Genomic DNA, 57,671 nt, shown 5'->3' with positions numbered 1-57,671 from the left:
CCAACCCAATCATGTTGAGGTTTACGCGATAATTTTTTTCTAAATCTGTAGTCGCAAAAAGGTGCTGCATGAGCTGCATTACATCAATGCGATTAGAGCGCGGCGTAACGACAAGTCGAGTGGGATTTTCATGGTCCGATTCGTCTCGTAAGTCACTCACCATAGGCAGCTTTTTAGCCTGCATCTGCGCAGCTATTTGTTCTAATATTTTAGCACCGGATGCTTGATGCGGCAGTGCGGTGATAACGATATCGCCATTTTCTTCGTGATATACAGCGCGCATTTTAATTGAGCCACGCCCGGTTTCGTAAAGCTTACGGATATCCGATTTGGGCGTTATTATTTCCGCATCCGTGGGATAATCTGGCCCGTTTACATGCTCAAGTACGTCGGTTAAATCTGCCTTGCTATTGTCTAAAAGCATTGCACAGGCTGAGGCTAATTCCCTCACGTTATGAGGAGGGATATCCGTTGCCATTCCTACTGCAATACCTGTTACGCCATTTAACAAAATATGCGGAAGCCGTGCCGGAAGCGTGCTCGGCTCCTCTAAAGTACCGTCGAAATTCGGTACCCAGTCCACCGTGCCCTGACCGAGCTCATTCAACAATACTTCGGCAAAGCGAGACAGTTTTGCTTCGGTATAACGCATGGCAGCAAAAGATTTAGGATCGTCAGGTGCCCCCCAGTTACCCTGTCCGTCAACCAGTGGATATCGATAAGAAAACGGCTGTGCCATTAACACCATGGCTTCGTAACAAGCCGAATCGCCATGGGGATGAAATTTACCTAGTACATCACCCACGGTTCTGGCTGACTTTTTATATTTTGCGTTTGCACTTAATCCAAGGTCTGACATCGCATAAATAATGCGGCGCTGAACAGGCTTTAACCCATCTGAAATGTGGGGTAATGCTCTATCCATAATTACGTACATGGAATAGTTAAGATAAGCGTCTTCAGTGAAACGTCTCATGGCGAGCTGTTCCACGCCTTCGCTATTAATAATGATCTCGTCACTCATGATAATTTTTTCGTTTTGTTATTAATACCAATGCGCTTGTGGCTGCGAGGTCGCTGTAAAAATTGTGATAGCACGCCTTTTTGAATAAGTACAAGAGCGTTTAATCTCATTGTGAGGTAAACCGACTGTGGGTGCAAACTTTACCAATAGATAGCGCAATAAAAATGCGGCAAAGTAAACTGTGGTAGTGTTATCCACCGTTCTTTGTTATACAAAGAAAACGGTGTTAAATAAAGCGAGTTAGTTTGGGCTGAGATTGTTGCAAACAAAGACCAAACTACCCTAGAATAAAATCAAAAAAGAATAGACGTACATGCCCTTTTCACGCGCTTTGCTTTTGGCTTTCAGCATTTTATGGTCAGTTTTTGCATCTGTTGCCCATGCTCAGCATATAAAGCAACTGTACGATGAAGATAGTACACTCGACCTTTCAGACTCCTTGTACTATTTGTACGAAACTAATTATCAACTTAGCATTAACGATATCGCGCGCCGGAAGAATGATTTTCTGGTACATCCTAGTAGTAATCCGAACTTTGGTTTTCAAAACAGCGCCGTATGGATTCTTTCGTCGGTTACCAATGTATCAAATACTTCTGACTGGGTTTTTACTATCAACTTTAGCCAGTTAGATAAAGTAGACTTTTATCTCATTCAAAACGGCAGAATCCTCGCACAAAGCCGTCAGGGCAAAGTTCAGCTAGAACAACAGTTTCGGGTTCCTACCTTACACGCAAAGATAGACTCAGCGAGTCCAGTAGACTTATACATACGTGTTGAAAGTCAATCATCCAGTATAATTGTGCCTCTTCGCGCGCAGGCTGCGGAACATCATAATCGTTATTTTCAACTCGATAGCTTGTTATGGGGTGTCTTTTACGGAGGGCTGCTGATATTAGCGATTTATAATTTAGTGCTGTATATCGGTGTGCGAGAAAAAAGTGTTTTAGCTTACGTAGGCTACATTTTTGCCGTAATCTTGTGGCAGGTTGTGTGGGGAGGCCATACTCACTTTATCTTTTCCCAAGGTATTCCCGTGTGGCTCGTGGGCCACACCGAACTCATTTTCGTCATTATTGGTATTACCTCAGGCCTATTCACTATTTCTTTTTTAGACAGTGAAAACAATGCGCCTACTTTGCATCCCATTTTACAGCTAATGCTGGTAGCACAAACGCTAATCGGCTTGGTTTGTTTTGCCGATCTTATTCCGCCGATGTGGAAGAATAACCTTGTATACGGCGTTGGTGTAGTATCGATATTAAGCTATGTCGCAGCTGGCTTTGAGGCCTTTTTCAATAAGTTTAAACCCGCGAGATATTTTATTGTCGCCTGGGGGTTATTAGCCACCGGCGCAATTGTTGGTATGCTCAGCTTATTCGGTATTCTTCCCACCAACGACTTTACCACCTACTGTTTTCAGGTTGGCGTATTTCTAGAGTCCAGCTTGTTCTCAATTGCCCTCATGGAAAAAAGTAGAAGTCAGCTTGAGTATGACGTGGAGCAAGCCACAAACGATTTACATAATAATATGGAGTTGATTGAAGAGCAGAACGTACGTTTAGATATTGCCCGTAAAGATGCTATCAAGGCCAGCCACGTAAAATCGCAGTTTTTAGCCAATATGAGCCATGAAATTCGAACGCCTCTCAATGCTATTTTGGGTTTTAGTAAAGAGCTCAACAACGCGTCCTTGCCCACCGACCAGCAGGAGCAGGTGAGGATAGTCAATACGGCCGCCGACAGTTTGCTCACCATTGTTAATGATGTGCTCGACTTCTCTAAAATCGAGGCAGGTAAACTGTCGTTAAATAATCAACCCTTTTCACCTAACAAGCTGTTCGAAGAAATGGTCACCATTATGGCTAAGTCTTCTCATAGCAAACGCATTGAGTTTGTATTTGACCTCGCACCTTTGCCAGAAAAGCTGATTGGCGATGTCTTTCGAATAAAGCAAATTCTCAACAATCTTCTAAGTAATGCACTTAAATTTACATCCACCGGCAGTATTACCCTTGCTGTGTGTGGGCGTGCGCTAGAGCACGGTCTACACGAAGTCAATATTGAGATTAAAGATACTGGAATTGGTATTAGTCGCCATGATCAGAAAAAGCTTTTCAATGCATTTTCCCAAGTTGATGACGCATTAAATAGAAGCTACCAGGGAACTGGATTAGGACTTGTAATAAGCCGCGAACTCGTTCGTATGATGAACGGTACTCTTACGCTAAAAAGCGCGCTTGGGCAGGGCTCAATATTCAACGTTTCGCTTAAGATGAATCAATTAAGTCAAAAAGTGGCGCCCACGCATCACCCAGATTGGATAGATAAAAAAGTGGTTATTTTCGATCCTATCCCCGCTACGCGAAGAGCTAGCGCCACCATATTAAAAGCCCTTGGCGCTAACATCACAAGTGTGGAATCTCTTGAGTACCTTGGCACATTACAAGGGCAGTACGATTACATTATGGCTACTGCGCCAGTTAGCAAAGTAGAGAACAGACATGTGCATCTGCGCAAGTTTGTGCAATTCCCTGCTAAAAACAGAGTACTGTGGTACTCAGGTCCTGCCCCCTTTACAAAATATAAAAATCTTAATCAGCATTTTTACTCTCAAATTCGAATGCCGATGACGTTGACTAAGCTTGATACATTAGTGAGCGATCGGGCGTTACCCAACTTCAACCCGCTTAAAGAGCGCGTAGACTCGCTGCCCAAAGCAAAATTGCTTGCAGTAGACGACATGGAAATGAACTTAAAGCTTTTAAATACTTGGCTAGATGATTCGGCAATTTCGCTAACGACCACCATTAGCGGCCAAGACGCCGTAAATAAATGCCAGACACAAGAGTTTGATTTAATCCTCATGGACATTCAAATGCCCGGTATGGACGGTGTGCAAGCTACTCGTGAGATTCGCAAAACAGCAATGAATATGGGCACCCCTATTGTTGCTGTTACAGCACATGCGCTTAAAGAGGAGCGAGAAAGGTTACTAGCCTCAGGAATGGATGATTACCTTCCTAAACCTATTGAAATAGAGTCGTTAATTACACTGATTAAAACTTGGTGCCACGACGTAGAGCCTGGCGAAATTGTGTTTCCGTCTGTGGACTGGCAGCTTGCGTTAAAGCGGGCAAATCAAAACCAATCCGCAGCTAAGGAGCTTTTGAACGACTTTATTACCATGCTGCCAGACACTTTGCGTGTTATTGAGTCACTTCAACAGCAAGATGCCCGAGAAGAGCTTCTTGCCGAAGTTCACAAGCTTCATGGAGCTTGTTGCTACACAGGCTTACCGCGTCTTCAGCATTTAGCGAAGGAATTAGAAATTGCGTTGAAACTAGAGCAAGCTCACCTTATCGATGAATATTTGCCCGATTTAATCAAAGAGGCGCACAAGATTATATTTGAAAATACTGAGAGCCACTGACCCTAACTCACGATTATTATAACTCGATTCACTGATCTCTGGGTTCTAATCGCTACCTTGCGGCTCGCTTCGGGCGTTTTGGCACTGCACAATTAATGCCGCAAAGTCGCACGGTTCCCTGTCAAGCTCTGAACTCGCAATGAAAATGTCGTAGCCCAAACGCTTTCGCAACTCTACCATGCGATGAGCAAGCATCGCCTTTATCCCAGTAATGGCTGTTCCGTCGTCTAAAACAAAGTGCTTATCGTCAAACATCGATTGCTCGTAGCAGCTCCCCGTAGCGCAATTACTGTCTGAATTGTGCAATAGCAAGGGGCGCTGCTCCATCAACAAGTGCGTAGCTAAGCGTGGAGATATCGTGTTGAGAAAATCGGTATAGCTTTTCAGTTTGAAGCCCACTGTTTCCAGCGCCACGTGGTCGAGACCATGTCGTATTCGCGGGCAATCTGCGCGCTGCAGGTTATCCCAGTGAATTCGCCAGCTTCCCAGTCTATGTCGGTATGTAATGAAGTCTTTAGCGATCTCCAAGCTATAGTTGGGCTCGCGAACTTTAAAAAAACCGATAAGCAAACACACTATGGCAGCGCTGGTTAAGAAAATGCCAGCCAAAAATAACCATTCAGGTAGCAAACTAAGCCACAAAGCAGACAATACGAGCCCGACACAGCCTAACACTATACTGGTTAAGCCATTGCTTTTTGACGCGGCTTTAATAAATATGGGTTCTACACTACTGCCAGACATATAAATACACTATCAACATTATAACGGCCCAAAGAACGTAAAGACGGTATCGCCTGCATGTGGCGCAGTCAGTGGTTAACCAACGTTTAACTAACGACTTTTTCTGCATATGCGTCGACACTTCCTACGACAAACTTTTACATCGCACTTTATATACGCGATTTAAAAATAGATAGTTTACCTTAAACCGCTACGCTGGTTCGCTGCCTGTATTCATAGGTGAAGCATTTAGTTGACTGCGTTTATGCTGATGGCGTTTAAACGCAGCCACTATAGTAGGCGTAAACACCAGCGACAGCATGACAGAAAAGCCCACGCCCCCCGCTATTACAACAGCAAGTGGTGGCCAAAAACTTCCTTCACTAAACAGTAATAACGGAATAAGCCCACCTACTGTGGTAAATGTAGTAGATAAAATATGACGACTACAGCTCATTGTCTCTTCGACAATGGCTTTGGTATCTCCACACCTCGCCTTAGGGTTTGCATTAATGGCAGCAATCACAACAATAGAGCCGTTTATCGCAACCCCTATAAGACCTGCGCAGCCAAGCAGTGGATTAAACCCTACCGGAAGCCCTGATAACCACAGACTGAACATGCCTAAGCCCACAGATAAAACAGCGACTAAGCCGATAACGCTGGCCATACGTAAGCTGGAGAAAGTAAGAATAAGCGTAGTAATCATAAGTACTAGTAGCACAGGTGCATAAGTTGCCAATTGACCTAACGCTTGCTGCTGCTCATCCGCATCACCCGCGAGATGAATTCGATATCCCTGAGGTAGCGTTAAGTTTTTATCAAGCAACTCTCTTAAGGTATTGCTAGCATCTATGGCCGGAACGCCGGGTAAAAGAAAAGCCTGAATTCGGTTAAGCCGCTCGCCGTTTACCCGAGTAATGCTGCTTGTAGCAGGGTTGAGCGATAAGGTTGTTACAGCGGCAAGTGGAGACCACGAAACGGCGTTGTCAGCGGCTACCGGGATCGGCATTGCATCTACCCCCATTACGTCTTGCCTGAACGACTCAGCTAAACGCACTCGTACAGGTATTTCTTCCGTACTTTCAAGTACCGAGCCCCCGGTAATACCGGAGAAGTTTATTTGCATTTGGGCGGCCAAGTCTGCCAACGATATTCCCAGATACGACAGTCTGTCGCTGTCTGTATCTACGTTCAGTTCTGGTTCGCCCATGGAGATACTGGCAATCGACTGAGAAATACCGTCAATCTCTGACATCAATGCTCTTACTTGCTCTCCCAGCTCATTCAAGGTGTTTAAATCTGGCCCAAAAATTTCAACTTCTACAGGCGCAGCTATAGGCGGGCCTTGCCCGAATGCGCGTACCACTATTTGAACTTCTGGGTACAAATTATCTAGGTCTTTCTGTAGCTTGCCCACTAAGGATGATGCCCCCTCCACCGTGCGGGTTGTCACTACCGCATTAGCGAAGTAAGGCATATTATCGCGGGTCATAGTTTGATTATAGTAAACGGAAGGCGCTGAACCTCCCACCAGCCAACTCACCTGCTCGACACCATCGTATTGTCTAATCTGCTGATCTACACTTAAGGCATAAGCGCTTGTGTTATCAATACTGCTGCCCTCTTGTGTCCAAAGGTATACTTCAAATTGGTCTCGGTCGGCACTAGGGAAAAACACATTGGCAAGTTGAGTTGAAAGCGCAAAACCAGACAAACACAAAACGCAGATCGCAGAAATAACTAGCGTAGGTTGCTTTATCCAACGCCCAAGCTGCTTGCTGAATGCGGCAGTTAAATGAGGAGCTTGAATACCCACTTGCCACCAAGAAGACGAGGAGTTTTCTGTTGCCTGTTCGGCGACATTAGTGCCCTCGGCAACTCCATCATTTTTAGGCAAAAAACGTGCGGCTAATGCGGCAATGATAGTGAGCGAGATAAACAGAGACCCAATTAGCGCCATCACCACACTTATCGCAATAGGGCCGATAAAATCACCTATGTTTCCATTGAGCAAAAAGATAGGCATGAAGCCCAACACGGTTGTAAGCGTTGAAGCCAGTAACGGCGCAAACAAATGCGCTACGCTTTTTGCCATCGCCCCCACTCGTGTAAGCTGTGGATCTTGCAGGTTGATACGTATTTCGTCGGTTATAACAATAGCGTTATCGATTAGCAGACCAATGGCGATAATCATGCCAAAAATTGACATCTGATGTATTTGCTCGTCATAAAAACTTAACGAAAACAACGCAAACGAAGCGCAAAGCGGCAGCGCTAACCCCACAATCCATGCTGCTCTAAAGCCCATAAACAGTAAGATTACCAGCATGACCACAGCACAGCCCATCAATAAGTTCATCGATAAGTCTGCCAAGCGGGTAGCTGTGTATTCATTTTGTTCAAAGGCAACCGATGCGGTTAACGTGCCATCGAAGTCGCGGTTAAACTGTTCTACTTCTGCTAACGCCTTTTTTGTCCACACGTCAGAACGCAGAGATGGCTGCATTCGCGCGGCAACAAAAATAGACTCTTTACCGTCTAGAAATGCCAGTTCGCTGCGGGGGGTACTAAAACCGCGGGTGACGCTAGCCACATCTTCCACTCGCAAATAGCGACCACCTTGATTTATAAGGGGGATCGCGGCAATCATATCAACACCACTTAGCCCCTTGCTCACACTAAAACGTAAGTTACTCTGCTCAGTATTTAACATTCCGGCAGGCAGTTTAGGGTCGGCGTTTTGTATTCTCGCACTCACTTGCTGAAGGGTAAGCCCCGTGGCCGCGAGCTTTATGGGGTCGATGCTAACGCTGATTTCTTCGTTTGGTTCTCCATACACGCGAACAAGCTCGGTACCGCTTACATTTCGCAGGCGGTCCGTTAACTCTTGGGCAAGTCTTGCTGTCAACGTGATTGGGGTTGTATCGGGGTGCTCAGCACGCAAAGATAACAGCAGAGTAAACGCCGTCGCGCCCCGCTTTTCATCAAAAATAGGAGCGGAAGTGCCTTCGGGGAATAGGGCTGATGCGGCCCCTATAGCATCTCGTATCTCGCTAAATAACTCTTCGTTACTGCTATTATCAATCCAATCTTGGGTTTCAATGAGAATAATTGATATACCTGCTCGCGAGGTAGATTTAACTTCTTTTATCTCGAATATTTCTCGTAGCCTATCTTCTAACACATCGCTAACAAGTGCTTCAACACGCTCTGCAGAAGCGCCAGGATACTGAGTAATGATAAGTGCGTTTCGAGTGTCAATTCGAGGGTCTTCAATACGTGGCAAAGAGCCCAGTGCGGATAATCCGGCAACCAAGATGATCACTAAGCTGAGTACGAGTAAATGCCCTCTGCGATAAAAAAGCGTGTACCAAGGGTAAGCTTTATTGTCATCAAGGCTTGGAGTTTTCATGGCATCATCTCGCCCAGTTCAGCGCTTGCAGTACCAGCTTTAACGCGCTGGCCTGGTGCGAGTTTATGGGTACCGCCGACAACCACCTGCTCTTGCTCTTTTAGTGCACCTCGCACAAATGCTTTGCTTCCATCTGTATAAACTACGTCTACTACTCGAGCCTGAAGGGTACCAACACCATTGTCACCACCCTGATTGTCTAAAACGAGCACGCGCCACAGCCCCCTTAAACCGTTACTTAATGCTGAAACAGGAAGCCATGCTCCTTGCTCGGTATGAATGCGGGAGCCAGACAGAATAGCCATGTCGCCAGGTCGCACCTGCGTATTACTGCTCAAGCTTACAAGAATATCGACGGTACGAGTTTGTATATTTCTTACGGCGAGACGCTGACTGACCGTTCCCTGCACATCGCTCTCTCCCACCTGCATTGTTACAGATTCACCAATCTCAAACTGATCCACAATATCAGCAGGCACTGCAAATCTCGCTTGATATTTATCGTTACTGGTAACGCCAATGACCGCCATACCGGCATTAATCACACTCCCTTCATCAAAAAGACGGCTATCTACCTGTCCATCAAACGGTGCATAAAGAATAGCTCTATCAAGTGCGACATTCATTGAATTTAACGATGCACTTATTTCGTTTACTCTTGCAGCGGCTACGTTTAACGCCGCTTGAGTTTCATCGAGTCGCTGTGCTGACTCTAATTTTTTTTTGACTAAGGATTGAGTTCTATCATTGTTTATCTTAGCTAAATTTAAATCAGCTTTTACCCTTTCTAAAGAAGCGCTTAATTCTTTTTGCTGTGCAACAAGGCGCTGTGTATCTAAACGAGCTAGAACATCCCCCTTAGACACTGTGTCACCTTCTTCTACCAGCACCTCTGTCACTTCTCCACTCGAGTCGAAGGACAACATGGTCGACTTAGGAGACTCAATTAAACCGAAAACATTGATAGGAGTTTCAAATTGTTGGCGCATTTCTACCTTGGTTAGTACAACGGATACTGGTTCGCGTTGACCCATGGTTTGCGTTGCGTTGCCCTGCCCTGCTGCCATTAAGAGAGCAACGAGAGAGGCTATGAAGACCATTATTGCAATGTAAAGAGGCATCTTATTTGCGTTAGACGCCGTATCAGTAGAGCTCATACTTATATTCCTACCTGCAGTGATAACCTTCAAAATGATGAAATGTCATGCTAATATATAAATACTAGACCGTCCAGTATGATAATTAATTCTTTGCTTGGGCGTGGTTGGATCATCAAGCGAGGGTTGTAGTGTCGCAACAAAAGAAACAGGGTAGGCCTAAAAGTGAAGAAAAGTCTCGGCAAATACTTATAGCCGCTTCACAACTCTTTTTAGAAGAAGGTTTTGCCAAAACATCGATGGATAACGTAGCTAAGGCATCCGGCGTATCTAAGCAAACGGTATATTCGCACTTTGAAAACAAAGATGTACTGTTCCAAGCTGCCATCTCTTCTAAATGCCGATCTTATCAACTTGATACCGATGAGCTGTGTGAGCTGCCACTTACTTCTGCTAGTTTTGAAGAGTGTTTAATTAAAATTGGTGTTCAATTTGTTCGCTTAATTCAAGACCCACAAACCATCGGTATTTTCAGAGTGATCATTGCCGAAGCAGTAAATAACGCTCATGTGGCTTCGCTGTTTTATCAAGCTGGACCGCAAGCGTCGCTAGATGCCTTGGGGCAACTTATATTCAAACTAAGTGAAAACCCTAAGACAGGGCAAAATGACTTAACGAAAGCGCGAGCTAATCAATTAGCCGTAGATTATTGTGCGCTGTTAAAAGGCGAATTCCATACCCTGCTATTGTGTGGTTTACACTCTCCCATGACCGACGCACAAACCTATCACTATGCAAAACAGGCGGCAGAGAAAATATCGGTTTTGTTCACTTACTTTACTCATCAAGAGAACCGTTAACACTCGCCAGTAATTCCCCCTGTGCCACACTGACAGCTAAGTGAAGAGTGAATACATTCGGCGCATTACATTCGGGTTATAACGGCCAAATTAAGCGCCGTTGGAGGATTACTTATTGGGCAGTTTGTTATACACTAGCGCCGTTTTCGTTGATGATTGAGTGGCTCATGTCTAACTTTACCGGTAACCATATTCTTTCGGTTAATCAATTCGATCGCGAGGCCATTGAGAAAATATTCTCAGTCGCCGATTCTATGCAACCCTATGCCAGACGAGAAAAGCGAACCGCAGTTTTAGAGGGCGCGATTCTGGGAAATCTCTTCTTTGAACCAAGCACGCGTACTAGAGTCAGTTTCGGTACAGCTTTCAACCTGTTAGGTGGTGAAGTGAGAGAAACCACTGGAATGTCTAGCTCTGCACTCGCTAAAGGGGAATCGCTCTACGACACGGCCAGAGTACTCAGCGGTTATTCAGACATCATTGCCATGCGTCATCCTGCCGCAGGGTCTGTAGCTGAGTTTGCCGAGGGCAGTCGGGTGCCGGTTATAAATGGCGGCGACGGTGCCAACGAGCACCCCACACAAGCCCTGCTGGATTTGTTCACCATTAAACGAGAGTTAGAATACAACAAACAGGGAATAGACGGGCTTCATATCGCTATGATTGGCGATCTGCGCTACGGACGAACGGTGCACTCTCTTTCTCGATTATTATGTTTATTTAACAACGTGCGCTTTACCCTTATATCTCCCAGAGAATTGGCGATGCCACAGCCCGTTATTGATGCCATTGAAAACGCAGGCCATAAACTTACCGTTACCGATACCCTTGAAGGCAATATGGACGCCGATATTTGCTATCAAACGCGCATTCAAGAAGAGCGCTTCCCGTCGCAAGATGAAGCAAACAAATATCGAGGCAAGTTTAGATTAAACCAATCAATTTACACACGACACTTTCAATCGAAGACCGTCATTATGCATCCACTTCCGCGGGATTCGCGTATGGAAGCAAACGAGCTGGATAACGATTTAAACCTTAATCCAAACCTAGCCATTTTTCGTCAAACCGATAACGGTGTGCTGGTGAGAATGGCTTTATTTGCTCTCACCCTTGGTGTAGAGCATCTGGTCACGAAATACGAGCGTGACGTTGTTTGGTACAGCAATAAGAGTAAGTAATTACATGACAAAATCTGAAACACTATTTACCCGAGCACAAAAAACCATACCAGGTGGTGTTAACTCCCCCGTGCGCGCTTTTAAAGCTGTAGGCGGCACGCCTCGCTTCATTACAAAAGCAGACGGCGCGTATATGTGGGATGTAGACGGTAAACAGTACATCGACTACATTCAGTCATGGGGACCAATGGTTTTAGGTCACAATAACCCCAAAATACGAGAAGCTGTAATTGAGGCGTCGTATAGCGGTCTATCATTCGGTGCGCCAACAGAGGCCGAAGTTATCATGGCCGAAACCGTGAGCAAGCTCGTGCCCTCCATGGAAATGGTGCGCATGGTAAACTCGGGTACCGAAGCAACTATGTCTGCCATTCGACTAGCCCGTGGCTATACCGGACGCAACAAAATTGTGAAATTTGAAGGCTGCTACCACGGCCATGCCGATTCGTTGCTTGTTAAAGCTGGCTCAGGTGCGCTGACACTCGGAGTTCCAAGCTCTCCCGGTGTTCCAGCCAATGTTGCCGAGCATACACTTACCGTTGAATATAATAATGTGGATTCAGTGAAAGAAGTGTTTGCTGAACATGGCAATGACATCGCTTGTATTATAGTAGAGCCAGTAGCGGGTAACATGAACTGTATTCCTCCTGTAGAAGGCTTTCTTGAAGGTTTACGTGCGGTATGTGACGAGTACGAAAGTGTCCTAATTTTTGACGAAGTGATGACCGGCTTTCGCGTTTCGCGCGGCGGTGCTCAAGAGCGTTATGGGGTTAAACCAGACCTTACTTGCTTAGGCAAAGTTATCGGTGGTGGTATGCCTGTAGGCTGCTTTGGCGGTAGAAAAGACATTATCACGCATATCGCGCCAACGGGGCCGGTTTACCAAGCGGGAACGCTTTCAGGTAACCCAGTTGCTATGGCAGCAGGCCTAGCTGCTATGGAGCAACTGCAGCAACCAAACCTATATGACTCTATCTTTGAGAACACTCAAGCGCTGGTAGATGGTATGCAGGCGTTAGCTGACAAACATAATATTAGTCTAACTACTAATGTTGCTGGAAGCATGTTTGGGATATTCTTTACTGACGTTGAGAAAGTGACAAATTACAAACAGGCGATAAACTGCAATACCGAGCAGTTTAACAAGTTTTATCACGGTATGCTGAACGAAGGGGTTTATTTAGCCCCGGCTTCTTATGAAGCGGGCTTTGTTTCAAAGGCGCATGACGCTGACGTGATTGCAAAAACCCTCGAAGCCGCTGATAGAGTTTTTGCCACTCTGTAAGCTATTAGCGCTTTGTCAGTGCTTTAATAGCATGAGTTTACAAGGGCGCAGCCTTGCAAATTAAGAGGGGGTACTTCAACGAAGTACCCTTTTTTGATTGTTCTGCGTTAAGAGTTTTTGTTTATGAGCTTTTCTTAAACCTCATATCTCAACTATTGTTCACTTGAATTAGACGGCTTAATACGTTTACTCTTTATATTCACATTTAGGAATACATGTCGAGCCTGACTGCTCGTTTAACTTTTTCTTCTGCACCTGAAGAAACGACTTAAAGTAAGAATAGCTAATGTTATCGATGGAATGGTTGTTAGGAATAGGGATTGCTGTACTTCTTGTATACAGCATTGTCATTACTGTCCTACTTATTAAACGCAGTCGTCGTTTTGCTCGACGAGTAGCCCAGTTTAAAAAGAATAGACGCAGTGCAGATTATGGCGTTGAAAAAGAACTTCTTTTCCAGCAGGCAGCAGACGAAGCTCTGAGACTTAATCAAACCTTCCAGAAGTTTGTCCCAAAACAATTTGTCGAGCATATGGCTAACACCGATGTTGATAACCTCGGTTTAGGCTACGCCTCAGAAAACGAAGTAGCCATTATGTTTTGTGACATTAGAGGGTTTACAGGCTTTTCTGAGCGCATTACACCACAAGAGTTAATGAATTTTTTGAATTCATACTTTACCCGCATGAACGACCCTATTCATCAAAACAGTGGTTTTATCGATAAATTCATGGGCGATGGCATTATGGCGCTATTTGATCACCCAGGAGGCACAGCTCGGGATAAGGCAATAGACTCATTAAATGCGGCGTTAGATTTAAGAAAAGCGCTCACTATCTATAATGGGCACAGAAAAAATAGTAACTATGCCCCAGTAAACATGGGTATTGGCATACACTTTGGTGCAGTTATTATGGGTACGGTAGGCTCTGATGACCGAATGGACACAACGGTTATCGGAGATAGCGTTAATATTGCATCACGCTTAGAGGCGTTAACGCCTAAATACCATGCGGATATCATTGTCAGTGCTCAAGTTCTTCAAACCCTAGGCGCAGGTTATCCTATTAAAACTCGACTGCTCGACTGGGTTCGCGTTAAAGGCCGCCAAGCGCCTATTGAAATTTATGAAGTACTTAGCCATCTACCCGAAAGTGAGCAGCAAGAAAGACTGGCTGTTCAATCTAAAATTGCAGCTGGTTTAGCATGTAGAATTAATAAGCAGTGGGACGAAGCTATTGCCTACTTCGAGACTGCACTTGCTGTTAATCCGAATGATACTCTAGCTCACCATCATATTGATGTATGTCGTATTTATCGCAATGTTGATCTCGACGATGACTGGGACGGAGCACTGGTACTTCAATAAAGGGCTTAAGTGCTGTCTGTTGAAAGAGTCGCTTGCGATTTAATAAAGTTTACCGAAGGCGCAAAAAATGCAGCCCCTGTCTCTGCGCTTGTGAAGTCCAACCACCTATCGTAATCGCCTTCTCCATTACCGTATATTTGACTCTGTAACATGTGCTTAAACGGGCGGGCGCTTGCGCTGCAGCAAACTGACAATAAACCTTGCGAAGCCATATCTCCATAGGGCATGCCTTGTTTCATCAGCCTTGGCTCGTCTCCATCTGCGGTTGAACTGACTGCTCGCACACAATGGGATGAAGCAGACTGCTCTACACTAGGTAAATTATGCTGCTGGGTTGTTCCCATAACCTGTTCTTTTTGACGCTCAGATAAACTATTCCAGCGTCTGAGATCGTGTCTGTACCGCTGTACATGCAAATAGCTTCCGCCTTGGAAATCTGGGTCATCGTCTTCGCTGATAACAGCAACTCTTCGACGGGTCATCCCTCTTGGGTTATCGGTAGCATAGAGAAAACCGTTCAAATCCCGTCCGTCTAGGTAACGAAAACCGCGTATTTGCTCTACCAACTCTACGTGAATACGCAACAAATCCATCACTTCAATACCCACAGCGTGACAAATATCCAGCCTATCTGCTCGTATTTGAATAAACAGATCGCAAGGGGTGGTGGGCGCGCTACGATCTTCACATTGCATATCGGGAAAAGGCGCAAGTTCCACAGGTATTAAACCTGGATACACGTCGGCCCAATAACTTGTTCCCACAGCGATAACACCGGTAACCATGGCTTCATAGTGCTCATTTTCAAAGTGCTCGAAAATATCTAGCACTCTGGCTAATTTGGCTCTAACAGCTTCGCTGTCGTCATCGACAACGTTGAGCATTAAATATTGCGCATGCAAATTTGGCTCTGCACATATGCCTTTTTGTGGTTGTGTCATTGCTGCTCTTGTTATTATTTATCAGTCTTTTTAAAACTACTCACGGGTTATAACTAATCACGGGGTGATAGCAACATGCGTGCTCAACTGTGCTGACAGGTTCTCGGCTTTATTCACCGTTAAACACCGTTATTCATAAATAACCGGCAAAACACAGTAACGCCCTTCAAAAGCCTTTTACTGTGTATTGCGTTGCTGTGTATTGCGTATAAGTGGTTATGCTAATACGTACCGAATAATAGTGTGCTTAATAGCCAGCTGCTTGTCCATCTTTTCTGCTTTCAGAAGCACCAAAGTAAACGCCTTTTTTAGCGTCCCAGGCTATTGCTTGATAGCCACCAAATGCACCTACCACACGCTGCAATGTATGTCCTCTTTCCATAAGCTCTCGCTGAACCTCCTCGCTGAACCCCGATTCTAAGCTTACGTACCCCCCGTCTAGCATGAGCTCTCCAGTTGGGCTGCTTGAACCGCTATGAAGTATTCTTGGTGCGTCTCCGGCCTCTTGCAGGTTCATTCCAAAGTCGAGAACATTCACGATTATTTGGGCGTGCATTTGTGGCTGCGTTCCGCCTCCCATTACCCCAAAGCTCATGACTGGGCGACCATTACGCGTAACAAAAGCCGGGATAATAGTATGAAACGGACGTTTGCCCGGTCGATACTCATTGAAGTGACCCTCTTCCAAAGTGAACATTTCCCCTCGGTTTTGCAGCACAAAGCCCAACCCTGGAGGTGTCATTCCTGATCCCATGCCGCGATAGTTACTTTGTATTAGCGACACCATGTTGCCTTCTTTGTCTGCTACCGTTAAATATATGGTGTCGCCTTCATAAATCCCTGCATCGACGCGAGTGGCGGCTTTTTCCATATCAATGAGTGATTGGCGCTCTTTGGCGTACTCTTTAGATATCAACCAGTCTACAGGAATATCGTTAAAGTCTGGGTCGGCATAGAACTTGGCTCTATCTTCAAAAGCTAATTTCTTCGCCTCAACAAAGGTATGAATATAATCAGCTGAGTTGAACCCCATTCCTTCAATATCGAAGCGCTCTAGTACATTGAGTATTTGTAAAGCTGCAATGCCTTGACCATTAGGGGGCAGTTCCCAAACGTCGTAACCACGGTAATTAGCGGATACTGGCTCTACCCACTGTGATGTATGAGACGCTAAATCTTGATAAGAAAGAAACCCACCTTGGGCTTCCATATAAGCATCAATAGTGCGCGCTATATCCCCTTTGTAGAAGGCATCTCTGCCACCAGTAGCAATTTTCTCATAGGTAACAGCAAGCCCGGGATTTTTGAAAATATCGCCTTTTTGGGGTACTCGCCCATCAATTAAAAAAGTATCAGCAAAGCCATCATAATGACCAATTCTATCGGTGTTCATTTGCCAGTAATACGCAATGAGCTCTGAAACCGGAAAGCCATTTTTCGCATATTGAATGGCAGGAGTGAGAAGCTCAGACATGGACAACTTGCCAAACTTTTCATGAAGTTTAAACCACCCATCAACCGCTCCTGGCACTGATACGGGTAGCGGCCCAAACTTGGGAATTTTGTTAAAACCACGTTCTGCAAATACGGCTTTCGTCAGCGTGCGAGGTGAGCGCCCCGATGCATTGAGTCCAACCAGCTTTTTTTCGTTCGCATCCCACACAATAGCAAAAAGGTCGCCACCTATACCGCTGCCTGTAGGCTCAACAAGACCTAGCATGGCGTTGGCGGCAATAGCTGCATCAACCGCGCTTCCCCCTTTCTTCAACACATCTAATGCAACTTGCGTAGCAAGAGGCTGACTCGTGGCTGCCATACCGTTTTGCGCAATTACCTCAGACCGGCTCGCGAATGCTTTACCCGTTACTCTGTCATAAGCAAATGATGAAGATATACCGAAACAAACGCATAACGCTGTGATGAAAAGTGAAGTTACAGTCAGTAAACTCTTTATTTTTATTATCATAAAAGCCTCTTTTTAGTGAAAAGCGCTTTATTAGTGTAGCGCCTTACCTGCAATACGCATAGGCTTATTCTAGAACGAAAAAAGCCCCGCAATTGCGAGGCTTAAGAGATGTTATTCAGGCATTATTGTTGTTGCTTTATCGCCTACATCAATATGTAATTTGTTGTTAGCTTACGAGCGACCGCTGGTGAAGTCTGGATATGCTTCCAAACCACATTCGCTCATATCCACGCCGTCGAACTCTTCTTCTTCTGAAACTCGGATACCCATTGTCGCTTTCAGGGCTACCCAAACTACTAGGCTAGTTACAAATACCCATACAAAGATAGTTGCTGCACCAAGAAGCTGACCAGAGAAGCTTGAACCGTCGTTAGTGATTGGAACAAGTAGAAGACCAAGTAAACCAACAACACCGTGAACAGAGATAGCACCTACCGGATCATCAATTTTAAGCTTATCAAGACCCACGATGCTCAGTACGACTAGAATACCGCCAAGGCCGCCAAATAGTGTTGCTTCCAATGGAGTTGGGGTAGAAGGCTCTGCCGTAATCGCCACCAAACCTGCTAACGCACCGTTTAATGCCATTGTTAGATCTGCTTTACCAAACAAGATACGAGCTAAGATAAGCGCCGCAATAGTACCGCCCGCTGCAGCAGCGTTGGTGTTCATGAATACGATAGCAACAGAGTTTGCGCTTTCAACTGTCGCAGTAGCAAGTACAGAACCACCGTTGAAACCAAACCAGCCCATCCATAAAATGAACGTACCAAGCGTTGCTAGAGGTAGGTTAGCACCAGGAATCGCATTAACTTTGCCGTCAGCAGTGTATTTGCCTTTACGAGCGCCAAGAATTAACACACCAGCTAACGCCGCAGCTGCACCAGCCATGTGAACAATACCCGAACCTGCGAAGTCGGAGAAACCAAGGTCACCTAGCGTATACATACCAAATACTGCTTCACCGCCCCAAGTCCAAGCACCTTCCATTGGGTAAATGAAACCAGTCATAACCACAGTAAAAGCTAAGAACGCCCAAAGCTTCATACGTTCAGCAACTGCGCCAGATACGATAGACATTGCAGTAGCAACGAAAACAACCTGGAAGAAGAAGTCTGCAGAAGGCGCATAGGTAGCAGGATCTTCCGCAACGTCTGTTGCGCCGTCACCTAAAATGCCACTTAAGAAAGGACCCCATTCGCCACCACCATACATAATGCCGTATCCGCAAATCATGTACATTGTGCATGCAATAGCAAACAAAGAGATATTTTTAGTTAGAATTTCAGTGGTATTTTTAGCTCGAACCAAACCGGCCTCAAGCATGGCAAAACCTGCCGCCATCCACATTACCAGCGCGCCGCAAATTAAGAAGTAAAAGGTATCTAGCGCATACCCAAGTTCAAAAGTGATTTCCATTATGGTTTTCTCCGCAAATATATCGTTATGGCTTACAGCGCGTCGGTGTCCGACTCACCAGTTCGAATACGAACGGCATGTTCAAGGTCGTATACAAACACCTTGCCGTCACCAATTTTGCCCGTCTTGGCAGCGCTAACAATGGCTTCAACCAAACGCTCTACCTGATCATCTTGGACCGCAATTTCTAATTTAACCTTGGGTAGAAAATCTACTTGGTATTCCGCTCCGCGGTAGAGTTCTGTATGTCCCTTTTGACGTCCAAAGCCTTTTACTTCGGTCACGGTTAGACCGTCGATCCCGATTTCTGAAATGGCTTCACGAACATCATCTAGCTTAAATGGCTTGATGATAGCAGTGACTAATTTCATGTGATGCTCCCAGTTTATTGTGATTATTCTGCAAAAATTGCGTACTTACAGGAATGTATACCAAGAGGTATGCCATAAATAATTATGCATATAAATCAGATAGATAATCATAATGAGAGAGTGAAAAGACAAAAACAATGCACCAAGATGGTGCGGAAGAAATCTTATGCCCAAAAATGACGCGAACAAAGTTCACATAAAACAGGGGGGTAACTCAATATGCCGCGGAACTATCATTTGAAAGGTAGGTCTGTAAATGACGATGACAATGAACTACACCTCGATTTTTGCGCCTGAGCGCCTAATTCAAGACCATGCACGCAAACAGCACTTCGCATGGCGTGGTCTATTGATATCTTTATGTGTTCATATAGGTGGCGTAGTGATTATCATCTTGTTAAGCCAACACGGCATTGAAAAAAAGAAAGCGACCATAGCTAACTCCCCCTCAACAGCCACAATAAAGGCCGTACTTTTTAGACCATCGCCCAGTGTAGATAGAACGCAACCCATTAATAATATTGAAAGTAAAGAGGACTCTGGGAATATTGGAAGTGAGGATAGAAGCGTATTGACCTCACCGGCTGAGCAAGAACCCGCTAGCACTGAAAGACAAATAGAAAAGGTGACACCCAAGCCACCTGCACAATCGCCATCTTTAGATATACAAACAAGCCAAAATCCTCCTGTCGCACCGGAGGTTCCTATTAAAAAATTGATACAAAAACAGCAGGCAAATCGTCAGGCGGGTCGTTTAAAGGTGTCTAGCGCCCAAGCAGCAGCGGAATATCTAGATAATTATAACAAAGCGCGTATTGGCGAAGAATCTGCTAATGCGGCCTCGTCTTATGCAACGAAAAAAAGAAGCCCCGATATTTTCGACCTTCGAAAAGGCGAAGATAGAGATGAAAAATTATACAATCAGCGTCCAGAAAAAATCGTAAACTGTACTGGCACTACCAATAAAATCCTTACGACATTGAGTGGATTAGCTGGCGGCACGATGAAATGCTCTAATAGAAGTGGTCATCAGCGCTTTATCGAAGCCCGAATAAATAAGACACCTGAAGGTGATGAGCAAACAAATTAGGGCGCATTGACGTTTGCCCTCCTTTTGTAAACAACGCTACGGAATTGTTGTGTTGCCAAGCATTGGCGTAACGACGTATTCTGACTACATAATAATTTAATAAGGAATAATCTGTGGCTGGAGCTAATTTACTTGCCTTACTTGACGATATTGCCACCTTAATGGACGACATTGCCACCATGTCAAAAGTGGCGGCACAAAAAACCGCTGGCGTTTTGGGTGACGATTTGGCGGTTAATGCAGACCAAGTACAAGGAATTAAAGCAGACAGAGAATTACCCGTTGTGTGGGCGGTAGCAAAAGGCTCGTTGTTAAATAAAGCGATATTAGTGCCTGCAGCCCTAGCAATTAGCGCCTTTGTACCGTCACTCATTACCTTACTATTAGTGCTAGGCGGGCTTTACTTATGCTTTGAGGGAGCTGAAAAACTGCTGCATAAATACCTACCACACGGTGATGAGACGCAAGAGCGAGAGGCACGAATCGATGCCATTGCTCACGAAGACGTTGATATGGTGGCTTTCGAGCAAAAAAAGATAAAAGGCGCTATACGAACAGACTTTATTTTATCAGCCGAAATTATTGTTATTGCTTTAGGCACAGTAAGCGAAGCGCCTTTGACCACACAGGTTGGTGTATTGGTCGCACTGAGTTTGGCTATAACATTAGGCGTATATGGTTTAGTAGCCGGCCTTGTAAAGATGGATGACGTTGGACTTTACATGCTCCGTAAGTCATTAACAGGAAGCATGAATACTTTGCAACGCATTATCGGACGAGCCTTACTTGTTGCGGCTCCCGCCATCATGAAAACATTGGCAGTGGTAGGTACTATTGCAATGTTTTTAGTAGGCGGGGGTATCCTAACGCACAGTATTGGCGTTTTACACCACGTTACGGCATGGGCAACCCAATTAGTGCCTAGCGCAGACTTCGCGATGTCTATTTTAGCCGATGGCGTTGTAGGCATGTTAGCAGGAGCGGTTGTTGTTTTAGCAGTGACATTGATATCGCGCTTGCGCTCAGCTTCCTAATCAAAAACTAATCAGCATCAAATTAGAGCGCGCTTTTCAAACGACGTGCTCTCTTATCTCTTCTACTTCGTTTTTGGTGAAGGTCACAAAAGCCATCTTTCAACTCTTTAAAACCATCCTCACTCACAAGTTGGTTAATTTAACCAACCAACTTTCAAAACCACTAAATTTTAGTTTCACACATTCTACTCTCTACAACCGCTTTTTATCCTAAAAAAATAAATCATTATAAATCAATATTTTAAACACAAAACAAAAAGTGGCACAACACTCGCAAAGAAAGAGATATCGAAAGATACAAATAAAAATAGTTACTTGATAACGACCTAAAACTTTAGGGTCGAGAAAATCGAAAGCTGCCAGGCAGTATATTTTAGTGCAGTGTTCAACTCTAATTAAAAGGAAAAAGTTATGTTTACCCGTAAAAATCTTTTCACTGCATTAATATTAACATCTGGCGTACTAAGTGCTTCTGCAATGGCCAACGACAATGTTGCTGGGTTGCAATCACAAACCGATTATTTAGTGGCCAGCGCCATTGAGGAAGTAAGACAAGAAACTTCAATAAATATTGCCTATGACGTTATCACAGCTAGTCATACATTTGAGCCTGATGCGAACGAAGCAACTACACTACTGGCAGATATTACAATAACGCCTATCTCACCTGAAACGACCGATGATAACGACGCGTAAGGAGAGAGTTATGATTACTGGCAGTACATTATTTATGCTTGTACTCGGTCCTTTTATTGCTTTTGCCGTGAGTGCTATTGCGTTTTCAACAGCACGCATATTTTTCCAGAAAGGCCATTAAACAGTTTTGTTCCCCTAGCCTACCCTGCCTCCTTGGGCCCTAGCTCTGGTGGAAGAGAGTACGCAACCTGCATATTGATATGTTTGCGTTGTTAGCTCTCTTCTTACTGGAGCATTTTTATCCGAAGATCCGCTCCCACCAGCTCTTCTTTTTATTCTTTTCATCACTGCCAACAGGTCGCCCTGAGCAATCTTGCTCGGGAGTAGGTAACACATCTAGAATTGCTGGCACGCTTAGACTGCCTGCACACCCAGCCACAACTACTGCACCGGTTTTAGCATCAAAGTGTGCAATACCTAAACCTTTTGGAAAACGCCTAGATAACGACTTTGGCGCCTGTGACTTCATATAATTTATAAAAACGGGAAGCGCACCTCCAGCACCGGTTAAGTTAACCGTTTTATTATCATCGTTACCTACCCACACAGTGACGACATGGTTCCTATCGAACCCGCTAAACCAACTATCTCGATAATCGTCAGTCGTCCCGGTTTTGCCCGCCATATTAATTTTACCAAATGTAGCACCTATACGCTTTGCGGTGCCTTCGGTGGTCACCTTGTAAAGTGCATAGTTCAATAGGTAAGTTGCTGCTTCATCTACACGCTGAGAGAAAAACTCCGCTTTTCTCCATAGCAACGCGTTTTCGGCAGTCACTACCGATGTAACTGTGTGTAGAGGAATGTAGCGACCATCATTAGACAGGGTCTGGTACATCTGATTGGTGGCAAATGGTGTGAGCTCAAACGCTCCGAGCGTCATTGAAGGCACCTCATCTAACGGCGATTTCACACCAAGGCGTTCAATGGTATCAGCGAGAGTATCTAGCCCTACCTGCATACCTAAATTTACTGTTGGAATGTTGAGTGATTCGGTTAACCCCTGCAATAGAGGCACTTGCCCTCTAAACTCTTTGTCATAATTTTTTGGAGACCACGGCTTGCCGTTTTTGCTCTCAAGGGTAATTGGCTTATCTTCTAGGGGTGTGGCCAAATTAAACTGCGTTGGATCTTCTAGAGCCGACAAATAAACCGCGGGTTTCACAAGTGAGCCAATAGGACGTCGAGCGTCTAATGCGCGGTTGAACCCGTTATAGGAAACATTTCGATCTCCCACAATCGCTCTTACCTCACCACTTGCGCTATCGGTAATAACCATTGCGCCTTGTAGTGTCGCTTTTCTATCTTTTTGCAGGCTGTCTAATGTGCTGGACATTGCGCGTTCAGCTCGGCGCTGGGCAACAATATCGAGTGTGGTAAATACCTTTACACCAGAGTCTCTCAAGCTAGGCTCGGCCAATATTTCGTCAAGCTCTCTGCGAACTTGCTCCATAAACGCGGGGTGCTTACCGCTGGCTAAGCTTGCTCCACTTGCCAATCCAAGCGGCGTATTAATATAACGCTCATACTCTTCTCTGCCGATCTCGTTCTCATCAAACAACACACGAAGCACTAAGTCTCGTCGTTCTTTTGCCCGTTCAGCGTATTTACGAGGGTTGTAGTAAGAAGGACCTTTGATGATAGCAACTAGGGTGGCGATTTCTGGCACGCTTAGCTCGTTAGCGGGTCTGTCAAAGTAAAAATAACTGGCAAGCCCGAAACCGTGCACCGCCATGTCGCCGTTCTGAGCTAGAAAGACCTCATTTAGGTATGCCTCTATGATTTCTGATTTACTGTATCTGGCATCGATAATCACCGCCATAATGGCTTCTTTCGCTTTTCTCACCAACGAGCGTTCTCGAGTAAGAAACATATTTTTCACTAGCTGCTGAGTAAGCGTGCTGCCACCTTGAACAGTTCTACCTGCGGCAATATTAGCCAATAACGCCCGTATAATTGATAAGGGTGCGACGCCGTGGTGGTTATAGAAGTTTCGGTCTTCAACAAGGGTAAGCGCTTTGGGAAGTAGCTCAGGAATGGTATCTAATGACACTAACATACGATCTTCTCTCGAGCCGCTTGTCATTCTTGTCACCAGCCAAGGTTCTAATCTCACAGAGCCAAACTCGCGCTCTTGAGTCTTGTCGTAAATTTCTGACACTCTCGCGCCGTTCCAGCTTACCACCAAATGACGAAGAGGCTCTGCACCCTCTGGAAATTGAAATGCTCGGCGCTGAACTGTTAGCACTCGATTTTGATAGCTAAATTCTCCGCTATCATTCGCAAAGGCTACTCTGCGATAACCCAGCAAGTTTAGTTCATCAATAACTTCCTGTGGAGTAATTTCCTCGCCTTTACTCAGGCGCAATGGACGGGCAAATATTTGAGCTGGGACCTCCCACTTATTACCAGAAAAGCCCTTTTTTATCTGAGCGTCGAGATAAAACGCATAGGCCGCGAATACAACAAGCCCAACAAGTGACAGGCGCCAAAAAGCGCTGAAAAGCCATCGACGCTTGCCATTTTTCTCGTTATTTGATGCACTACGACTCGATTTGCCTTTACTGGTTGTCTTGCTTGCTGCTGAGGTATTCTTCGATTGTCTTTTTGCCACGATAAAGCGCCGTAAAATAGTAAGTGCTTTCACTTACCGGTCCTTAAATTTATGGAGTGAACATTACCACCGCACCCGCTGCGCAACAACTGCTAAACACAAGGTCTTCAGTTTAAACAAAACTGCCATATGGAATTTTGCTCGCACTTTGCAGTCACTATGCGATAGCATGCAAACAAGTATCAAAGGAAATTTACTATGCGCTTAGTTTCACTATTCTCTGCCACCGCCTCTTCAAAAGCGGAGGTTTTCAAATCACGTTTGTCTGTACCCGTGTTTTCCCGTGCTTTTTCTGCAATTTCGCTAGCCGTTCTGTTTTCAAGCTTTTCTGCATCGTATGTCAGTGCAAACGATGACTTTGCCACCTGCACCTCGGCTCTTGAGCAAAAAGCGCAGCAACAAGGAGTAAGTCAGCAAACCATTGATGCTATTTTTCCATCTCTCATTCATCAAGATAACGTAATAAAATACGACAGAAGCCAACCTGAGTTTGTGCAAACATTTCCAGGCTACTTCAGTAAACGTGTTACTGAATGGCGCACCAACAAAGGTAAGGAAATGTATGCAAAACACAAAACGTTATTGCAAAAGCTCAATGACAAATACGGTGTACCTCCTCACTATTTGCTAGCCTTTTGGGGCTTAGAAACAAACTTTGGAAACTACAAAGGCAAAATGCCGGTGCTCGACTCACTTGCCACTCTTGCCTGTGACAAGCGCCGCAGTAGTTATTTCACGCAAGAGTTTTTAGTGGCTGTTAAGCTCTTTGAGAGAGAAAAGCTAAATCGTGAAGAAATGGTAGGCTCGTGGGCAGGGGCTATGGGGCACACTCAATTTATGCCATCGGCTTATACCCATTACGCTATTGACGGCGACGGCGATGGGCAAATTAACCTTTGGGCCAGTGAGGAAGACGCACTATCCTCCGCCGCCAACTTCCTTTCCAACTTAGGTTGGGAGGCAGGGTTCAGATGGGGGCGTGAAGTACAGCTACCCAATGACTTTAATTACCAACTTTCGGGCTACAAAAACCGCCAGTCTCTCAGTGAATGGAATGACATTGGCATAAAGCGCACCGATGGCAGCGAGCTTGGTAACGCTGACACGTCTGCTTATGTGATTGTGCCAGCCGGTCATCAAGGGCCCGCATTTATTGCTTATAAAAATTTCAGAGTGATCATGCGCTGGAATAACTCAGAGTTTTATGCCATTTCTGTTGGTGTACTGGCAGATAAAATATCCGGAGCGTCTGGTATTCAAGCACCTCTTCCAGATCTTCCAGCGTATAGCCGAAAAGACATCATTGCTCTGCAAGGAAAGCTAAACACATTAGGGTTTGACGTTGGTAAGCCCGATGGAATTATTGGGCCTGCCACACGTGAAGGGATCCGCAATTACCAGCTCGCCAATAAGATGATTGCCGATGGTTTTCCTGGGCTTGATGTGATGAATGCATTAGATATTTCGCTAGAAAAACGCTCTTCATAATGACAAAGCCGCGCCTTCGCTTACTAGAACGCGCGGCTATTATCTTTGATGCGGGTTTTGTATAGCGCTTAATGGAATTGTGTAAAAAGTTTAGAAATCACTTGGCCTTGCCTTAAGAGCTTTCTTGAAAAGCGCTTATTGCATCTCGCCATTGTGCTACGAAAGCGTAATCATCGGCGCCTCTATCATCATTACTCGGCAAATCGGCAAGGTTATTTTCGATGGGCTCATGAGCTAAACGGCGTGCTAAATAAAATACCTCAGAAAAGTGACCCGAACACTTCACCTCACTAGAGGCTTGAAAAATATCTTCAACTAAGCGCTCTTCAATTCCCCACAATGTCAGTAAATAGTAGGTAATAAGCGCACTTAGAGGTTGCGACGCTTGCTGCAAGTCCTCGTTGTAGACAGTGTCGGGCGAACCAATTAAATAGAGTTCACCAATACAAGCGAGCATACACATTGAAAACGCATATTCGGCTTGCTCGCTTGGAAACTCTCTTAACCGCATTAACCTGCTAGCGATAAATGCTGAGGCAAAAGCGTGCTCAACAATGTCGCGAAATCGCGAATCGTTGACATCGTATGTTTCACCCAGACTTGAAGCAATAGCAATAGATTTTATCGTATTTAAGCCAACTCGCTTTACCGCCTTATCAATAGACGACACTTGAGTGCGAAAGCCTAAAAATGGTGAGTTAGCAGCCTGCAAAACTACCGCTACTAACGTAGGGTCTGTTTCTACTACCTTGGCGACGTCGCTAAGTTCAACGTTTTGATTTTTGAACAATTCATCTAGTTTTTGGCAGGTTTCGTTTAGTACTGGAAGATGTTCCAACCTACCGAGCGCTCTTCTTATATCGGTGTCTAGGGGAAGCGCCTTAAGACGAATAACCCTGTTAAACACGTTATTAATATCATCATGCTCGAAAGGTTTTGAGATATAGATATGTACATTTGAGGCAACAATCTCTTTTATATCAATGCGAGTGTCGCCAGTCATTAACAGCCTAATCGCCTCCGGATTATGCATTCTACATTCAAGCAACACATCATCGCCACGCGTTCCAGGCATGAGTCTATCGCACATGACCAAATCTGGTTGAATGACACCACTTTTAAGATCGCTAAGCGCCTCCTGCCCAGACTCATAAAGATGGACCGTCCATAATGGCGCTATCCTTCTTAGCGCCCTTTTTAACGATTTTAAAATCAATTGTTCATCATCAACAATGAGAACCTGATTATTCGACATCCCTTCTCCTCATACTTTATAAGGTTGTTGAGCTAATGCCTTCAACAACTGGTCTTCCGTTAACGGCTTACTATAATGATAGCCTTGTAATTCCTCGCAGCCCATGTTCTTTAAACATAGCGCATGCTGGGCAATTTCAATACCTTCGGCCACTACTTTCATGCCAATAGACTGGGCCATTGCCACAACATTTTTCACCACGTTGTAGCTTTTTTCCTCACTATCAACACCTTGAATTAAGCTTCGATCTAGTTTTACCACGTGAGCCGGCAATTTTAACAGGTAGTTTATCGCGGTATGGCCTGTGCCAAAATCATCAATAGCCACTTCAATACCCAAATCAGACAGCTTGGTTAGCTGTTTACAGCAATCTTCAAAGTCATCAATAGCTGCCGATTCTGTAATTTCAATACAGGTGTACTCGGGAATTAAATCGCCACTGCTGATGAGGGCTTTCACTTTTTCGACGAAACAGCCGTCGCGTAGTTGTTTTGGCGACACATTGAAAGCCAACCTAAAACCTTTAGACAACGTAAACGAGCGCCATCTCATTTGGAAACGTGCGGTCTCATTAAGTACCCACTCTCCGATATCGTTAATGAATGAGCCCTCTTCAGCAATGGGAATAAAAACATCAGGTGGTATAACTCCGGCAATGGGGCTATTCCAACGCAACAAGCTCTCCAAACCAACAATGCGACCGGTTTTCGCGCATACTTTAGGCTGGTAGACTAAACTAAATTCATTGTCAAAATCAGCTGACTTGAGGTGCTGCAGTACGTCATGAGATTGCGCTATGTTGCTCCCGGAATATTCGCCTACCGGTGGAGGCATTTTTCCTGAAGATTCATTAGCAAGTATTTGGCTTAATAAATGGGCTTTATCTCGTTTTCGCACACCAGCGTTTACCTCTTCAACAATACGCTTGTTGTCCCAGGGTTTACGCAAAAAACGTTCGGCAATATCATCGTTCATACACTCGATAACGTCATCGGTGTCAGCATCGCCACTTAAAATAAAGTTACATGAAAAAGGTTGGAAACGACGAGCCTCTCGTAAAAAAGTAACTCCGTTCATTATTGGCATTCGATAATCGGCAATGATCACATCAAACGATTGATTTTTTACAACTTCAAGAGCTTCTGCAGGGCAAGACGCTTTAACTACGTGATAGTCTTCGTAAAGAAGCACGCGCCCTAATGCTTTTAGTACACTTGCCTCGTCATCAACGAGCAGTACCTTAGATTGTTGCTGCTGCTTTAACATCATCGTTTACTCGTTACTTATAAACTGCTCACTACATAAGAACGCCGCTTATTCAAAAAACTCTCCAGCAGATTAGCTGCAAAATAGAATATGAGTGCGAACATCGTGTGCCCGATTTTACTAATATAAAAGAGGCTTAGAACTAATCCCTTAGTACTTTCTTCCGCGCTAGCATAAAGCCCTTTTTATGGGCAAGTCACATATTAGATACGTATAAAAACACCACAACTTTTGCAAATGCCAGCAAAAACTAGCTAAGCGTATATTTTACCAGCTAATTAGAAATAGGCACCAACAAAAAGTTAAAGCACTTGCGACAATAGCGACATGGCATGAAATTTTTGCTCGAAAAATGGCTTTTTTTTGAAATTTTCCCTTCTCTAACGCGACAATTCTGCACTCAAACCGTCAAAACGTCATATATAAAGCATTACTTATAAACAACCAAGTAGAGTTCAGACAAAGTAAAGTATGCATTAAAATACTTAAACCGTTCTTTTTAACCACATTGTCACATTCGCTTTTTAGTCTTATTTGTTGGTTTAGCGATAGCAGGGTCGTCGGGCCAAAAGTGCTTTGGATATCGCCCTTTCATTTCCTTCTGTATCTCTTTGTAACTGCCCTGCCAAAATGTATTTAAATCACTGGTTGTTTGCAGCGGCCGGCCGGCGGGAGAGAGAAGTTCGCAGATCACAATAACCTTGCCACCAGCAATGACGATAGGAACTGATTGGGAGTACATTTCTGTGAGCTTTACGGATAAGACAACATCTCCATTTTCTCTGTAATCTAATTTACCCTCTCGCTGGGTTGGAAGCGTTACCGATGTCGGTAACATTTGCTCTAGCGCATGCTGTTGCGACCAAGTGAGGCCGTTGCTCAATGCAGTCTTCCAGGAAAGGCGTTGTAATGCTTTTAATGAAGTGCAGTTCGCAAGTTGCTCTGAAAGCCACTGCCTCGCATGCTGCACAAGGTCATTGAGTGATTTTGGCCAAGTAGCATCACTGTCAAACCCTTGCTGTAAAGGCAGGTTGTGCTTCGCAGCTAGTTTTACCCGCCGCCACCACTGCCAATCAGAATCGGACAGTGGCCACTCTTTCAGCGGTATCGCTTCCAAATAGTTCAACCATGCCTCGACAGTGGATTGCTGCCAGTAAGATTTGTTTTTTCCCCGTTCCTCTTTCGAGACAGGTTTACTCTCAAGATCTATTGCATAAAAACCGGTAATAGTTCTTGCCTCCACGTCACCGGTTGCCTGATTAAGCCGAACTTGTTTTTTCTCATTAAAAGCGTTGGGAAAGATAGCGCGCAAAGAGCTATTGGAAACAGGCTGGGCTAGACGAATTTTTATTGTATTGTCGATATGCTGTCCGTGCAAAACTGCTAGCCATTGATACGGCGATGCGGCTGTTAAGCTGTCAATAGTGGCTCCCTTTCCACTTGCTAACTTGTAATCTGCAGATACAGTATTGCTATGAGGCCCTCGTTTATGCCTTTTCTGCTGAAGCGATTTTATATCTTGCGTGCCCCCTGTGCGCAGATATGCAACCTGTAACGGAAAGGCAATGGCAATACATAATCCAATAGCGTCATCATCAAGCATTGAAAGTGAGAGCCCGTTTTTTTCTAGGCCAACAAAGCGTTCAAACCGGCTTGCAAGCTTTAGAAGCTGCGCCCTATCTTTTGCACTCAACCCGCGAAGCGTGTCTCCTACCAATGGGCTATTTTGCCCCTGATTACGTTGGCCTAGTTCGGTGCTTTCGCTTAGTGCCACAATAAAGGGCGCTGCTTGCCTCATGGCGTTTTGCATGGCTTGACTTATTGAGGCTTCACCAAAAGCACTACCTCCCCGCTTACAGGTTAAGAGCAAATTTGCTAAATGAGGCTGACAAGGAAGCTCGGCTATTGATTTACCATAATTGGTTATTACTCCGTTTTGGTCAACACATCCTAGCCGCTGCAACTTTTTAAGTGCTACAGATTCTTGAGTAGCACTAGGCGGCGTTAACAGCGCCAGCTCGCTTGGCCTGCTTCCCCACGCGTAAGTATCGAGCAACAAACCAGTAATATCTTCTTTTTCAATTTGCGCAGCACTGTGTTTGGCGAGACGTTCAAAGCTCTCTTTACTGCAAAGCCTGTAGCATACTCCTTCGCTTACCCTACCCGCTCTTCCCGTTCGCTGCACTGCAGATGCTTGAGAAATACGCTGCATAATAAGTTGTGTCATATCGCTAGAGGGGTGATATTGAGCGCTATTTTCCCACAAACTGTCTATTACCACGGTAACCCCTTCAATAGTTAGGCTGGTTTCAGCGATATTAGTGGCTAATATAATTTTTCGACGACCGTGCTCATCAGGAAATATAGCGCGCTCTTGGGCAGCTTTGCTCAGTGCACCATAAAGAGGTAAAACCACCGCGTTGTCATGGCGGCTCATGATGTCGATATCGCGCTCAACTGCATTAATAACACCGCGACTTGGCAAAAACGCCAATATATCTCCATGATGGCGTGACACCGCATTTTTTATGGCAAAAACAGTATTGCTAACAATATCTTTCGCTAGCGTGTCCTTACCATAAAACACTTCCACAGGATACGCGCGACCTTCTGTACTCAAGTGACTAACCGTGATTGGACTGTGCTCTTCAAGAAGCTGGTTTAACGGCTCAAGTTGAAGAGTTGCTGACATCACCACAAGTCGCAGGTCTTCACGAAGTCCTGCCTGCACTTCTAAGGCTAAAGCCAGCCCGAAGTCACTATGGATACTTCGTTCGTGAAACTCATCGAATATGATAACTGCAACACCCTGTAACTCTGGGTCTTGTTGAATCATGCGAGTTAACACGCCCTCGGTGATTAACTCTATGCGAGTTTGTTGACTCACCTTAGTTTCACCACGAATACGATAACCTATGGTTTGTCCTACCGGCTCACCAAGCTGCTTTGCCAAAAAACCGGCAAGGTTTCTCACCACTACTCGCCGCGGCTGCATAAGCAACACCTTGCCTTTCAACTCGCTGGATAACAGCGCCAAAGGCAATATTGTCGATTTACCAGCCCCCGGTGGAGCACCTATAACGATGTTATTTTTTTGAATATCTCGGCATAATGATTCTACAAGAGAAAAGGCGGGTAAATGTGCAAGGTTGTTTGCCACTGCCTTTGACGAATGATTTGACAAACTGTCTGATGAATTGAAATGCATAACGCCTAGTAACGAAGAACAAGCTGATATCGGCAATGTACCTTAAATATGCACCGCAAGTGTACCCATAGGCATGACTAATTGGGCTTTTCTACAGATTTTCTTAAGTTGCTCATTTCTATCGCAGTTTTTCCAATGGTTTGTGCCGATTAGCCTAGCTAGGTTACGCCAACATGTATTGCTGTCTTTGCTATTTTGTAAACCTTTGCCGTTATCAATTGGTAATTATAAAGGTACAACTAGGGCGACAGGACAGATATCGGCAGCATGTATTAATGATGAGGACCAACAGATGAGGACCAACATATGCGATGCTTCATAGGTTTAGATTTAAGTGCAACACAAAAGTTAGCATTAGAAAGTTGGCAGCAAAAGGCGATGCCAGAAGTGATGCCTCGCCAAAGAGTGAAAAGTAAAGAAAGTACTTTTACTGGTAAAAAGCGTGATAAAAAAGCCAAAGGAAACTTTGTCGCTAACGAGCCAGCTGCACCTTACGCTGTTCCAGCGGCAAACTATCATATGACATTGTGCTTTTTAGGCAGCATTTCGCACCGACAACATGAGTCACTGTTAGCTGAGTTAGATGCACTCTCTGAAGAACCTTTTACATTTACCCTCGATAGCGTTGGTGTATGGAATGGCCCTAAAATACTTTTTGCTTCGCCAACCTCCCCTCCCAAGCCACTCATGACTTTAGCGAAACAAGTTCGCAAATGTGCGAGACGTTCTGCAATAGAAATAGACAGTAAAGAATATAAACCTCACGTTACTATGGTACGAAAAGCGACATCTGCTATGCCGCTTCCGCTTTTTTCGCCAAACATTGATGTTCAGGTTGACGCATTTCACTTGTTTGAGTCGGTTTCAACACCACAGGGAGTCACCTATCCTATTCGCCATTCTTGGTCACTGGAATACAGTATGTCTGTTAGAGAAAAGCTCAGAAGAGGGATCACCGAGTAGGGTATTCATTATTATAGTCAAGGCTTACCAGACCATTGGTGCGCTAATTTCTTTACATCACTATCGTTGACAGGTAAAAAGGGGTCAACCTTTATCGAAGTCTCCTTTTATCAATGCAACAAACTTATAAATTAGTCATAGATTGTCCAGATCAGGTTGGTCTTGTAGCCAGTGTTTCTCAGTTCTTAGCAGACCATAACGCCACTATAGTAGAGGCAAGTCATCATACCGATCTGCAAACAGGCCGCTTCTTCATGCGCCATGAAATTGGTGCCAGTACGCTTACGCTGAATGCCGAAAGTTTTGTGAAAGAATTTACTCCTCTTGCCAACGAATATCAGATGAATTGGAAGTTTACTGATTCATCGAAAAAGCAACGAGTTGCGCTTCTGGCAAGCTTAGAGTCCCATTGTTTAGTCGATATTCTTCACCGTTGGCACACGGGTGAATTGTACTGTGACATCCCCGTCATTATTGGAAACCACCCGCAAATGAAACAATTTGCTGACTGGTATAAAGTCCCTTTCCACTGGGTAGACTTTAAAGCCTTGGGAAAAGAAGCCGCATTTGCTCAAATTAAAACGTTACTGCAAGAATACAAAATTGACCTAACTGTTCTTGCACGTTTTATGCAAATACTCCCCGATACGCTGTGCCAAGAGTTGCAGGGCAAAGCAATTAATATTCACCATAGTTTCTTACCAAGCTTTGCCGGCGCGAAGCCATATCAACAGGCCTACGACCGTGGCGTAAAATTAATTGGTGCAACCTGTCACTACGTTACTAAAGACTTAGACGAAGGCCCTATTATTGAGCAAAGTGTGAAGCGAATTAGCCACAGTGATAATGCAGCAGATATGGTGCGCAAAGGTAAAGATTGTGAAGTTACCGCTCTTGCTCACGGTGTGCGTTACCACTTAGAAGACCGTGTCATTATTCACAGAAACAAAACCGTGGTATTTGCGTAAACGTTCATTTTAAAGGAGGCAATCTAGCCTCCTTTAACTATGCTTTTGTTACACCGGACTCACACGCATTGCGCGTCTGAGTTTCATGTAATACCACAGGTTGGATAACGCAAATAGCGCTTCTGTAATAGCCAGTCCCCAGGTACCCGTTACTATGCCGTACAGAGTAAAGTTTAACGACCCCACTATCATGCAAATTCTTAACCCCGCCTCTTTGCAGTGAAGCTCACCGAAACGATACGCCATAAACGTAAATACAGGCATGGTTTCAATAAATGACGTTTTCCCCGTTAGGTTGTTCACCGTTAACACAAGGCACATCATAGATATCAGCGTTATATAAGTGGCAATAGGTGACAGCAGTTTCTGTTTTATTAGACGATAGCTGGTACTTAATCCCGCCACCGTAATAACGATTGCTCCTCCCCACGCTTGCTCAAATACCAGTAATGAACCAATGGCCACACAAAGGCCCAGATTCAACAGCAGCAACTTACGTTCTGTGTTGGACCAAAACGAGGCAACGGCAAACGCAACCGGAAAAGCATGTAACAAAAGTTCAAACATCGCGCTTCACTCATAAAAATAAGAAGAAAAAAGGTTTTTAACGGCAGAGATTTTTACCGGCGCAGTGTAATTTTTAGCATTCAAAATGCCAATCAAAAATTAATCAATTTCGACGAATTACATACGCCTTCGCCGTGCTGCGAATTTGCCGTTTAAACCGCGACAGGCCTACGAATTACGGTAAAGAGCATTTATCTTATATTTGCATTGCCTTACTATGGGGCTACGTCGAAGTCATATAGCAATACGACGATATAAAAACATAACAAATGACAGGAAGTATCATGGGAAAATTTAAAGCCTCACTTACCGCTATGGCTGTTGTTGTAGCATTAAGTGCATGTTCAGAACAAAAAGTAGCCGAAACATCAGTAGCGCCAGTGCCAGAAACAAGCACTGCAGACGCATCAGGTACAGCACAATTCGATAATGTCTTATTACAAGAATTCAAAGGCCCCTACGGCGGCGTACCGGCATTCGATAAAATGTCGCTGGAAGATTTGAAGCCTGCGCTTGAAAAAGCTATGGAGTTAAACCTAAAAGAGATTGATGCCATTGCCAATAACGAGGCGCCACCAACGTTTGAAAACGTAATCGTTGCTATGGAGCGCGCTGGTGATGAACTAGGCCGGGTATTTACCTATTACGGCATTTGGAGTTCAAATAAATCTAGCCCTGAGTTTCGTGCAATTCAGGCAGAGATGTCTCCAAAACTTTCTGCTTTTTCGACAAAAATCACGCAAAACGAAAAACTGTTTGCCCGTGTAAAAGCAGTTTACGAATCTGATGAGTTAAACACGCTTACGCCTGAAGAACAGCGTATTGCTTGGATGACATATAACCGTTTTGCCCGCAATGGCGCAACGCTAGATGGTGAAGCGAAGAAACGCTATGCCGAGATTAATCAAGAGCTTGCTACCCTGCATACCAAGTTTTCTAATAACGTACTTGCGGACGAAGAAAATTACGTAACTTACATTACAGAAGACCAGCTCGACGGTCTTCCATCCTCGTTTGTTACTGCAGCGAAAGCGGCGGCTGAATCTCGTGGTGAAGAAGGCAAATATGCCATCACTAACACACGTTCTTCTATGGACCCGTTTTTAACGTATTCAACAAACCGTGACCTGCGCGAGAAAGTATGGCGTACCTATTATAATCGTGGCGACAATGCAGACAGCTTTGATAATAACGAAATTATCAAACGCATTCTGACCTTGCGAGATGAGCGTGTTGAACTGTTAGGTTACGAAAACTATGCTCAATGGCGCTTAGAAGATCGTATGGCAAAAAACCCCGAGAACGCCATGGACCTTATGATGAAAGTATGGCCAGCAGCCATTGCTAGGGTTGAAGAAGAAGTCGCCGATATGCAGGCCATTGCCAACAAAGAAGGCGCAGATATTACGATTGAGCCTTGGGATTACCGCTTCTATGCTGAAAAAGTGCGCCAGGCGAAATATGACTTAGACTCAAATGAAGTAAAACAATATCTACAGCTTGATAAACTTCGTGAGGCTATGTTTTACGTAGCGGGTCGCCTTTTCAATTTTAACTTCACTCCTGTTGAGGAAGGAAAGGTACCAGTATTCCACGAAGACGTAAAAGTGTGGGAAGTCACCGATAAAGACACCGGTGAACACATTGGTTTGTGGTATCTAGACCCCTTCTCTCGTCAAGGTAAGCGCTCGGGCGCATGGGCAACAACCTACCGCTCATACACAACATTCGATGGTAAGAAGACCGTTCTTTCTTCAAACAACTCTAACTTCGTAAAGGGTGCTGAAGGCGAAGCTACACTCATTTCTTTCGATGACGCTGAAACGTACTTCCACGAGTTCGGTCATGCCCTTCACTTCTTATCGGCAGACGTGAAGTATCCATCGTCACACTCTGGCGTTAGAGACTACACAGAGTTTCAGTCGCAACTTCTTGAGCGTTGGTTAACCACAGACGAAGTGATCAATAACTACCTTGTACATCATGAAACTGGTGAGCCTATCCCTGCTGAACTTGTTGAAAAGATCAAGAAAGCATCTACGTTCAACGAAGGCTTCAAAACCACTGAGTATATGGCTTCTGCTATCATGGATCTGAAGTATCATACAACTGACCCAAGCAAGATTGAGCCAGATGCATTTGAAAGCGAAGAGCTGAAGAAAATAGATATGCCTGAGGAAATAGTGATGCGTCACCGTTCTCCACACTTTGGGCATGTTTTCTCGGGCGAAGGTTATGCTGCTGCATATTATGGCTACATGTGGGCAGAAGTGCTGACAGCAGATGCAGCAGAAGCCTTTATGGAAGCGCCGGGCGGTTTCTACGATAAAGAAGTAGGTGAGCGTTTAGTGAAATACTTATTCTCTGTACGCAATGCCATGGATCCAGGTGAGGCCTACCGCAAATTCCGTGGAAGAGACGCTAAAGTTGACGCACTAATGCGCGACAGAGGTTTTCCAATTCCATCAGACAGCGACCAGTAAACAACCTGTTTACAAAGGTCACATTCCGCTTACAAAGCCGCCAAATAGGGCGGCTTTTTTCATTGACCCTATGGTCAATTATGCCGCACAATTACGAGCCTGATATTGTTACCCCTTAAGGTTAACTTTAGCGGACACTGGTCGATATTCTCTATTCGACAGCTTTAAAAAATCTGTGCGGCAAAATAATAAGAATACTGCATAGTGTAATCAGCCAAATAGCGCTGTTTTCATTCGGACGTTGCTATGCCTCAATGCCACGTCACTTTTTCAGCATTAACTTACGTGGTCGAAAGCTATGACTTTCAGTATTAAACAAAAACTCATTATTTCTCTCATTGTTGCTGTGTTAGCAGCATCCATTTTAGTTGGTTCTATTAGCCAATGGATTGCACGGGATCTCGTTAAAGAGAATATGGAAACCTTGCAACTTCCTGCACTCCTTAAACAAATTGGTAACCGGGTTGATAGTGAAGCAAGCGTAATGCTAACGGTAGCTCATGGCATAGCGTCGAACCCAGATATTCTCGCATGGTCGGCTGCGGGTGCCGACAGAAATGGCGAGCAAAGGCTGCTGAGCTATCTCAACAACATAGTGAATTTTAATGACCTCACCGTTGCTTCTTTTGTAGATAGAAACACCTACAAATATTGGAATCAAGACGGCTTTTTACGCACACTAAAAAATGATGAATTTGACGGTTGGTTTTTTGCCTACAAAGACAGCGGTGAGCCTATTTCGCTGAGCTTATATAACGAGCCAGGCGAAGGCTATCGACTGTTTGCCAATTATCAGCAAGTCAACGGTCGCGGTATGTCTGGCGTTGCAAAATCGGTAGACGAGTTACTTACTATCATCAATGCGGTTAAGATTGCACAAACAGGCTTCGTATATTTGGTTGATGGCTCGGGCACTGTGATTGCGCACCCCGATACAAGCTTATTGGGTAAAGCCAAGCTGGCTTCAGTAAGTGATAGCAAAACCGCCTCTACGCTTCTTACTAAGCAAGATTTTGCCATGGCCACTAGCGAGCAAAGCAACGGTAAAATGCTGTTTGCGAGTACCTATGTGAAAAAGGCGGGATGGTATGTCGTTGCTCAGGTACCAGAGAGCGAACTTTACGCTTCGCTAAACGCAGGTAGCCAACAAATTATTATTTGGGCGCTCATTATTGCTGCGGGTTTTGCTGTGATCGGAATTTGGTTAGCAGGAACGCTCACAAAGCCTCTTGAGTCTCTGGCGGATATTTTTCAACAACTAGGTCAAGGCGGCGGTGATTTACGGGCTCGAATTCCTGTGCCCGAGCAAAAAGAAATTGCCAGACTGGTAGAGGGTTTCAATCAGTTTATTGGTCATCTGCATGCCACTATCACTCAAGTCGCTACAACGAGCCAGGCACTTAAAAGCTCCGCTGCAGACGTAACGCAACAATCGCAGCAAACCGAGCTTTCAACCAAGAGCCAGCGAGACCAAACGCTACAAGCAGCAGCGGCTTTAACTCAAATGGGAAGCACAGTAAATGAGGTGGCGCAATCTGCTACCCATGCAGCACAAAATGCAAATCAAGCGAATACTAATTCTGTTGCAGGCCGCCAAATAACCCAAAAGGCCGTTATGGCCATTCAAGGCTTATCAGGGCAGATTCAATCAGTATCTGGTGTTATTCAGTCTCTTGATGAGCATACTGCAGCGATTGGCGGCATTCTTGATACCATTCGAGGGATTTCAGAGCAAACTAATCTACTTGCGCTGAATGCGGCTATTGAGGCTGCGCGAGCCGGTGACCATGGAAGAGGATTTTCGGTGGTAGCGGACGAAGTGAGAACCCTTGCGCAACGTGCAGCACAGGCTACAGACGAAATTCAGGTGAAAATTGATAAATTTCAACAAGACTCCAAGTCTGCTGTAGATCAAATGGAAACCAGTCGCGCTAAGACTGACGACGTTGTATCTGCAACTAACGAAATTGATGCGTTACTGCAAAAAATCACGCATGAGATCTCAACTATCAACGATGTAAACACACAGGTAGCTACTGCGACTGAAGAGCAAGCTGTAGTGGTTGAGGATATTAGTCGCAATATTAATGACATCAGTGCCTCAAGCGAAGAGACATTAAACGCTACACATATTTTGGTAAGCGTTAGCGATAAATTAGATGAGCTTGCAAAAGCGCTCTCGGTAGAGGTTAACCGATTTAAAATATAATACTGCTCTTTTCTCGTGTGAGTCTGGCTTTAACCTGAAAGCCAGACTCACTAATGTGCTTGGTGTGAGCGCTCCTCTAACTGGGCATTATTGCCACCGTTTTGGTATAAAAGAAAAGGTATAAAAGCTGTGTTGTATTATGGGATTTTTTTACAGTTGTTGTACGGTTTGTATAAGTTGCTGCTATCGCTTCTATAAAACCTGGGCTTTTGAAAGTGAAGCAGCACGCCCGTCAGTGGCTTCTTCGCTGAACCAGTAAGCCCCTTCGCTATCTACGCATACCCCTTCAACTTGTTTGTATCCTTCCAGCGGCCAAATATTCAGTACCGCAAATGTGCTAGAGAGTGATGCCATAAACGCTGCGAAATTTCCAAACGGATCTGACTTGTACCCTACAACCACATATTGATTTTTGCTTGCGTCATAATCGACGCCCGTTACTACACCCGGTAACCCTTCTATTGATGCGAAAGGTGTGAGCGTTTGCGCTACTTTTTCCTCATTAACTTGATCATTGATTTGGTAAATATGAGTATTACCAGAGCGCCAACTTTTCGAAAATAAAAGTAATTCACTGCCTTTCTTTAACAAAGCTTCAGCGTCAAAATCATGGGCATAGGGAATATTACTCGCAGGGTTATTATCTGCATATTTTATAACAAGGGTTGTTACATTATTGAAGTCTTGACGACTAACCTTATACACTTCTAGCTGTTCTCGCTGCCCTTTATTGTTGCCAATGTCTGCAACAAATAAGTATTCGTCGTCTGCGGTAATGGCTTCCCAATCATTATTTCTGATCGATAGTGCTAATTCTTCTGTTATCGTCCCATCATAACTCACGCTATACACCACTGGTGCATTTCCAGAATCGTTAATAGACAATATTTGATTGTCGTCGGCACAAGACAACCCGGATGTTTCCGAAAGTGCTTTTGGGAGCGTAATCGTCTTAGTAATATTTAAGGGAGTCGAGGGCACTGGAATCGAGGAGCACGCACTTACAAGTGCGGTTGCAGTAAAAGCGAAGGTTAAACCCAAGATTAATTTCACACGAATTCTCAATGTAGCGTATTCATTCCATTATATGAGGTTATCAGATATTGTTTATCCGTCTTGCAAAAAATCGCAAGTAATGAGGTATTGGTCTAAACATTGTGTGCTAGCGTAACTATAAACAAATATTAATAAAGTAGCAGCACGTAACGCATCGCTACGGAATTAACCGGGTGTAAATAAGGAAATAATCGTGTCTGACCCCTTGCTCTCTCTTGTTTCTGTTGGTTTGCTATCTATTGGTTGCCAATACCTAGCCTATAGAATTCGACTTCCCGCTATTCTCCCCTTGTTAATAGCAGGTATATTAGTGGGGCCAGTTTTTGGCGTACTCGATGCAGACGCATTGTTTGGCGACCTTCTATTCCCAGTAGTCTCGCTGTCTGTTGCTATAATTCTTTTCGAAGGGTCTCTTACACTCAAATTTAAAGACATAGCCGGTCATGGCAATATGGTGCGTAACTTATGCACCGTTGGGGTATTAATTACCGGCGCTATTTCTGCTGCGGTTGCGCACTATAGTTTGGATCTTACTTGGCAGCTTTCGTTTTTGTTTGGCGCTATCGTAACGGTAACTGGGCCCACCGTGATAGTTCCAATGCTAAGAACGGTAAGACCGCATACTAACCTAGCTAACATTCTTCGATGGGAAGGTATAATTATCGATCCGATAGGCGCCCTGCTCGCCGTTTTGGTTTTCGAGTTCATTGTTGCCTCGCAAGAAAATGCAATCTCACAGACGTTTATTGCTTTTGGTAAAACTATCGGCATAGGCTCTGTGCTTGGGCTAGCATCTGGCTATTTCCTTGGGCTATGCGTTCGCAAAGATTGGATCCCACACTACCTTCTCAACACTGCGGTGCTAACAATTATCTTAGGTGTCTTTGCGGCCTCTAACTATGTTGCTCACGAATCTGGGCTATTAGCCGTCACGATTACCGGCATGGTAATGGCAAATATGAAAAATGTGGATGTGGAAGATATTCTTGAATTTAAAGAAACCCTGAGTGTGCTTCTGATATCTGGGTTATTTATTTTGCTAGCCACTCGACTCAACCTTAATTCAGTTGCAGAAGTTGGCTGGGGCTCTGTGATAGTGCTGGCCACCATTATGTTTGTAGCAAGACCCGTGTCTGTTCTTATATCGAGTATTGGAACTGGCTTAAAGCTGAATGAAATAGCGTTACTAAGTTGGATAGCTCCTCGTGGTATTGTTGCCGCAGCAGTGTCGGCGCTTTTTTCCTTGAAGCTTGAAGAGATTGGTTATGAGGGCGCTGGTATCATAGTGCCCATTGTGTTTATGGTTATCATTGCCACTGTGGTTGTGCAAAGTATAACAGCGCGAACGGTAGCAACTCTTCTTAAAGTGCGGGCACCAGCGCCAACGGGATATTTAATATTCGGTGGCAGTAAATTTAATCGAATGCTAGCCGCTGAAATGATCAATCAGAAACTCGACGTAATTGTTACAGATACAAATTGGGATGCCATACGCGAGGCCAGAATGATGGATATCCCTGTGTACTTTGGCAACCCTATGTCAGAGCATGCAGCGCGCCACCTAGATATATCGACTATTGGCACAGTGCTTATTATGTCACCGTACAAGCAGCTTAATCCGCCAATTGCCTACCACTTTGAGCATACGTTGGGAAAAGACAAAGTTTGGGCACTGACTAACAACGAACAATCCACGAGACCTAGCCATCAAGTGAGTGAGCAATATGCAAAAAAACTTACTTTGTTTGATGAAGGCGTAACGTATGGCTATTTAGCCTCTGCTGTGGCTAGGGAGTCAACGATAAAAACAACGCCACTGTCAGAAGAGTTTGATTATGAGCAGTACATTCACAAATACGGCGATAGAGCGACGCCACTTATTGCCATAGATGCTGATAATAAGAGCTTTACTTTTGTTAACGGTAGAGAACTTGAACCTAAGCCGGGATGGCGTCTTATCAGTCTTGTGGAGCCTGAAAGAGTGTCAGTGTCTGAGGAGGCGTCAGCTGAGCAAGGCTAAGCGACAAAGCAGTATATAAAGAAATGTAGTAAGAAAACCTCCTGCCATCGGCAGGAGGTCTCTCCCTGGAAAACGCGTGAAACAGTGCCCATTAGTTTGTGAGCTTTGTTATTTGAGTTTTACCGAAGTCACGTCGTCTACCTTCTTATAGCAAAGGTCGAACCACTTTTAATATTCTTTTTATTTTCATGCGGTTACATAAAATTTAATGTGATTTAAGAGTATGGCGAATCATACAACGTCCCAATTCTGTGCAGGAGCGCACAGTTTCGGGGTTCGATTATTAGCCAAAAGTATAAGATATCAAAGAGTAGGCTGAGTGTTTTACTCACATTATCGTTCAGTAAATCCAGCTATACACTCAATGGTCTTATCAAGCGCCCCACTGTTTTCTTCGAGCACCAAGCCTGCAGCTCTTCCTGCTTTTTTGCAAAGCTGATCTGAAGATAAAAAAGTATTGCACGCCTCGGCAATACTCACTGCATCATGAATAATCGTTAGTGCCCCTCGTTCTACTAAATAGTCGCAGATAACAGGGTTATTATAAACGTTAGGCCCCATTAAAATGGGCAAGGAAAATGCGGCGGGCTCAAGCGCATTATGTCCGCCCTTTTGTGCAATAGAACCTCCAACGAACGCTACTGTAGCCACAGAATAAGCATCATTGAGTTTGCCCATCTCATCAAGTAGCACAACGCTCACGCCCGCGTGCGAGGTTGTCCCGACTGAACTACGAGTAAAAGGTATTTTTTTTGTCGTTAACAACTCTGCTACTTCATCAAAACGCTCTGGGTGTCTGGGCACAATCACCACTTTCAAATTCGGATGCACGTTCCATAATATGGCAGCGGCTTCTAATATTTGAGATTCTTCGGGTGCATGGGTGCTTCCCGCCACCAATACGGGGCCATCATGCTGTTCTAGCTTCATGAACCCTTTGATATTCTGATTTACAGACGCTGCTTGATCGAACTTAATATTATTTGTCAGCGTTAGCTTGTTAGAAGAAAGCCCTAGAGAGAGGTAATTCCGGTAGTCATCTTGCCCTTGAGCACAAACGTGACTGATTTTGAGCAGTAGAGGTTCAAATAGCTTACCTATTTTTTTATATCGAACTGCAGATCTACTTGTCATTCGCGCGTTTATCACGATAACCGGGATGTTTTGCTTCCAACATGTGTGTATTAGATTGGGCCATAACTCAACTTCAGTGATAAGCATAGCCTTTGGTTGTACACGCCGTAACATCAGTAACATGAAGATTGGCAAGTCGAACGGTAAATAGAAATGATTGACCTTTTCGCCGAAGATATCCCGCACTCGAGCAGAGCCTGTAGCGGTTGTAGTGGTCACCGTTATGCTTGTGTTAGGTTCTGCTAAAAGTAATTGCTTTATAACGCAGGACGCCGCTACGACTTCGCCGACTGAGACACAATGAAATAAATAGCCATTCTTTTGACGAGGCGCAGGTACCATACCAAAGCGCTCAAAACGCCCGTGAGAATGGTCCGCACCTTGACTATTTTTCTTTCCCGCGAGTTTGAATAAAACCAGAGGTATGAGTAAAAGAAGAACGAGCGAATACAAATAGCGACATAGTTCATCGATGAGAGTGGGTTTTACACTGTCTCGCTGGTCAGCAGACATAATGTATCCTTGGTCCTTAATACAATGAGAATAGCTAACACGTTATGTGTTAACCATAAGGTATATGGTAGGTGAGTATACTCGTTTAAAGAGTTTCTATCAGCGCCAAAAAACAAAAAAGCCGCTCAAGAGCGGCTTTTTTAGAGACTAAAAAAGAGAACGATTAAACGCCTGCTTTTTCAATAACGTCTACAAGCATCCAAGTTTTGTTCTTAGATAGTGGACGACATTCACGTACTGTTACTACGTCGCCTTTATTGCATACATTACTTTCGTCGTGGGCGTGAAGCTTAGTAGAGCGCTTGATGAACTTCCCATAGATAGGGTGCTTAACAAAACGTTCAACTACAACAGTAATGGTTTTATCCATCTTGTTGCTAACCACACGACCTTGCACTGTACGAATTTTTTGCTCAGTCATTACGCATCAGCCTTTTGAGTCAGAATGGTTTTAACACGCGCGATGTTACGACGTACTTTTTTCAACTGGTCAGTTTTTTCAAGCTGGCCTGTTGAGTGCTGCATGCGCAGGTTGAACTGTTCGCGTAGCAGGTTAATCAACTCTGCGTTCAGCTCTTCTACGCTTTTTTCTTTCAGTTCAGTCGCTTTCATTACATCACCGTCCGAGTTACAAAGGTTGTTTTAAATGGCAGTTTAGCCGCTGCCAATTCAAACGCTTCGCGTGCAAGATTTTCAGGAACACCTTCCATCTCATAAAGAACACGACCAGGCTGAATTTGGCATACCCAGTACTCAACGTTACCTTTACCTTTACCTTGACGCACTTCAAGAGGCTTCTCAGTAATTGGCTTGTCAGGGAAAACTCGAATCCAAATTTTACCTTGACGCTTAACGTGACGAGTCATAGCACGACGCGCTGCTTCGATTTGACGCGCAGTCATACGACCGCGGCCTGTCGCTTTAAGGCCGTAAGTACCAAAGGCTACAGTGCTTCCCGCAGCCATGCCGCGGTTGCGGCCTTTGTGCATCTTACGGAACTTCATGCGTTTTGGTTGTAACATGATTAGCCCTCTCGCTTAGCGTTGCGGCCTTTCTTCTTAGGTTGAGCAGCTGGTTGTTGCTCTTGAGCTGTAGGTAGTCCACCTAGAACCTCACCCTTGAAGATCCATACCTTAACGCCGATGATGCCGTAAGTAGTTGATGCTTCTGAGGTTGCGTAATCGATATCTGCACGGAAAGTGTGCAGAGGAACGCGACCTTCACGATACCATTCAGAACGAGCAATTTCTGCTCCGCCTAAACGGCCGCTAACTTCAACTTTAATACCTTTAGCGCCTAGACGCATTGCATTTTGTACCGCACGCTTCATAGCGCGACGGAACATAACACGACGCTCTAGCTGACTAGAAATGCTGTCAGCGACTAACTGACCATCTAGCTCTGGCTTACGTACTTCAGCGATATTAATCTGAGCTGGCACACCGGCTAGCTTAGACACATAGTTACGCAACTTTTCTACGTCTTCACCTTTCTTACCGATAACCACGCCCGGACGAGCTGTGTGAATAGTCACACGGATGCTCTTAGCAGGACGCTCAATCACGATTTTAGAAAGTGAAGCGTTCTTAAGTTGCTTAGTCAGATACTGACGTACCTGATGATCGTTATACAGGTTGTCCGCATAGTCTGCAGTATTAGCGTACCAGGTAGAAGTCCATGGTTTACTGATACCCAGGCGTATACCTGTAGGATGTACCTTCTGTCCCATTATCTACTCCTAGTTATCCGCTACAACCACAGTGATGTGACTGCTGCGCTTGAAGATGCGATCAGCACGGCCTTTGGCGCGTGTTTTGATTCGCTTCATAGTTGGACCTTCGTCAACAAAGATTTTGGCTACGACAAGCTCGTCGATATCCGCGCCTTCGTTGTGCTCTGCGTTAGCAATCGCAGACTCCAAAACTTTCTTTACTAGTGCTGCGCTTTTCTTCGGGCTGTACGTAAGAACTTCAAGAGCTTTCTCTACGTGTAAACCGCGAACCTGATCCGCAACCAAGCGTGCCTTTTGAGCCGACGTGCGGGCAAAACGGTGTTTAGCTAATGCTTCCATCTTCCTACCCCTTAACGTTTAGCTTTCTTATCCGCGACATGGCCGCGGTAAGTACGCGTTGGCGCAAATTCGCCCAACTTGTGGCCGACCATTTCGTCACTAATAATGACAGGTACATGTTGTCGACCGTTATGGACCGCAATGGTCAACCCAATCATATCTGGGATGATCATGGAACGACGAGACCAAGTCTTAATTGGTTTACGTTCGTTCTTTTCCACTGCAGCCTCTACCTTCTTCAGCAAGTGAAGGTCGATAAATGGACCTTTCTTGAGAGAACGTGGCATGGTGAATCCTCGCTATTACTTGTTACGACGACGTACGATAAGTTTATCGGTACGCTTGTTGCTTCGGGTTTTCTTACCTTTAGTAGGAACACCCCAAGGAGATACTGGATGACGACCACCCGACGTGCGTCCTTCACCACCACCGTGTGGGTGATCAACCGGGTTCATGGCAACACCACGAACGGTAGGACGGATACCACGCCAGCGCGTTGCACCAGCTTTACCCAATGAACGAAGCATGTGTTCTGCATTACCAACTTCACCAATAGTGGCGCGGCAATCAGATAATACTTTACGCATTTCGCCAGAGCGAAGACGTAGAGTAACGTAGTTAGTGTCACGTGCTAAGATCTGAGCGTAAGCGCCAGCAGAGCGTGCGATTTGTGCACCTTTACCAGGCTTCATTTCAATTGCGTGTACAACACTACCAACAGGAATGTTACGCATAGGCAATGTGTTACCAGACTTGATCGGAGCACCCGAACCAGACTGGATTGCATCACCAGCTTTCATACCTTTTGGAGCCAGAATGTAACGACGTTCACCATCTGCGTACAATACTAGAGCAATGTTAGCAGAACGGTTTGGATCGTATTCTAAACGCTCAACTTTGGCTGGAATGCCATCTTTGTTGCGTTTAAAGTCGATCACACGATAGTGTTGCTTATGACCACCACCAATGTGACGAGTTGTAATACGACCATGGTTGTTACGACCGCCAGATTTGCTGTTCTTTTCTAGCAAAGGTGCGTACGGTGCACCTTTGTGCAGGTCAGGGTTAGTAACCTGAACAACGTGACGACGACCGGCAGAAGTTGGCTTAGCTTTCAATAATGGCATTTCTAATCCCCTTCTTACTCAGCGCCACCGACAAAGTCGATGTCCTGACCTTCTTTAAGAACCACGTAGGCCTTTTTCCAGTCGCTGCGTTTACCGAAAGACATACCGTGACGTTTAGTTTTACCTTTAACGTTCACTGTGCGAACACCTTCAACTTCAACTTCAAACAGTTTTTCAACTGCAGCTTTAATTTCGGCTTTATTCGCGTCTTTGGCTACTTTAAATACAACTGTGTTGTTCGCTTCAGCAGCCATTGTAGACTTTTCTGAAACGTGAGGTGCTACTAGCACCTTCAGTAGACGTTCTTCTTTCATGCTAACGCCTCCTCAAGTTGTTTAACCGCATCAGCAGTAATTAGCACTTTTTCGAATGCAATCAAGCTCACTGGGTCAATGCCTGCTACGTCGCGTACGTCAACTTTATATAAGTTACGAGCCGCTAAGAACAAGTTTTCATCTACTTCAGGAGTAACGATAAGAACATCATTTAGTTCATATTCGTTAAGTGCAGAAATAAGTTCTTTTGTCTTAGGTGCTTCAACACCGAACTTTTCAACCACGATCAAACGATCTTGGCGAATTAGTTCTGACAAAATGCTCTTAATCGCACCGCGATACATTTTCTTGTTAACTTTTTGTTCGAAGTCACGAGGCTTAGCTGCGAAAGCACGGCCACCGCCAACCCAAATTGGGCTACGGATTGTACCAGCACGAGCTCGGCCAGTACCTTTTTGACGCCATGGCTTCTTACCGCCACCACGAACTTCAGCGCGAGTTTTCTGCGCTTTTGTACCCTGACGCGCGCCTGCACCGTAAGCTACAACGACTTGGTGTACCAAGGCTTCGTTGAATTCACGTCCAAAGGTCGCTTCGGATACTTCAAGAGCGCTTTGCGCGTCTTTCAATGTTAATTCCATCAGTTCACTCCCCAGACGTTACGCTTTAACAGCTGGCTTGACGATAACGTCATTACCAGTTGCGCCAGGTACGGCACCTTTAACAAGGATAAGGCCGTTCTCTACGTCAACACGTACAACTTCCAAAGACTGCGTAGTCACTTGCTTGTTACCAAGCTGACCAGCCATTTTCTTGCCTTTGAAAACTTTACCTGGTGATTGGTTTTGGCCAATTGAACCAGGAGCACGGTGAGACAAAGAGTTACCGTGAGTCATACGCTGAGAACTAAAGTTCCAACGTTTGATCGCGCCAGCAAAACCTTTACCTTTTGATGTACCAGTGACATCAATCTTTTTGGTATCGTTAAAGATTTCAACAGTGATTTCACCGCCGACTTCAATATCGTTACCTTCGTTATCTTCTAGGCGGAATTCTGCTAGAGTGCGACCAGCTTCAACACCAGCTTTAGCAAAGTGACCTGCTTCGGCTTTGTTGACGCGGTTAGCTTTCTTAGTTCCAGCAGTAACCTGAAGAGCGCGATAACCGTCTGTTTCTTCAGTACGTAACTGAGTAACACGGTTTGGGGTCGCTTCAATAACAGTCACAGGGATTGACGTGCCATCTTCAGTGAAGATGCGAGTCATACCCACTTTACGACCGATTAGACCAATCGCCATTGTTATAACCCTCTCTTGTTAGCCCAGGCTGATTTGAACATCAACACCAGCAGCCAAGTCCAAACGCATCAACGCATCAACTGTTTTATCAGTTGGCTCGATGATGTCTACCAAACGCTTGTGAGTACGAATCTCATATTGGTCACGTGCATCTTTATTTACGTGAGGAGATGTCAATACCGTATAGCGTTCTTTGCGAGTAGGCAGTGGAATTGGACCGCTGACCTGAGCACCAGTACGTTTCGCCGTTTCAACGATTTCAGCCGTAGACTGATCGATCAACTTGTGATCAAACGCTTTCAAACGAATACGAATTCTTTGATTTGGCATCGATTAAGCTCCAATCGAAAGAACAAAAAAATTCACCCCTTCTTTTCTATTTTGTTCAGAAAGAAAGGATGTGCGTAAACCGATGGTTCCCAATTGGAACCCTGTTCTTATTTTTAGCACGCTTGTAATAGCTTGGTCGGTAAAGACAAATCTCTTACGTCGGCAGCCACCCTAAAAGCAGTGTGGTTGCGGCTAAAAAATCAATGCCCTATTCAGGCAGTGGGCGCGAATTATACAGAAGCGTTGAGGTAATGCAACTACTAGATTGCTTTTTGTTCTATATTCAGCGCATAAAATTTGAATTCAGTCAGGTTCCTCAACCCTAATGATTATTTTACGTCTTTGCTATTTTGTTGCTAAGTCATTAGTTTAAAGTTTTATATTCAAAGTAGACTTATTGCCCCACCTGACGTAAATGTATATTGTTGCTGATAACATAGCCAAACGCAGCGCTTGGTGTAATTTACGATCGTCTGCCTAGGTGAGATAAACAGGTAACATTGTTAAACTAAGGTTAAACGTGTCTGTAAGGCTTTTGTGCGCAAGTATTCAAACGCAAACCGTAAAGTCCAGCCGTTTATACCGTTGTTCTTAAAACTGGCTTTGTTGGCTTTGCTTAAGGTCGCGCCCAGGAATTTTTATTAAAGGAATGAGACAAAAGGTCTCACTCCGCAAAGTAGTGGGAATATGGAAGTAGTCAATAATCAACAAACGTTCTCTCAAATCAGGCGTATTCTGAATAATCATTCTTCGCTGCTCGATGCCTATGGTTTGTTAGAGCCTATCATCTTAGAACTGTTTGGTGCTCAGCGCATGAGTATTTTTCAGCGTAGGCGCCAGCACCAAGACTTGGTTGCCCGTTTTAAAACTGGGAAAGAAACACAAGAAATTAAAGTGCCTATCAGTCCAATGTCTATTGCAGGGTACGTTGCACTTTCTCAGAAGCCTGTTGTTATTGACGACCCTTACAACACAACCATGCTTCAAAGTATTCACCCTCGACTCAGGTTTGCTGGCAAATTCGATAAAGACAGTGACTTCAAAACCTTAAATATTCTCTGTGTCCCTATAATGAATGCCGGAGTGCTAATGGGTGTAATCCAGATTATCAATAAGGTAGAAAGTGCCTTCTCCGAAGATGATCTTAAACTGGGTAACGCGCTCGCTTTAATACTGGGTGACAAATTTCGTTTTGAATTAGGGGGCACCAATAACCCATTCGATCTATTAGTTCACAAAAGTCTTATCGATGAAAACACCCTCGAAGAAATAAAGCTTTCGACACCAGATATACGAGCCCTTGTTCAACGTCTTGTTTCTGAGCACCGTATTTCAGAAGAAGAGATTGGTAACTCTTTATCAATTCACTACCAAGTCCCTTTTATTCCCTATTTGCCGGATAAATACCACCGCTTTGAAAATGAAAGTAAGCTCAATGTTTCCTATTTAAAGCGTAACTATGTTGCAGTTATAGCAGATGCTCACGAAAAGCCTATCGTATTGATGGCCGAACCTAACAACGCAGCACTTCTAATGGAAATAGAGAGTGCAATGGGCATTGAGAGTTATGAAATTGCGGTTAGCTTACCTAGCTTAGTCTTGCAATATCTCGGTGAAAACAGCGGGGGCGGCGGCCCTGGCGAGATGAGTGAAATACTGGATGAAATTGGTACCTCTAGCGACGAAAAAGAAGACCAATTTGATGAGTTATCCGATGATGCACCTGCAGTAGTGCGTTTAGTAAGCCGTGTATTGCACGATGCCAAGCGTCTTAATGCCTCAGATATTCACATAGATCCCGAGAAAAATGCGCCTACCCGTGTTCGTATGCGTGTAGACGGTGTGTGTAGAGACATGAACCAAGTTCCTCACTCGCACCATAACGCAGTGATAGCGCGTATAAAGATTATGTCGAATTTAAATATCGCCGAAAAACGTGTTCCGCAAGACGGTAAGCTGGCATTTAGAATGAACGGCCAACTTGTAGAGGTTCGCGTAGCCACTATTCCAACCGTTGCAGGCGAAGGCGTAGTAATGAGGATATTGGCCTCTGGTGGAGCCATGCCCATAGAAAAAATGAACTTGGCTCCCAACAACCGGGCTCGCCTTGAAGATATGATTAAAAAGCCTCACGGCATTCTTCTTGTTGTTGGGCCAACAGGCTCGGGTAAAACCACAACACTACACGCCATACTTGGGTATTTGAACACACCTGAGAAGAAGATATGGACTGCTGAAGATCCCGTAGAGATTACCCAGCCAGGTTTACAGCAAGTTCAAGTGAGCCCCAAAATTGGATTTACCTTTGCCAATGCTCTTCGCGCTTTCTTACGTGCAGACCCCGATATTATTCTTATTGGTGAGATGCGTGATAAAGAGACTGCCCATGCGGGTATTGAGGCTTCACTAACAGGTCACTTAGTATTGTCTACGCTGCATACCAACTCAGCACCTGAAACCATTACTCGTTTACTTGATTTAGGGTTAGACCCAGTTAACTTTTCAGATGCCTGTGTAGGAATACTTGCTCAGCGTCTTATTCGTACATTGTGCGGTAAGTGTAAAGAGAAATACGTAGCGTCTGAAAAGGATATGGCGTTTATTGAACGCCAGTACGGCAAAGAGCACATGCACGAGCTAAACCTATCTGGTATTCCAGAGCTTTATAAAGCGAAAGGGTGCTCAGAGTGCGGCAATACCGGCTATAAAGGTAGAACCGGTGTGCATGAATTACTGGGTATGACACCAGAACTGCGCTCGTTAGTGTATAAAGAGTCAAGTGTAGCTCAAATGAAGAAGCAGGCTACAGACGATGGAATGCGCACCTTGGTTCAAGACGCTATATTCAAAGTGATAAAAGGCGACACTGATTTAGCGCAAGTTCAAATAGTCAGTGGAGATTAAACTACGCTAAAAATAAAACGCCCCTTCGTGATTTATTCACCAAGGGGCGTTTTTAACTCTACTTTATATACCTGACAACTCTACTTACGAAGATATTCTCGAATGACGTAATGTAAGATTCCGCCATTTTCAAAATACGTAAATTCGTTAGACGTATCAATTCTAATATCCATGGTAAATTCTTTTGATTCACCATCGTCAGTGATCATGGTAACGCTCACTTCTTTTTGTCCACGCTCTACGCCACCAATTGAGAATGATTCGTTTCCCTTGATATCAAGCGATGATGCCGAATCTCCCTTTTTAAACTGAAGAGGTAAAATTCCCATACCGATCAGGTTTGAGCGATGTATCCGTTCGTAGCTTTCGGCTAATACGGCTTTCACGCCCATCAAAGAAGGCCCCTTCGCAGCCCAGTCTCTACTTGAGCCTGTTCCATACTCTTTACCGCCTATAACCACGGCTGGTACGCCGTCATCTTTGTATCGCATGGCGGCATGAAATATCGACATGCTGTCACCACTTGGATAGTGAGTGGTTGCACTTCCCTTGGTTCCGGGCGCAAGCTGGTTTTGCAAGCGTACATTGGCAAACGTACCCCGCATCATGACCTCATGATTACCCCTTCGTGATCCGTAAGAATTAAAATCTTTGGGATCGACGCCTTGAGCTTGCAAGTATTCTCCCGCAGGACTGTCTGGTGCAATGGCACCTGCCGGCGAAATATGGTCTGTAGTAATCGAGTCACCTACTTTTACAAGACAACGTGCATTATCAATTGACTGAAGCGCAGCAGGCTCTTTCTCCATTACCTCAAAAAATGGTGGATGTTTGATATAAGTTGAATCAGGCCAGTCGTAAACTGATGTTTCACTTACACTTAACTCGTTCCATTCACCGTTGCCTTTAAACACGTCAGCATACTTTTCTTTAAATAGCGCACCGGTCACATTTTCGGAAATATACTTTTGAATCTCTTCCTCTGAAGGCCAAAGATCTTTTAAGTAAACTGGCTCGCCGTCTTTTGACATGCCTAATGGCTCTTTAGAAATATCCGCATTCATGTTGCCTGCGAGTGCGTAAGCCACTACCAAAGGAGGCGATGCTAAATAGTTTGCGGCGACATCGGGATGAATTCGCCCTTCAAAATTACGATTACCTGAAAGTACCGACGTTACCGTAAGTTTCGCTTTTCTTATCGCGTCGGTAATGGGGTCTGGAAGCGGCCCCGAATTACCAATACAGGTAGTACAACCATAGCCCACCAAATTGAAACCTAAGGCTTCAAGCGGCTTCATTAAATTAGCATCTTCGAGATACTGGGTGACTACTTGCGAACCTGGTGCTAACGAGGTTTTCACCCACGGTTTGCTGGTTAAGCCCTTTTCAACCGCCTTTTGCGCAAGCAGTCCTGCAGCAACAAGCACAGATGGGTTAGAGGTGTTAGTACAGCTAGTAATAGCAGCAATAACTATTGCACCATCTTCTAAATTGAATTTGTTGTCTCTAAAGTTAACGAATGAGTCGTGCGCTTCGTCAACATCGCTACCACCGACTAGACCGCCTTCAGCGACGAACTCTGTTTCTTCATCCAGCACTTTTACGTCTATTTGAGAACGATGCCATTCATTGAATGCTTCTGCGGCTTTATCTAGAGCAATTCTATCTTGCGGACGTTTAGGGCCGGCAATAGAGGGAACCACGTCGTTTAAATTTAGTTCAAGCGTCTCGTGGTATTCAGCATCCTTCGAATGATCGTCATGCCATAAGTTGCTGTATTTAGCGTACTTCTCTACCAGCTCTATTTGCGCTTCGTCACGACCCGTTAAACGTAAATAGTCTAGCGCGACGTCATCTATAGGGAAGATACCGCATGTGGCGCCGTATTCTGGTGCCATATTAGCAATGGTAGCTCTATCTGCAGTGGTAAGATATTTTAAGCCTGGCCCAAAAAATTCGACGAACTTTCCTACTACACCATGGGCTCTAAGCTGTTGGGTAATAGTGAGTACCATGTCTGTTGCGGTAACGCCAGCGGGTAGCCTACCGTCTAGCTTAAAGCCTACCACGTTAGGAAGTAGCATGGTGACAGGCTGACCAAGCATAGCCGCCTCAGCCTCAATTCCGCCAACACCCCATCCCAATACCCCTAAGCCATTTATCATTGTGGTATGCGAATCTGTACCAACAAGCGTATCTGGGTAGACAAAGTTTCCGTCTTCAGTCTCTTTGATAAACGCACAGCGCGCTAAGTATTCAAGGTTAACTTGGTGAACAATACCGCGACCGGGAGGAACCACTTTAAAGTTATCGAAGCTAGACTGTCCCCATTTTAAAAACTGGTAACGCTCTCTATTTCTTTCAATTTCAATGTCTGTGTTTTTCTGTAAGGCATTCTCTTCGGCGAAATGATCAACCATTACAGAATGATCGATAACCAGCTCTACAGGGTTGAGTGGGTTGATAGCTTGCGCATCTCCACCAAGACGGTCAACAGCGTCACGCATTGCAGCCAAATCGACAATGGCTGGAACACCTGTAAAATCTTGTAAAATAACGCGGGCTGGAACGAAAGAGACTTCAAGCTCTTCATTATTCGAGGTGTCCCATTTGGCTACGTGCTCTATATCTTCACTAGAGACGAATTCTTTATCTTCGTGACGAACGAGGTTTTCTAAAAGTACCTTAATACAAAACGGAAGGCGATCTAGGGGATATTTTTCGTTTATACGATCGAGGTTAATAGCCTTGAAAGTTTTACCCTTTACTTCAAGGTCTGAAAAAGACTTATAAGTCATATGGTCACTATCCTTTTTTGCCTGTTCGAAATTTATATTATTCGCTGAACGAAAGGACTGTAGGAAAGACCTATAGTGCAGCGTATACACCTAAACGTTCAGCTGCTATGTTCTTATACGGAAAATACATGAAAAAAAGTTCATGTAACTGCTAAGTTTTTGTCCGCTTAGCTAACACACACCGCTTCGAAAGCGTGTACTCATTCTTTATTTTTGAATTTAAACCAAAACATCATTACCTTTTAACGATATGAGTACCCAAATATGCTTAAAACACCTGCGTTAACTCAACGCGCTATATATAGAGTTTAGCCAATGCACACACTTATTCAAAAATATGGGTTAATGCCACATCCTGAGGGTGGTTATTACAAGCAAATATATCGCTCTTCAGACATTACAGCTTCGCACGTTCATGGCAAAAGCAGACCTGCACTAACACACATCTACTTCTTACTTTTAGAAGGGCAAGTGAGTCGGTTTCATCGTGTGTTGCACGACGAAGTATGGAATCATTATGAAGGCGCACCATTGCAATTAATTCAGTTTGAAACTGACACACTTGCACAAAACGGGCTTTCAAAAAAAACCATAGGCAACTCAGAAAATGGCTATGTACACATTGTACCGGCGGGCCATTATCAAGCTGCTTATAGCACCGGAGATTACAGCTTAGTAGGTTGTACCGTAGCACCAGGTTTTGACTTTGAAGACTTCAGCTTTATTGAAGACCCTTCCACAGTTAAATGGCTAAACGAGCATCATTCAGGTATGAGTAAATTTATATAGGCTCAAAGTGACGAAGCTGATGGTACAAAGGTTGGTCTTTCCTTTGATTTTATGGGGGTTAGCGCTGGATTTTTTGTTACGTATCAAGGATGATAATATACAACTTCAATATACGTCTGCACGTCTATTCTAAAACAGACGGGCAGGCATTTTTACTCAACCCCGCAGGTAACCCAACTATGTATAAATTGGTACTTATTCGTCACGGAGAGAGTCAGTGGAACTTGGAAAATCGTTTCACTGGTTGGCATGACGTTGATTTGACTGATACTGGCGTAGCACAAGCAAAGAACGCTGGTAAAATGTTAAAAGACGCAGGATTTGAATTTGATCAGGCTTACACGTCTGTATTACTTCGCGCTATTAAAACACTTAATATTGCGCTTGAAGAAATGGGACAGCACTACCTACCCGTTGAGCGTCACTGGCGTTTAAATGAGCGTCACTATGGCGCACTTACTGGCCTAGATAAGGCAGAAACTGCTGCCAAGCATGGTGAAGAGCAAGTTAAAGTATGGCGTCGTAGTTTCGATATTCCACCGCCAGCAGTAGAAACTGAAAGTGAGCATTTTCCTGGTCACGATCGTCGCTATAATAATGTTGATGCTGACATTCTACCTCGCGGTGAGAGTCTTAAGCTTACCATAGAGCGCGTACTGCCATACTGGCACGACGTAATTCGTCCGCAAATCCAAGACGGAAAACGCATCATCATCGCTGCTCACGGAAATAGTTTACGAGCACTCGTAAAATACCTAGACGGCATGTCTGATGAAGAGGTACTCGGCCTGAATATACCAACGGGCGTGCCTTTGGTTTACGAACTTGATGAGAATCTAAAACCTATTTCAAAAGACTACTTAGGAGATCCAGAAGCAATTAAAGCAATGATGGATGCCGTGGCGAAACAAGGTAAAGCTAAGTAATAGAGTTACTCACCGGTTTTGAATCGATGTAAAAAGACCCTTTCTAATTCATAGTAATCAGTAAGGGTCTTTTTTCTGTTAGTCATATTCTAAATAAACAAACACACGCTGGAGGAGTTTTAGAAACTACTTTTCCTTTAGCAAGGCTTCCAACAAACCTTCAATGCGCTTGACGCTATCTATAAGAACTGACATTTCAGATTGCTTATCTTCAGACTGGCCGCTGGTAGAAGTTCCTATCACCGATATCGCATCTTTTTGCGATAGTATTGTTTCCCGAAAATTAGCGGCGTCATCAATACCAAGAAGGGAAACGAGCGCGCCTTGAGCCGACTGTCCAGCCGTTTCAAATGACAGCCTGTAAAGGTTAAAAACACGCATTAAGGGCCCTTGAACCATAGCTACATCTGTAATCTTTTCCAAGGGTATAGACTTTTCTTCTTTATGAAATATCCCTCTTTTAACAACAAGCTTGCGTTCTGTGATCGTTGCCGACATTGCAGCCAACGTTCTATTGCTTATCACTAAAAATAAAGGGATTGATATAATAAGAAAGGGTATGCCAATCACTATTAATGTCGAAAACAACAAAAGGCTTACAAGCCAATAACGCTTCACCGCTGGATTAAATGTGGCTTCTAAAATAATTCGCTCTGCCATCGAACAGTCACTTATTAGTTATTCATGTATTAGCGCTCTAATATAGTGAATAAACAAAGCAAGAACCAGATAAAAAGGGTCAGATCCGCATTAGCACACTTGCCTGTTAGGAGGTAGGCTCTAGCTTGGGATAGCATCACTTTCAGTCTCAAAAAAGTATCGGCTGGCTGGCTGCTTAATGTGGATCTGACCCCGTTTATGATTTTTGGATGCTAGAAAGCAAAAAACCCGCCGTTAGGCGGGTTTTTCTTAATGGGACCTGGCAGTGTCCTACTCTCACATGGGGAGACCCCACACTACCATCGGCGCTAATACGTTTCACTTCTGAGTTCGGAATGGAGTCAGGTGGTACCGTATCGCTATGGCTGCCAGGAAAAAGCTGGATAACAATTTAGGAAAGTTTGATATTAATTCAATCAGTGAGTAACTTACTTTTTACTCTACTTGTGGTGCAAAATCATGATTGCTTTTTATCATGACTTTTGCGCAAGGAGGACCAACAGTACATACAGTTGTTTGTCACATCCTATCGATTTGCTTATCAATTTGCTTACAACGCCAACTTCTTACCGAAGCCTTTTAGGCGTTGTATGGTTAAGCCTCTCGGGCAATTAGTACAGGTTAGCTTAACGCCTTACAACGCTTCCACACCCTGCCTATCAACGTCATCGTCTATAACAACCCTTCCAGACCTTAAAGGTCAGGGATGACTCATCTTTGGGCCGGCTTCCCGCTTAGATGCTTTCAGCGGTTATCCGTTCCGAACGTAGCTACCGGGCAATGCCATTGGCATGACAACCCGAACACCAGCGGTTCGTCCACTCCGGTCCTCTCGTACTAGGAGC

General features: G+C 44.6%; 45 protein-coding genes and 2 rRNA genes (1 of these 47 running past the window's edge). 17 read left to right on the top strand and 30 right to left on the bottom strand.

Annotated elements, in window-relative coordinates; genetic code table 11:
* Positions 1-1,024, bottom strand: partial view of a DNA topoisomerase IV subunit A gene (gene parC, locus GTW09_RS15130; RefSeq protein WP_163112555.1) — the beginning only. The gene continues 1,262 nt to the left of window position 1, outside the view; 1,024 of the gene's 2,286 nt are visible here — the first part of the coding sequence; it begins with the start codon at positions 1,022-1,024; the stop codon falls past the left edge of the window.
* Between the two features lie 313 nt (positions 1,025-1,337).
* Between parC and GTW09_RS15125 the strand changes: the two genes are divergently transcribed.
* On the top strand, positions 1,338-4,457 hold the full coding sequence (locus GTW09_RS15125) for a hybrid sensor histidine kinase/response regulator (protein WP_163112554.1): 3,120 nt from the start codon (positions 1,338-1,340) through the stop codon (positions 4,455-4,457).
* A 45-nt stretch (positions 4,458-4,502) separates the two neighbouring features.
* On the opposite strand, the gene GTW09_RS15120 is transcribed toward GTW09_RS15125, so the two are convergent.
* The 3 genes from GTW09_RS15120 to GTW09_RS15110 form a co-directional block, all read right to left on the bottom strand.
* Positions 4,503-5,201 carry a DUF2982 domain-containing protein gene (locus GTW09_RS15120; RefSeq protein ID WP_100970805.1) on the bottom strand — a complete coding sequence of 233 codons (699 nt, stop codon included), beginning with the start codon at positions 5,199-5,201 and terminating at the stop codon, positions 4,503-4,505.
* Between the two features lie 190 nt (positions 5,202-5,391).
* Positions 5,392-8,595: an efflux RND transporter permease subunit gene (locus GTW09_RS15115; RefSeq protein ID WP_163112553.1), complete on the bottom strand. Its 3,204-nt coding sequence runs from the start codon at positions 8,593-8,595 to the stop codon at positions 5,392-5,394.
* Positions 8,592-9,752 carry an efflux RND transporter periplasmic adaptor subunit gene (locus GTW09_RS15110; protein WP_163112552.1) on the bottom strand — a complete coding sequence of 387 codons (1,161 nt, stop codon included), beginning with the start codon at positions 9,750-9,752 and terminating at the stop codon, positions 8,592-8,594. The genes GTW09_RS15115 and GTW09_RS15110 overlap by 4 nt, the downstream gene beginning before the upstream one ends.
* Positions 9,753-9,883: 131 nt before the next feature.
* Between GTW09_RS15110 and GTW09_RS15105 the strand changes: the two genes are divergently transcribed.
* From GTW09_RS15105 to GTW09_RS15090, 4 genes are all read left to right on the top strand, one after another.
* Positions 9,884-10,552, top strand: coding sequence for a TetR family transcriptional regulator (locus GTW09_RS15105; protein WP_163112551.1), 669 nt, complete (start codon positions 9,884-9,886; stop codon positions 10,550-10,552).
* Between the two features lie 167 nt (positions 10,553-10,719).
* Complete coding sequence (locus GTW09_RS15100) at positions 10,720-11,733, top strand: aspartate carbamoyltransferase (protein ID WP_163112586.1); 1,014 nt, start codon at positions 10,720-10,722, stop codon at positions 11,731-11,733.
* A 4-nt stretch (positions 11,734-11,737) separates the two neighbouring features.
* A complete protein-coding gene (gene hemL / locus GTW09_RS15095) occupies positions 11,738-13,018 on the top strand; it encodes a glutamate-1-semialdehyde 2,1-aminomutase (RefSeq protein ID WP_071978439.1) in 1,281 nt (426 codons plus the stop codon).
* Positions 13,019-13,304: 286 nt separating this feature from the next.
* Positions 13,305-14,387 carry an adenylate/guanylate cyclase domain-containing protein gene (locus GTW09_RS15090; RefSeq protein ID WP_420809557.1) on the top strand — a complete coding sequence of 361 codons (1,083 nt, stop codon included), beginning with the start codon at positions 13,305-13,307 and terminating at the stop codon, positions 14,385-14,387.
* 5 nt (positions 14,388-14,392) lie between these two features.
* Here the strand turns inward: GTW09_RS15090 and GTW09_RS15085 are convergent, their stop codons facing one another.
* The 4 genes from GTW09_RS15085 to glnK form a co-directional block, all read right to left on the bottom strand.
* Positions 14,393-15,328 (bottom strand): Dyp-type peroxidase, encoded by a 936-nt coding sequence (locus tag GTW09_RS15085; protein WP_163112550.1) that lies wholly within the window; start codon positions 15,326-15,328, stop codon positions 14,393-14,395.
* A 247-nt stretch (positions 15,329-15,575) separates the two neighbouring features.
* Positions 15,576-17,294 carry a gamma-glutamyltransferase gene (gene ggt, locus GTW09_RS15080; RefSeq protein ID WP_163112549.1) on the bottom strand — a complete coding sequence of 573 codons (1,719 nt, stop codon included), beginning with the start codon at positions 17,292-17,294 and terminating at the stop codon, positions 15,576-15,578.
* Positions 17,295-17,465: 171 nt separating this feature from the next.
* Positions 17,466-18,713: an ammonium transporter gene (locus tag GTW09_RS15075; RefSeq protein WP_071978436.1), complete on the bottom strand. Its 1,248-nt coding sequence runs from the start codon at positions 18,711-18,713 to the stop codon at positions 17,466-17,468.
* Positions 18,714-18,745: 32 nt separating this feature from the next.
* Positions 18,746-19,084, bottom strand: a complete 339-nt coding sequence (glnK, locus tag GTW09_RS15070) for a P-II family nitrogen regulator (RefSeq protein ID WP_071978435.1) — start codon at positions 19,082-19,084, stop codon at positions 18,746-18,748.
* A 256-nt stretch (positions 19,085-19,340) separates the two neighbouring features.
* Here glnK and GTW09_RS15065 point away from each other — a divergent pair, with 256 nt between their 5' ends.
* The 3 genes from GTW09_RS15065 (at position 19,341) to GTW09_RS15055 (ending at position 21,904) form a co-directional block, all read left to right on the top strand.
* Positions 19,341-20,174: a hypothetical protein gene (locus GTW09_RS15065; RefSeq protein ID WP_163112548.1), complete on the top strand. Its 834-nt coding sequence runs from the start codon at positions 19,341-19,343 to the stop codon at positions 20,172-20,174.
* Between the two features lie 113 nt (positions 20,175-20,287).
* Positions 20,288-21,208, top strand: coding sequence for a DUF808 domain-containing protein (locus GTW09_RS15060; RefSeq protein ID WP_071978433.1), 921 nt, complete (start codon positions 20,288-20,290; stop codon positions 21,206-21,208).
* A 411-nt stretch (positions 21,209-21,619) separates the two neighbouring features.
* Positions 21,620-21,904: a hypothetical protein gene (locus tag GTW09_RS15055; RefSeq protein WP_071978432.1), complete on the top strand. Its 285-nt coding sequence runs from the start codon at positions 21,620-21,622 to the stop codon at positions 21,902-21,904.
* Between the two features lie 238 nt (positions 21,905-22,142).
* Here the strand turns inward: GTW09_RS15055 and mrcB are convergent, their stop codons facing one another.
* A complete protein-coding gene (mrcB, locus tag GTW09_RS15050) occupies positions 22,143-24,518 on the bottom strand; it encodes a penicillin-binding protein 1B (RefSeq protein ID WP_163112585.1) in 2,376 nt (791 codons plus the stop codon).
* Between the two features lie 198 nt (positions 24,519-24,716).
* Here mrcB and GTW09_RS15045 point away from each other — a divergent pair, with 198 nt between their 5' ends.
* On the top strand, positions 24,717-26,006 hold the full coding sequence (locus GTW09_RS15045; RefSeq protein WP_163112547.1) for a lytic murein transglycosylase: 1,290 nt from the start codon (positions 24,717-24,719) through the stop codon (positions 26,004-26,006).
* 112 nt (positions 26,007-26,118) lie between these two features.
* Here the strand turns inward: GTW09_RS15045 and GTW09_RS15040 are convergent, their stop codons facing one another.
* The 3 genes from GTW09_RS15040 to hrpB form a co-directional block, all read right to left on the bottom strand.
* Complete coding sequence (locus tag GTW09_RS15040; RefSeq protein ID WP_163112546.1) at positions 26,119-27,261, bottom strand: HDOD domain-containing protein; 1,143 nt, start codon at positions 27,259-27,261, stop codon at positions 26,119-26,121.
* A 9-nt stretch (positions 27,262-27,270) separates the two neighbouring features.
* Positions 27,271-28,530, bottom strand: coding sequence for an EAL domain-containing response regulator (locus GTW09_RS15035; protein WP_163112545.1), 1,260 nt, complete (start codon positions 28,528-28,530; stop codon positions 27,271-27,273).
* Positions 28,531-29,038: 508 nt separating this feature from the next.
* Positions 29,039-31,735 carry an ATP-dependent helicase HrpB gene (hrpB, locus tag GTW09_RS15030; RefSeq protein ID WP_163112544.1) on the bottom strand — a complete coding sequence of 899 codons (2,697 nt, stop codon included), beginning with the start codon at positions 31,733-31,735 and terminating at the stop codon, positions 29,039-29,041.
* A 306-nt stretch (positions 31,736-32,041) separates the two neighbouring features.
* Here hrpB and thpR point away from each other — a divergent pair, with 306 nt between their 5' ends.
* Both thpR and purU read left to right on the top strand, forming a co-directional pair.
* On the top strand, positions 32,042-32,698 hold the full coding sequence (gene thpR, locus GTW09_RS15025) for an RNA 2',3'-cyclic phosphodiesterase (RefSeq protein WP_163112543.1): 657 nt from the start codon (positions 32,042-32,044) through the stop codon (positions 32,696-32,698).
* 113 nt (positions 32,699-32,811) lie between these two features.
* Complete coding sequence (purU, locus tag GTW09_RS15020; RefSeq protein ID WP_071978427.1) at positions 32,812-33,666, top strand: formyltetrahydrofolate deformylase; 855 nt, start codon at positions 32,812-32,814, stop codon at positions 33,664-33,666.
* Positions 33,667-33,714: 48 nt separating this feature from the next.
* Here the strand turns inward: purU and GTW09_RS15015 are convergent, their stop codons facing one another.
* Positions 33,715-34,233, bottom strand: a complete 519-nt coding sequence (locus tag GTW09_RS15015) for a YgjV family protein (protein ID WP_163112542.1) — start codon at positions 34,231-34,233, stop codon at positions 33,715-33,717.
* A 284-nt stretch (positions 34,234-34,517) separates the two neighbouring features.
* Here GTW09_RS15015 and GTW09_RS15010 point away from each other — a divergent pair, with 284 nt between their 5' ends.
* Together GTW09_RS15010 and GTW09_RS15005 are read left to right on the top strand one after the other, a co-directional pair.
* Positions 34,518-36,716 (top strand): M3 family metallopeptidase, encoded by a 2,199-nt coding sequence (locus tag GTW09_RS15010; protein ID WP_163112541.1) that lies wholly within the window; start codon positions 34,518-34,520, stop codon positions 36,714-36,716.
* Positions 36,717-37,014: 298 nt separating this feature from the next.
* Entirely contained in the window at positions 37,015-38,925 is a 1,911-nt protein-coding gene (locus GTW09_RS15005; protein ID WP_163112540.1) for a methyl-accepting chemotaxis protein, read from the top strand.
* 192 nt (positions 38,926-39,117) lie between these two features.
* Here GTW09_RS15005 and GTW09_RS15000 read toward each other — a convergent pair whose 3' ends face one another.
* The gene (locus GTW09_RS15000) at positions 39,118-39,978 is read right to left on the bottom strand and encodes a hypothetical protein (RefSeq protein WP_163112539.1); all 861 of its coding nucleotides are present in this window, start codon (positions 39,976-39,978) and stop codon (positions 39,118-39,120) included.
* A gap of 196 nt (positions 39,979-40,174) precedes the next feature.
* On the opposite strand from GTW09_RS15000, the gene GTW09_RS14995 reads away from it, so the two are divergent.
* The gene (locus GTW09_RS14995) at positions 40,175-42,001 is read left to right on the top strand and encodes a cation:proton antiporter domain-containing protein (protein WP_163112538.1); all 1,827 of its coding nucleotides are present in this window, start codon (positions 40,175-40,177) and stop codon (positions 41,999-42,001) included.
* Positions 42,002-42,334: 333 nt separating this feature from the next.
* Here the strand turns inward: GTW09_RS14995 and GTW09_RS14990 are convergent, their stop codons facing one another.
* From GTW09_RS14990 to rpsJ, 12 genes are all read right to left on the bottom strand, one after another.
* On the bottom strand, positions 42,335-43,648 hold the full coding sequence (locus tag GTW09_RS14990) for a 3-deoxy-D-manno-octulosonic acid transferase (RefSeq protein WP_163112537.1): 1,314 nt from the start codon (positions 43,646-43,648) through the stop codon (positions 42,335-42,337).
* 163 nt (positions 43,649-43,811) lie between these two features.
* The gene (gene rpsQ, locus GTW09_RS14985) at positions 43,812-44,069 is read right to left on the bottom strand and encodes a 30S ribosomal protein S17 (RefSeq protein ID WP_071978420.1); all 258 of its coding nucleotides are present in this window, start codon (positions 44,067-44,069) and stop codon (positions 43,812-43,814) included.
* On the bottom strand, positions 44,069-44,260 hold the full coding sequence (gene rpmC, locus GTW09_RS14980) for a 50S ribosomal protein L29 (protein WP_071978419.1): 192 nt from the start codon (positions 44,258-44,260) through the stop codon (positions 44,069-44,071). Before rpmC ends, rpsQ begins: the two co-directional genes overlap by 1 nt.
* Positions 44,260-44,670: a 50S ribosomal protein L16 gene (gene rplP, locus GTW09_RS14975; protein WP_032095149.1), complete on the bottom strand. Its 411-nt coding sequence runs from the start codon at positions 44,668-44,670 to the stop codon at positions 44,260-44,262. The genes rpmC and rplP overlap by 1 nt, the downstream gene beginning before the upstream one ends.
* A 2-nt stretch (positions 44,671-44,672) precedes the next feature.
* Positions 44,673-45,377 (bottom strand): 30S ribosomal protein S3, encoded by a 705-nt coding sequence (rpsC, locus tag GTW09_RS14970; protein WP_071978418.1) that lies wholly within the window; start codon positions 45,375-45,377, stop codon positions 44,673-44,675.
* A gap of 9 nt (positions 45,378-45,386) precedes the next feature.
* Positions 45,387-45,719, bottom strand: coding sequence for a 50S ribosomal protein L22 (rplV, locus tag GTW09_RS14965; protein ID WP_032095147.1), 333 nt, complete (start codon positions 45,717-45,719; stop codon positions 45,387-45,389).
* 11 nt (positions 45,720-45,730) lie between these two features.
* Positions 45,731-46,006 carry a 30S ribosomal protein S19 gene (gene rpsS / locus GTW09_RS14960; protein WP_012516961.1) on the bottom strand — a complete coding sequence of 92 codons (276 nt, stop codon included), beginning with the start codon at positions 46,004-46,006 and terminating at the stop codon, positions 45,731-45,733.
* A gap of 15 nt (positions 46,007-46,021) precedes the next feature.
* Positions 46,022-46,846, bottom strand: coding sequence for a 50S ribosomal protein L2 (gene rplB / locus GTW09_RS14955; protein WP_100970792.1), 825 nt, complete (start codon positions 46,844-46,846; stop codon positions 46,022-46,024).
* 14 nt (positions 46,847-46,860) lie between these two features.
* Positions 46,861-47,160 (bottom strand): 50S ribosomal protein L23, encoded by a 300-nt coding sequence (gene rplW, locus GTW09_RS14950; RefSeq protein ID WP_012516959.1) that lies wholly within the window; start codon positions 47,158-47,160, stop codon positions 46,861-46,863.
* Positions 47,157-47,762 carry a 50S ribosomal protein L4 gene (rplD, locus tag GTW09_RS14945; protein ID WP_071978416.1) on the bottom strand — a complete coding sequence of 202 codons (606 nt, stop codon included), beginning with the start codon at positions 47,760-47,762 and terminating at the stop codon, positions 47,157-47,159. Before rplD ends, rplW begins: the two co-directional genes overlap by 4 nt.
* A gap of 18 nt (positions 47,763-47,780) precedes the next feature.
* On the bottom strand, positions 47,781-48,419 hold the full coding sequence (gene rplC / locus GTW09_RS14940; RefSeq protein ID WP_032095144.1) for a 50S ribosomal protein L3: 639 nt from the start codon (positions 48,417-48,419) through the stop codon (positions 47,781-47,783).
* 18 nt (positions 48,420-48,437) lie between these two features.
* Complete coding sequence (gene rpsJ, locus GTW09_RS14935) at positions 48,438-48,749, bottom strand: 30S ribosomal protein S10 (RefSeq protein ID WP_006012796.1); 312 nt, start codon at positions 48,747-48,749, stop codon at positions 48,438-48,440.
* Between the two features lie 687 nt (positions 48,750-49,436).
* On the opposite strand from rpsJ, the gene GTW09_RS14930 reads away from it, so the two are divergent.
* Positions 49,437-51,653 carry a GspE/PulE family protein gene (locus GTW09_RS14930; protein WP_163112536.1) on the top strand — a complete coding sequence of 739 codons (2,217 nt, stop codon included), beginning with the start codon at positions 49,437-49,439 and terminating at the stop codon, positions 51,651-51,653.
* 80 nt (positions 51,654-51,733) lie between these two features.
* Here GTW09_RS14930 and acnA read toward each other — a convergent pair whose 3' ends face one another.
* On the bottom strand, positions 51,734-54,451 hold the full coding sequence (acnA, locus tag GTW09_RS14925) for an aconitate hydratase AcnA (RefSeq protein WP_163112535.1): 2,718 nt from the start codon (positions 54,449-54,451) through the stop codon (positions 51,734-51,736).
* A 315-nt stretch (positions 54,452-54,766) separates the two neighbouring features.
* Between acnA and GTW09_RS14920 the strand changes: the two genes are divergently transcribed.
* Together GTW09_RS14920 and gpmA are read left to right on the top strand one after the other, a co-directional pair.
* On the top strand, positions 54,767-55,240 hold the full coding sequence (locus GTW09_RS14920) for a cupin domain-containing protein (RefSeq protein WP_163112534.1): 474 nt from the start codon (positions 54,767-54,769) through the stop codon (positions 55,238-55,240).
* A gap of 179 nt (positions 55,241-55,419) precedes the next feature.
* Positions 55,420-56,166, top strand: a complete 747-nt coding sequence (gene gpmA / locus GTW09_RS14915; protein WP_163112584.1) for a 2,3-diphosphoglycerate-dependent phosphoglycerate mutase — start codon at positions 55,420-55,422, stop codon at positions 56,164-56,166.
* Between the two features lie 126 nt (positions 56,167-56,292).
* Here gpmA and GTW09_RS14910 read toward each other — a convergent pair whose 3' ends face one another.
* The 3 genes from GTW09_RS14910 to GTW09_RS14900 form a co-directional block, all read right to left on the bottom strand.
* The gene (locus GTW09_RS14910) at positions 56,293-56,826 is read right to left on the bottom strand and encodes a PH domain-containing protein (protein WP_163112533.1); all 534 of its coding nucleotides are present in this window, start codon (positions 56,824-56,826) and stop codon (positions 56,293-56,295) included.
* A gap of 257 nt (positions 56,827-57,083) precedes the next feature.
* Positions 57,084-57,199: ribosomal RNA gene (rrf, locus tag GTW09_RS14905) — 5S ribosomal RNA — on the bottom strand.
* 217 nt (positions 57,200-57,416) lie between these two features.
* Positions 57,417-57,671 (bottom strand): 23S ribosomal RNA (locus GTW09_RS14900); the annotation flags it as partial.

Source organism: Alteromonas hispanica, from assembly GCF_010500915.1.
In the GTDB taxonomy this organism is placed as follows: Bacteria; Pseudomonadota; Gammaproteobacteria; order Enterobacterales; family Alteromonadaceae; genus Alteromonas; species Alteromonas hispanica.
Note: the sequence above shows the minus strand (reverse complement) of the source record. Positions and strands in the feature narration are given on the sequence as shown.

Excerpts from the sequence above, each read along its gene's own strand:
- rplD (WP_071978416.1), bottom strand. The coding sequence starts at position 47,762 with ATGGAATTAACATTGAAAGACGCGCAAAGCGCTCTTGAAGTATCCGAA.
- GTW09_RS14910 (WP_163112533.1), bottom strand. The coding sequence starts at position 56,826 with ATGGCAGAGCGAATTATTTTAGAAGCCACATTTAATCCAGCGGTGAAG.
- GTW09_RS15055 (WP_071978432.1), top strand. The coding sequence starts at position 21,620 with ATGTTTACCCGTAAAAATCTTTTCACTGCATTAATATTAACATCTGGC.
- hrpB (WP_163112544.1), bottom strand. The coding sequence starts at position 31,735 with ATGCATTTCAATTCATCAGACAGTTTGTCAAATCATTCGTCAAAGGCA.
- rplV (WP_032095147.1), bottom strand. The coding sequence starts at position 45,719 with ATGGAAGCATTAGCTAAACACCGTTTTGCCCGCACGTCGGCTCAAAAG.
- rplP (WP_032095149.1), bottom strand. The coding sequence starts at position 44,670 with ATGTTACAACCAAAACGCATGAAGTTCCGTAAGATGCACAAAGGCCGC.
- GTW09_RS15075 (WP_071978436.1), bottom strand. The coding sequence starts at position 18,713 with ATGGAAATCACTTTTGAACTTGGGTATGCGCTAGATACCTTTTACTTC.
- GTW09_RS15065 (WP_163112548.1), top strand. The coding sequence starts at position 19,341 with ATGACGATGACAATGAACTACACCTCGATTTTTGCGCCTGAGCGCCTA.
- gpmA (WP_163112584.1), top strand. The coding sequence starts at position 55,420 with ATGTATAAATTGGTACTTATTCGTCACGGAGAGAGTCAGTGGAACTTG.
- GTW09_RS14920 (WP_163112534.1), top strand. The coding sequence starts at position 54,767 with ATGCACACACTTATTCAAAAATATGGGTTAATGCCACATCCTGAGGGT.
- rplW (WP_012516959.1), bottom strand. The coding sequence starts at position 47,160 with ATGAAAGAAGAACGTCTACTGAAGGTGCTAGTAGCACCTCACGTTTCA.
- GTW09_RS15100 (WP_163112586.1), top strand. The coding sequence starts at position 10,720 with ATGTCTAACTTTACCGGTAACCATATTCTTTCGGTTAATCAATTCGAT.
- GTW09_RS15110 (WP_163112552.1), bottom strand. The coding sequence starts at position 9,752 with ATGAGCTCTACTGATACGGCGTCTAACGCAAATAAGATGCCTCTTTAC.
- rpsJ (WP_006012796.1), bottom strand. The coding sequence starts at position 48,749 with ATGCCAAATCAAAGAATTCGTATTCGTTTGAAAGCGTTTGATCACAAG.
- glnK (WP_071978435.1), bottom strand. The coding sequence starts at position 19,084 with ATGAAATTAGTCACTGCTATCATCAAGCCATTTAAGCTAGATGATGTT.
- GTW09_RS15040 (WP_163112546.1), bottom strand. The coding sequence starts at position 27,261 with ATGTCGAATAATCAGGTTCTCATTGTTGATGATGAACAATTGATTTTA.
- GTW09_RS15125 (WP_163112554.1), top strand. The coding sequence starts at position 1,338 with ATGCCCTTTTCACGCGCTTTGCTTTTGGCTTTCAGCATTTTATGGTCA.
- ggt (WP_163112549.1), bottom strand. The coding sequence starts at position 17,294 with ATGATAATAAAAATAAAGAGTTTACTGACTGTAACTTCACTTTTCATC.
- purU (WP_071978427.1), top strand. The coding sequence starts at position 32,812 with ATGCAACAAACTTATAAATTAGTCATAGATTGTCCAGATCAGGTTGGT.
- rpsQ (WP_071978420.1), bottom strand. The coding sequence starts at position 44,069 with ATGACTGAGCAAAAAATTCGTACAGTGCAAGGTCGTGTGGTTAGCAAC.
- GTW09_RS15005 (WP_163112540.1), top strand. The coding sequence starts at position 37,015 with ATGACTTTCAGTATTAAACAAAAACTCATTATTTCTCTCATTGTTGCT.
- GTW09_RS14990 (WP_163112537.1), bottom strand. The coding sequence starts at position 43,648 with ATGTCTGCTGACCAGCGAGACAGTGTAAAACCCACTCTCATCGATGAA.
- rplC (WP_032095144.1), bottom strand. The coding sequence starts at position 48,419 with ATGGCGATTGGTCTAATCGGTCGTAAAGTGGGTATGACTCGCATCTTC.
- GTW09_RS14930 (WP_163112536.1), top strand. The coding sequence starts at position 49,437 with ATGGAAGTAGTCAATAATCAACAAACGTTCTCTCAAATCAGGCGTATT.
- GTW09_RS15015 (WP_163112542.1), bottom strand. The coding sequence starts at position 34,233 with ATGTTTGAACTTTTGTTACATGCTTTTCCGGTTGCGTTTGCCGTTGCC.
- GTW09_RS15085 (WP_163112550.1), bottom strand. The coding sequence starts at position 15,328 with ATGACACAACCACAAAAAGGCATATGTGCAGAGCCAAATTTGCATGCG.
- GTW09_RS15115 (WP_163112553.1), bottom strand. The coding sequence starts at position 8,595 with ATGAAAACTCCAAGCCTTGATGACAATAAAGCTTACCCTTGGTACACG.
- hemL (WP_071978439.1), top strand. The coding sequence starts at position 11,738 with ATGACAAAATCTGAAACACTATTTACCCGAGCACAAAAAACCATACCA.
- GTW09_RS15045 (WP_163112547.1), top strand. The coding sequence starts at position 24,717 with ATGCGCTTAGTTTCACTATTCTCTGCCACCGCCTCTTCAAAAGCGGAG.
- GTW09_RS15035 (WP_163112545.1), bottom strand. The coding sequence starts at position 28,530 with ATGATGTTAAAGCAGCAGCAACAATCTAAGGTACTGCTCGTTGATGAC.
- rplB (WP_100970792.1), bottom strand. The coding sequence starts at position 46,846 with ATGCCATTATTGAAAGCTAAGCCAACTTCTGCCGGTCGTCGTCACGTT.
- GTW09_RS15120 (WP_100970805.1), bottom strand. The coding sequence starts at position 5,201 with ATGTCTGGCAGTAGTGTAGAACCCATATTTATTAAAGCCGCGTCAAAA.
- rpmC (WP_071978419.1), bottom strand. The coding sequence starts at position 44,260 with ATGAAAGCGACTGAACTGAAAGAAAAAAGCGTAGAAGAGCTGAACGCA.
- acnA (WP_163112535.1), bottom strand. The coding sequence starts at position 54,451 with ATGACTTATAAGTCTTTTTCAGACCTTGAAGTAAAGGGTAAAACTTTC.
- rpsS (WP_012516961.1), bottom strand. The coding sequence starts at position 46,006 with ATGCCACGTTCTCTCAAGAAAGGTCCATTTATCGACCTTCACTTGCTG.
- GTW09_RS15010 (WP_163112541.1), top strand. The coding sequence starts at position 34,518 with ATGGGAAAATTTAAAGCCTCACTTACCGCTATGGCTGTTGTTGTAGCA.
- rpsC (WP_071978418.1), bottom strand. The coding sequence starts at position 45,377 with ATGGGACAGAAGGTACATCCTACAGGTATACGCCTGGGTATCAGTAAA.
- GTW09_RS15090 (WP_420809557.1), top strand. The coding sequence starts at position 13,305 with ATGTTATCGATGGAATGGTTGTTAGGAATAGGGATTGCTGTACTTCTT.
- thpR (WP_163112543.1), top strand. The coding sequence starts at position 32,042 with ATGCGATGCTTCATAGGTTTAGATTTAAGTGCAACACAAAAGTTAGCA.